Raw genomic sequence first — 56369 nt, 5'->3', positions numbered from 1 at the left:
GCCACGAGCTCAGTGCTCGCGGACCCCCACCCCCGACCCTCCCCCGCAAGGGGGAGGGGAGCGGAGGCGCCTCGTTGCTGGTCGACGAGAAGGTGAGCAAGCGGGAACCTCGCCATGCCGCGTCTGAAGCTTCTCACCTTGCAGTTCCTCGTCGCGATCGTCGCGCTGGCGCTGTGGCAGGTGCTCACCACCGTGCCGATCGCCGGCAGGCTGCTGCTGCCGCCGTTCTTCTTCTCGACGCCGGTGGATGTGGCCAAGCAGGTGATCGCTTGGTTCGCTTCCGGCATGATCTGGAAGCACTTATGGATCACGCTGCAGGAATCGCTGCTCGCCTTCGTGATCGGCTCGCTCGCCGGCGTGCTGGTCGGGTTCTGGTTCGCCCGGCAGCCGCGGGTGGCGGCGGTGTTCGATCCCTATGTGAAGATGGTCAACGCGCTGCCGCGGGTGGTGCTGGCGCCGATCTTCACGCTGTGGCTCGGGCTCGGCATCTGGTCCAAGGTCGCGCTCGGCGTGACGCTGGTGTTCTTCGTGGTGTTCTTCAACGTCTATCAGGGCGTCAAGGAAACCAGCGCGACACTGGTCGACAACGCCCGGATGCTCGGCATGAGCGAGCGGCAGATGATGCGCCACGTGTTCTGGCCGTCGGCGCTGTCGTGGATGTTCTCATCGCTGCACACCGCGATCGGCTTTGCGGTGGTCGGCGCAGTCGTCGGGGAATATCTCGGTGCTGCCGCTGGGCTCGGCTATCTGATCCAGCAGGCCGAGGGCACCTTCGACGTCGCCGGCGTGTTCGCCGGAATGTTCGTATTGTCGGTGTTCGTGATCCTGATTGATCTCGCGGTCAGTCTGGTGGAGCGGCGCCTGCTCGTGTGGCGGCCGCAGCCGAGCGGGGCGCAGCAGGCGGACTAGAGGGAGGCGCGGCTTTGGCTTATTGTCCTGGCCGCTTCGTCTGGGGAGAACCAACGCCATGAAGGCCGGCTTTCGACACCTCGCTGCGGCGCTTGCCGCGCTCCTGCTCACCGCCGGCGCCGCGCAGGCGCAGAGCAAGGTGACGATCGCGATCGGCGGCGGCGCCTGCCTGTGCTATCTGCCGACGGTGCTGGCCAAGCAGCTCGGCGAATACGACAAGGCCGGGCTCGCCGTCGAACTGGTCGACCTCAAGGGCGGCTCGGATGCGCTCAAAGCCGTGCTCGGCGGCAGCGCCGACGTCGTCTCCGGCTATTTCGACCACACCGTCAACCTCGCCGCCAAGAAGCAGGAGATGCAGAGCTTCGTGGTCTACGACCGCTATCCCGGTCTGGTGCTGGCCGTATCTCCGGCCCACACCGCGGAGATCAAGTCGATCAAGGATCTCGCCGGCAAGAAAGTCGGCGTCAGCGCGCCGGGATCGTCGACTGATTTCTTTCTGAAGTATCTGTTGAAGAAGCACGGCGTCGATCCGAACAACGTCGCGGTGATCGGCGTCGGCCTCGGCGCCACCGCGGTGGCGGCGATGCAGCAGGGCCAGATCGACGCGGCCGTGATGCTCGATCCGGCCGTCACGATTTTGCAGGCGGCGCATGCCGACCTGCGCATCCTCAGCGATACCCGCACCGAGCACGACACCCGCGAGGTGTTCGGCGGCGACTATCCGGGCGGCGCGCTGTACTCGACCGTGGCCTGGATCAAGGCGCATCCCAAGGAGGCGCAGAGCCTCACCAATGCGATCCTCGCCACACTGCAATGGATCCACAGTCACTCCGCCGAGGATATCGCCGACAGGATGCCGCCGAACATCGTCGGCAAGGACAAGGCGCAATACGTTGCCGCGCTGAAGAACACGATCCCGATGTATTCGACCACCGGCCTGATGGATCCGAAGGGCGCGGACGCCGTGCTGGCGGTGTTCAGCACCGGCTCGCCCGACGTGGCGAAGGCCAATATCGACGTCACCAAGACCTACACCAACGCCTTCGTCGAACAGGCGGCGAAGGGTGCGGGTGGTTCGAAGTGAAGGTGCGTGCGTGATCAATCCGGGGCCCGTCACGATCCACCGGGTGAACAATCTCGATCTGTGGGTCAGCAGCTTTGCCTGGCCGTTCGCCGACAAGCGCCGCGCCGAGATCGATGCGCATTTTGCCGAGCGCCAAGTCTCGCAACCGAAATTGTGGAACGGCCGGGTGCTGCTCGGCCGCCGGCCGCGGTTCGACGGCGGCAGCTTCAGCGCCGAGTATTTCGAAGTCGATTACGCCAGTTTCCTGTCCTGGCGGGATTGGGACTTCCCCGACCCATCGGTGTTCAACGGCTTCGGCATGGGGGTGATCCGAGCCGCTGACGGCGCGATCGTGCTTGGCGAGATGGGCTCGCACACCGCCAACGCCGGCAAGGTGTATTTCGCCGGCGGCACGCCCGACCTGTCCGACGTCCGCAATCACCGCCTCGACATCGCCGCCAGCGTCACGCGCGAGGTCAAGGAAGAGACCGGACTGGTGCGGTCGGATTATCGCGCGGCGGATCATTGGCACTGCGTCGAGGCCGGAGCGCTGGTGGCGATGCTGCGGATCCTCGACGTGTACTTGCCCGGCGACGCGCTGAAGGAACGGATCGAAGCTCATCTGGCCCGGGACGAAGAGCCGGAGTTCAGCCGCGTGCACCTGGTGCGATCGAAGGACGATTTCCTACCCACCATGCCGCGCTTCGTCACCACCTACCTGACGATGCTGCTGCGCGGGGAGGATTGAGTAAGAAAGTTCGGTGACGCCGCGGCCACATGGTTCGAGACGCCTCGGCCTCGCTCTTCAAGCGATGCCGAGGCTCCTCACCATGAGGGACTAAGCAGAGCGCGTGAGGTCAGCCAACGCTGCCTCATGGTGAGGAGGCGCGAAGCGCCGTCTCGAACCATGAGCTTACACGCGCAAGCACCTCGTCAAGGCCGGGCCCCCCCCCGGCCGTGACGCGTTTATCGGAGCGTCGTCGCCTCTCAGCCGTGGGCGTGGACGCCGAGGTCGTCGCGCGGGGTGATGCCGAGGCGGTTGAACAGCGCGCGGTCCTTGCTGTCGCCCGGGTTCGGGGTGGTCAGCAGGGTGTCGCCGATGAAGATCGAATTGGCGCCGGCGAGGAAGCACAGCGCCTGCATCTCGTCGCTCATCGCGGTGCGGCCGGCGGCGAGGCGGACATCGGACTTCGGCATCATGATCCGCGCCAGCGCGATGGTGCGGACGAATTCGAACGGATCGACCGGGGTTGCGGTTTTGGCGATCGGGGTGCCTTCGATCGGGATCAGCATGTTGATCGGAACGCTCTCCGGATGCTGCGGCAGGTTGGCGAGGGTGCGTAGCATCTCGACCCGGTCGGTCGGCTTTTCGCCGAGGCCGAGGATGCCGCCACAGCAAACCTTGATGCCGGCGTCGTGGACCTTCTCCAGCGTATCGAGACGGTCGGAGTAGCTGCGCGTCTTCACCACGGAGGAATAGAACTCCTCGGAGGTGTCGACGTTGTGGTTGTAGTAATCGAGACCGGCGTCGGCGAGCTGCTTGGCCTGATCGTCGCTCAGCATGCCGAGCGTCATGCAGGCTTCCATGCCGAGCGCCTTGACGCCCTTCACCATCTCGATGATCGGAGCCATGTCGCGCTCCTTCGGCGAGCGCCATGCCGCGCCCATGCAGTAGCGGGTCGCGCCGGCGTCGCGCGCCGCCTTGGCGGCCTCGATCACCTTGGCCGGCTCCATCAGCTTGGAGGCGGGCAGGGCGGTGTCGTGATGGGCGGACTGGCTGCAATAGCCGCAATCCTCGGCGCAGCCGCCGGTCTTGACGTTGAGCAGCTGATTGCACTGCACCTGGTTCGGATCGAAGGACTGGCGGTGGATGGTCTGCGCCCGGAACATCAGATCGGCGAACGGCGCGTTGTAGATCGCCGCGGCTTCCTCGCGGGTCCAGTCGTGGCGGATGGTGGGGCTGGCGGCGGCGAGCGTCGAGAGGTCGATCGAGTTCAACGTAGGTGCTCCGGTCGGGGTCATGCGGCTGTGCTCAGCCATAAGCGGTTTCGGCGGGTGAAGAAACCCACGGCGGCGCATCGCCAACCCGACCATGGTTTAGGTCAGGGTTTCTGACGCTTTATCAGAGCTTCTGCCCGCGATTTGGCGTTGCGAAACGGTGGCGAGGTCGTTTACAAGACTAGCCGTTCGGTCCGTCGGACTCTTGCGTCAACCTAACGCTCTTTTAGCGGTTGTCGCAGACGATAGGACCCTGAAGGTGTCGGGAATGACGATGGGCAGCGCCAGCATCGGGATGGAAGGAACGGCGATTACCGCCGTGTCCGCGATTCCGGCTGTGCTGATTCCGGCCGCCGCCGCTTTCGAAGCGCTCGAGACCCTCGCGCTTGGCGGGCTGCTGCTTCTTAGCCGCCCCTGAGGGCCGTCTGGGCAGTTTTGCCTGGGCACTCAGGGGATCGCACCACAGCCAGCCCCTCATGCGCCTGCGCGGCGCCCCGACCAAAGGATATTTTTCATGACTGCCACCACCCAGTCCGAACAGGACCGCGTCATCATTTTCGACACCACCTTGCGTGACGGCGAGCAGTGCCCCGGCGCCACCATGACGTTCGAGGAGAAACTGAACGTCGCCCGGATGCTCGACGACATGGGCGTCGACGTGATCGAGGCCGGCTACCCGTTCGCCTCCGACGGTGACTTCGAGGCGGTGCACGAGATCGCCAAACGCTCGAAGAACTCGGTGATCTGCGGCTTGTCGCGCGCGGCGCACAAGGACATCGACCGCTGCGCCGAGGCGATCAAGCCGGCCGAGCGCGGCCGCATCCACACCTTCCTGTCCACCTCGCCGGTGCACATGAAGTACAAGCTGCAGATGGAGGCCGCGCAGGTCTACGAGATGGTGATCTCGTCGGTGACCCGCGCCCGCAACCACACCGACGACGTCGAGTGGTCGGCGGAAGACGCCACCCGCACCGAGTTCGACTTCCTGTGCCGCTGCATCGAGGCGGCGATCAAGGCGGGCGCCAGCACCATCAACCTGCCGGACACCGTCGGCTACGCGGTGCCCGAGGAATATCGCGAGCTGTTCCGCAAGGTGCGTGAAACCGTGCCGAATGCCGACAAGGCGCGGTTCTCGGTGCACTGCCACAACGACCTCGGCATGGCGGTCGCCAATTCGATGGCCGGCGTCGCCGGCGGCGCGCGCCAGATCGAATGCACCATCAACGGCATCGGCGAGCGCGCCGGTAACGCCGCCTTGGAAGAGGTGGTGATGGCGATGCGAGTGCGGCAGGACAAGTTGCCGTACTGGAACCGGATCGAGTCGACGATGCTGACGCATGCCTCCAAGACGGTATCGGCCGCGACCTCGTTCCCGGTGCAGTACAACAAGGCGATCGTCGGCCGGAATGCGTTCGCCCACGAGAGCGGCATCCATCAGGATGGCATGATCAAGAACGCCCAGACCTACGAGATCATGACCCCGGAGACCGTGGGCGTGAAGGGCACCTCGCTGGTGATGGGCAAGCACTCGGGCCGCGCCGGCCTGATCCACAAGCTGGAAGAGCTGGGCTACAAGCTGTCGCGCAACCAGATCGAGGACGTGTTCGTGCGGTTCAAGGCCTTGGCCGACCGCAAGAAGGACGTCTACGACGAGGACATCGAGGCGCTGGTCGACGAGCAGTTGCTGCACGGCCAGGACCAGATCAAGCTGAACTCGCTGACGGTGATCGCGGGCACCCATGTTCCGCAGCGCGCCACCATGAAACTCGACGTCGACGGCCAGATCCGGATCGAGGAGGCCGAAGGCAACGGTCCGGTGGATGCGGTGTTCAATTGCATCAAGGCGCTGGTGCCGCACGACGCCAAGCTGGAACTGTATCAGGTCCACGCCGTCACCGAGGGCACCGACGCCCAGGCGGAAGTCTCGGTGCGGCTGAGCCACGAAGGTCGCTCGATGACGGCGCGTGCCGCCGATCCCGATACCCTGGTGGCGTCCGCGAAGGCGTATCTGGGAGCCCTCAACAAGATTGTCGCCAAGCGCCAGCGCGCTGCGCGGGAGGACGCGCCGACCGTCGCGGTGGCCGGCTGATTGCGTGAATAAGTCGCACAACCGGTCGTGCGGCCTGCAACTTCTGGAATGAACCGAAAGGGCGATGCCGTTGTGCATCGCCCTTTTTTCGCACTGCGGCAGTTGTTGACGCCGCCCCTTCGAAGGGGCAATAGCCTTTCGTAGTGCTTCTCTGTATTGGTGCGGCTGGTAATCGGACGGGGCAGGGACGCGGATGCGTTCCTCAAAAGGAATCGGGAGAAAACATGCGTAAATCCATTCTCGCACTCGCATCGATCGCCGTGCTCGGGCTGGTGGGCCCGGCCGCAGCGCAGTCGCCGATCGTCATCAAGTTCAGCCACGTGGTGGCGGAGAACACGCCCAAGGGCCAGGCCGCGCTCAAGTTCAAGGAGCTCGCCGAGAAGTACACGGGCGGCAAGGTCAAGGTCGAAGTCTATCCGAACTCGCAGCTGTTCGGCGATGCCAAGGAGATGGAAGCGGTCGCGCTCGGCGACGTGCAGTTCATCGCGCCGTCGCTGTCGAAGTTCGACAAGTTCACCAAGAAGATCCAGCTGTTCGATCTGCCGTTCCTGTTCAACGACATCGACGCCGTCGATCGCTTCCAGGAAGGCAAGGCGGGGCAGGACCTCTTGAAGTCGATGGAGGCCAAGAACTTTCTCGGTCTCGCCTACTGGCACAACGGCATGAAGCAGATCTCGGCCAACAAGCCGCTGCTGGTGCCGGAAGACGCCAAGGGTCTCAAATTCCGCATTCAGGCCTCCGACATCCTCGCCGCGCAGTTCCAGCAGCTCGGCGCCGTGCCGCAGAAGCTCGCTTTCTCGGAAGTGTATCAGGCGCTGCAGGTCGGCACCGTCGACGGTCAGGAGAACACCTGGTCGAACATCTTCTCGCAGAAGTTCTACGAAGTGCAGAAGGACATCACCGAATCCAACCACGGCGTGATCGACTACATGGTGGTGGTCAACGCCAAGTGGTGGAACGGCCTGCCGAAGGACCTGCAGGACGACCTGAAGAAGGCGATGGACGAGGCCACCAAGGTCAACAACGAGATCGCCAACAAGCTGAACGAAGAGGCCAAGCAGAAGATCCAGGCCTCCGGCGCCAGCAAGATTCATCAGCTCAGCGCCGAGCAGCGCGCCAAGTGGGTCGAGGCGATGAAGCCGGTCTGGGCCAAGTTCGAAGGCGCGATCGGCAAGGACCTGATCGACGCCGCGGTCGCATCGAACAAGTCGAACTGATCCGGCGCGTCGGCCGCGGCGATCCGCGGCCGACGTCGTTCCGACTGACATAGGGGGGGGGCCGTGTCGCTGCGGAAGATGTTCCACCGCGTCGAGGAGGGGCTGATCGCTCTGATCCTCGGCGTGATGACGGTATTGACCTTCATTCAGGTCGTCCTGCGCTACGGCTTCAACTCCGGCTTCATCTGGGCTCTCGAGGCGAACTTCTATCTGTTCGCCTGGCTCGTCATGATCGGCATCGCCTATTGCGTGCGGGTGCGCGCGCATATCGGCGTGGATGCGGTCGTCAATCTGCTGCCGCGCAACGGCCGGCGCGCCGTCGGCCTGCTGGTCGTGGCGCTGGCGCTGCTCTACGCCGGGCTGATGATCTACGGCTCCTACGACTACGTGTATCGGCTGTTCATCATCGACGTCGAGGCCGAGGACATTCCGGTCGCGCGCTGGATCCTGTCGCTCTGCCTGCCGCTCGGCTTCCTGATGCTCGCGGTGCGGCTGGTCGAGATGGGCTGGCGCATCGTCACCGGCCGCTCCGGCGGTTACGAGCTCGCCGACGAGGCGCGCGAAGCAGTCCATCACGTGCAACATCATCCCGAACTCGACGCGACGACGGTGCAGCGATGAACACTATCTTCCTGTTCGCTTCGCTGCTCAGCTTTCTGCTGATCGGCATGCCGATTGCGATTTCGCTCGGCCTGTCCTCGATCCTCACCATCCTGCTGTTCCAGAACGACAGCCTGGCGTCGTTGTCGCTGAAGTTCTTCCAGACCACCGAGCAGTTCACGCTGCTGGCGATCCCGTTCTTCATCCTCGCCGGCAACTTTCTCACCACCGGCGGCGTCGCCAAGCGGATGATCAATTTTGCGATCTCCGCGGTCGGACATCTGCCCGGCGGCCTGGCGATCGCGTCGGTGCTGGCCTGTATGCTGTTCGCCGCGGTCTCGGGTTCGTCGCCGGCCACCGTGGTGGCGATCGGTTCGATCGTGATCGCCGGCATGGTGCGGGTCGGCTACACCCAGGCGTTCGCCACCGGCGTGATCGTCAACGCCGGCACGCTCGGCATCCTGATTCCACCGTCGATCGTGATGGTGGTGTACGCCGCGGCGACCGAATCCTCGGTCGGCCGGCTGTTCATTGCCGGCGTGATCCCGGGCTTGCTGCTGGGGCTCGGCCTGATGGTGGCGATCTACATCGCGGCGCGGATCAAGAAGCTGCCGCGGCAGCCGAAGGTGCCGTGGCGCGAGCGGTTGGCGCTGTTCCGCGAGGCGCTGTGGGGCCTGTTGCTGATCTTCATCGTGATGGGCGGCATCTACGGCGGCGTGTTCACTCCGACCGAAGCCGCCGCGGTGGCCGCGGTGTACGCCTTCGTCGCCGCGGTGTTCATCTATCGCGATCTGAAGATTACCGACGTGCCGCAGGTGCTGCTGGATTCCGGCCGGGTGTCGGTTATGCTGATGTTCATCATCTGCAACGCCTTCCTGTTCGGCCACGTGCTGACCACGGCGCAGATCCCGCAGGACATCGCCCGGCTGATCACCGACGCCCAATTGTCGCCCTGGCACTTCCTGCTGATCGTCAACATTATCCTGCTCGTCGCCGGCAACTTCATGGACCCGACGGCGATCGTGCTGATCACCGCGCCGATCCTGTTTCCGACCGCGATGCAGCTCGGGATCGATCCGATCCATCTCGGTATCGTCTATGTCGTGAACATGGAGATCGGGTTGGTGACCCCGCCGGTCGGACTCAATCTGTTCGTGGCGTCAGGTATTACCGGTATGCCATTGATGCAGGTGGTGAGGGCGGCGCTGCCGTGGCTGATGGTGCTGCTGAGCTTCCTGATCCTGATCACCTACGTGCCGATCATCTCCACCTTCCTGCCCGATCTGTTGTTCGGCAGCGCAATCAAATAGCGGCGGGCTTGTTTCGGTCGAAAGCGTTTTGTTTCAACTCGTGAACGAGACGCTTTCTTTCCAAACCTTAAGTTGATCGCGCCGCGGCGCGGACCCATCTTCATGGCACCTTTCGAAAGGAGGTTGCCATGAAGAAGGTTCTGCTCGCCGGCGTCGCTGCACTGGTGTTTGCCGGGTCGACCGCGGCTTACGCCGAACATCGCGGCTGGTTCGATCACGGCAGGCATTGGTTCAGCACCCAGGATCGCAGCGCGTTCGCCGACGCCAAGATCGCGGCGGTGAAGGCCGGGCTGCAGCTCACGCCGGATCAGGAGAAGCTGTGGCCGCCGGTGGAGACCGCGGTGAGAGAAATGGTCAAGCTGCGGATCGATCGTGCCGAGGCGCGGATGAAGGCGCGCGACGACGTCCGCGATCCCCGCGACGGCGATCCGGTGGCGCGGCTGCGCGACCGCGCCGACGCGATGGCGGCGACCGCCGCGGCGATGAAGAAGATCGCCGACGCCGCCGACCCGCTGTACAAGTCGCTCGACGACGGCCAGAAGCGCCGGCTGCGCGTGCTGACGCATATGCAAGGCCGCTTCGGCTGGGGCCCACACCATCACCATCGTTTCATGCACCGTGACGACGATCGCGACGATGATCGCGGCCCGCGCTGGGAGCGTGGCGGTCGCGGCCCGATGATGGATCGTGGGCCCCGCCCGCCGATCGACGACGACGACGGCCCGAGCCGGCTCTGAGACAGCGCCCGGCGGGCCGCCGCGCCTACCGGAGCGTTCCGCATCACCGCGCTGAAGTCGGCGCGGTGATCGCCATGCGGGTTCAGCGCAGCACGAGCGGGTCGGTCGAGCGATCCTGACGCCGCGTCCGCGACGGCAAGCGAGGGCAGTGCGTCTCAGTGCACCTCCAGGCGCCGCTTCGCGCCTCGAAACCCTCTGAAACGACTGCGGTTTTCAAGCCCCGAAGTTTCTCGTCACAGAACTGAAAAAAGTCGCCTGCATTGCTGGACATCCCGGGTGGGCTTTGCTAAACGACGCCGTCCCCGCAAGGGACCCAGCCGCAACGGCTGCGGGCGCATAGCTCAGTTGGTAGAGCAGCTGACTCTTAATCAGCGGGTCCTAGGTTCGAGCCCTAGTGCGCCCACCAAGTGCCCCCTTGAAAACAACAGATTTTGCGATCAAGGGCTGCAACGGTGGTGGTTTGAAGACGCGTGTTGTCGTCACTGCCACACAACTCCTTAAGACTGAATTCAAGCTGGCCGATTTGATCGCGAGTCGATCGGTTTTCCCTCGGGCCGGCGCCGTCCTCTGATACGCCGACCAACTTGGCGGCGGCCGGTGGGCGATTACTACGCGCTGACGAATTCAACCGGCTGCACACCCGATCGATCATATTCACGGATGGACGTCAGCGGTCTCGCGCGACGGCAGGGTACTCCATACATCTTGTCCCGGCCGGTTTCGCACCAAGAGTGGGTGGCTGTTCTTGTCACCACACTGTCACACAACGCGGCGAGAGAGTGTCGGCGATTCACGCGGGTGCCCTCATGGATTACTTCAGGCGTTTCACCTTCCTGTTCTCGGCACCGACGTTCGATGCGGACGACCTCGAAGGACTTCGGTTCAACCAGATCGTCGCCGAGATCGAGCGGTCCGGCTTCGAGATCGTCAAGGCGCGCAAGCTCGAGGATGCCGAGATTGCGGTGCAGACCGACGCGGCGATCGGCTGCATGGTGGTGGACTGGGGCAAGAAGGGGCTAGAAGGCAAGACCGCGGCGCTGATCAATCTGATGCGCCGGCGCGGTCTCGACTTCCCGATCGTGCTGCTGATCCGCCGCAAGCGGTTCGAGGAAGTGCCGGTCGAGGTGCTGGATTTCATCGACGGCTACGTGTTCCTGTCCGAGGAGACGCCGACCTTCATCGCCCGCAACCTGATCAGCCGGCTGAAGCAATATGCCGACACGCTGAAGACGCCGTTCTTCGGCGCGCTGGTCGACTATGCGGAGGAGGGCAACCAGCTCTGGACCTGTCCCGGCCACAACGGCGGCATGTTCTACAGCCGCAGCCCGATCGGGCGGGTGTTCATCGAACATCTCGGCGAGGCGGTGTTCCGCGACGACCTCGACAATTCGGTGCTCGATCTCGGCGATCTGCTCACCCATGAGGGGCCGGCGCTTCGGGCGCAGAAGGAAGCCGCGCAGATCTTCGGTGCCGAGAAGACCTATTTCGTGCTCAACGGCACCTCGACCTCCAACAAGGTCGCGCTCGGCGCGCTGGTCACCGACGGCGACCTCGTGCTGTTCGATCGGAACAACCACAAGGCGGCGCATCACGGCGCGCTGATGATGGGCGGCGGAATTCCCGTGTACATTCCCACCATTCGCAACGCCTGGGGCCTGATCGGGCCGATGGCGTGGGACGCGCTGGACGAAGCGGCGCTGCGCGAGCGCATCCGCAGCCATCCGCTGGTCAAGGATCCGGAGGCGTGGCGCAAGCCGCGGCCGTTCCGGGTCGCGGTGGTCGAGCAGTGCACCTATGACGGCACGATCCACAGCGCCGAGATGATCCTGCGCCGCATCGGGCATCTGTGCGACTACATCCTGTTCGACGAAGCCTGGGCCGGCTTTATGAAGTTCCATCCGCTGTATGCCGGCCGGTTCGCGATGGGGCTGGCCGATCTCGGCGAGGACGCGCCCGGTATCATCGCGACGCAGTCGACCCACAAGCAGCTCGCCAGCTTTTCGCAGGCCTCGCAGATCCACATCAAGGATCGCCACATCCGCGGCCAGAAGCGGCGGGTCGAGCACCGGCGCTTCAACGAGAGCTTCATGCAGCACGCCTCGACCTCGCCGTTCTATCCGCTGTTTGCTTCGCTCGATGTCGGCGCGCAGATGATGAAGGGCCGTTCCGGCGAAGTGCTGTGGGACGACACGATTCGGCTCGGCATCGAGCTGCGCAAGAAGATCCGCGCGGTGCGGCGTGAGTTCGAGGAGAAGGAGGCGCGGCCGGACCGGCGCTGGTTCTTCGATCCGTTCGTGCCCGACCGGGTGACGATCGCGGATGCCGCGCGCGAGGGCGCGGTGCACGACGTCGCCTGGGAGGCGGTCAGCACCGATCAGCTCGCGACCCATCCGGCGTTCTGGCAGATCGCGCCGGAGGCCGCCTGGCACGGCTTCGCGAACATGACGCCGGGTTTCGCCATGACCGATCCGAACAAGCTGACGCTGCTGACGCCCGGCTTCGACCGCGCGACCGGCCGCTACGCCGAGCACGGCGTGCCGGCGCCGGTGGTGGCGCAATATCTGCGCGAGAATCGCATCGTGCCGGAGAAGAACGACCTCAATTCGCTGCTGTTTCTGCTGACGCCGGGCGTCGAGGCGAGCAAGGCCGGCACGCTGATCAGCGGTCTTGTCGCATTCAAGAAACTGCACGACGACAATGCGCCGCTCGAAGAGGCGATCCCGGAATTCGCCCGGCGCCGTCCGGCGCGCTATGCCGGGGTGCGGCTGCGCGATCTGTGCGGCCAGATGCATCGGTTCTTCCGCGACGCCGACGTCAGCGCGCTGCAGGCCAAGCAGTTCCTGCCTGAACATCTGCCCGAAATCGCGATGTCGCCGCACGACGCGGCGCGCTGTCTCGTGCGCAACGACGTCGACTACCTGCCGATCAGCCGGATTGCGGGCCGGATCGCCACCACGCCGTTCGTGGTCTATCCGCCGGGGATCGCCACCATCGTGCCCGGCGAGCGCTTGAGCGAACGGGCCAAGCCGATGCTCGATTACCTGCAGATGTTCGAGCGCAGCTTCAATGAATTTCCCGGATTCGACGTCGAGATCCAGGGCGTCTATCGCGAGGTCGACGAGGCGGGCCGGGTTCGTCTCTGCACCTACGTCGTCGCGGAATAATCCGCACGCCGCGTTCTTCGGAGTTGCCGTGGACAGCGCTTTGCCGATCCTCATCCGTTCGTCGCACGACGGCGACGTCGAGGCGATGCTCGACATCTATCGCTACTACATCCGGCGCGGGCTCGATGAAGGGATCGACGACAACGGCATGCCGCAGCCGGACGATCTCAAGGAACGCCGCAAGAACCTGCGCAACCGCCGCTTCCCGCATCTGGTGGCGCTCCGCGGCGAGGCGGTGGCCGGTTATGCTTACGTCGTGCTGTTCCGCAAACGGCCGGCCTATCGCTACACCGTCAAACACTCGATCTACGTGCATCCCGACCACCTCGGTTGCGGCATCGGCCGCCGCCTGATGCACGAACTGATCGACGCCTGCGCGGCCGCCGGCTTCCGCCAGATGATCGGCTATATCGACGCCGACAACACCGCTTCGCTCGCCCTGCACCACGGCTTCGGCTTCGCCACCGTCGGGCGGCTGCCCGGCGTCGCCTATCGCTACGGGCGCTGGGCCGACACGGTGATGGTGCAGCGGTCGCTCGGCGCGGGGTCGACCACGCCTCCGGCGGTCTGATCGCCAGCGGTGGGTTCCACCGCTGCGACAGATCGATCCGACGCCATGTGTTACGTTATTGCGGATCGACAGCGACGCAAAACGCGTGCTATCCGCTGGTCTCGACCCGTGAGAGCCATCGTGACGCCATCCGCCCGCATCTTTCAGCATCGCCTGCTGCGCGTCTCGCGCAGAGTCGTCGCTGCGTTCGTGCTGGCGGTGTATCTGCTCGCGGGCGCCGTGCACGGGGTCCACGACCTGGATGTAACTTCCGGTTCCGCCACGGCGGTTGTGACTCTGGCGTCCTCCGGCGGCGATCATTCCGACAAGGCGATCGTGGGCGAGCACCATTGCCACGGCTGCTTCTCGGTGTCGCTGCCGAACCCGAGTATTGTGGCGACCACAGCCGAGCTCGCCAGCGCGCCGCTGCGGCATCAAGATGCCGGGCGCCGCAGCATCCTGCGCGGAATCGACCCCCCACCACCGAAAGCGCTGATCTGAACGTGACCGCTGGGCGCCGCGCGCCCTGAATCCGTCGTTCGTCAGGTCCTTGCCATGTTGTTTCCGATCGCCACGCGGCTCGCGTGCGCGGCTGCTGTATTCGCCGGCTCCGTGCTGGCGGGAGATGCCCGCGCGCAAACGCTGACCATGGGAAGCGCGCTGCAGCGCGCGCTCAATGCCAGTCCGCGGCTCACCGCCGCCGAGCGCGACGTCGGCATCGCGCGCGGCCAGCGCATCCAGTCGGGCGCGCTGATCAATCCGCAGCTCTCCTACGAGCAGGACAATTCGTTCGGCTCCGGCGCCTATCGCGGCACCCGTTCGGCGGAATCGACGCTGCAGATCAGCCAGATGTTCGAGCTGTGGGGCAAGCGCGACGCTCGCATCGCCGCCGGTCAGGCCGGGCTCGATGCAGCCTCGATCGGACGCCAGGCGGTGCGGCTCGAGGTGCTGTCGGAGACCGCGGTCGCCTTCGTCACCGTGCTCGGCCTGCAGCGCCGGATTCAGATTCTCGACGAGCAGATCGCCGCGATCGACGCGATTACGCCGCTGCTGCAGCGCCGGGTCGAGGCGGGCGCATCGTCGGTCGCCGAAACCGGCCGTGCCGAGGTTGCGTCGGCCCTGGTGAAGGCGGATCGCGAGCGCACCAAGTCTGCGCTACACACCGCGCGACGGGAACTGGCGATCCTGATGGGCGACACCGCGCCGAAATTCGCCGCGGTGTCCGGACGGCTGGACGCGATCGGAAAGCCGCCGGCGTTTCGGTCGGTGATCGCGGCGATCGACGCCAATCCGCAATTGGTGCGCTGGAAGGCGGTGTATGCCCAGCGCAATGCCGAACTGCTGCTGGCGCGGCTGAAGCCGTATCCGGACGTCACTGTGTCGGCCGGGCTACGCCGTTACAACGAGACCGGCGACAGCGCCGTGCGGCTCTCCGTCTCGGTGCCGATCCCGCTGTTCGATCAGAACCAGGGCAACATTCTGTCGGCGCAGGAAAACCTGGCCAAGATCGCGGCGGAGCGCCAGGCCAACCGCAATGTGCTGATCGTGGTCGCGGGGCGCGCCTACGACTCGCTGCAAGGCTCGCTGCACGAACTCGCGATCCTGCGCGACGCCGCGATCCCGAAAGCCAGGGATGCCGCCGCCGCGATTTCCGAAGGCTACGGCCAGGGCCGCTACTCGCTGCTCGAAGTGCTCGATGCGCAGGCCAGCGTCGCGCAGGCGCGGCTGCGCGAGCAGGAGGCGCAGCAGAATTTCCACGTCGCCGTCGCCACCATCGAGGGGCTGGTCGGCAATCCGTTCGCATTGGCGCGGGGAGGCGCGCGATGATGAAGCCCTTGTTGATGATCTGCGGCGCCGCCGCGATGTTCGCGCTCGGCGTCGCCGTGGCCGCTTACGCGCCGATCGGATTGGACCAGCCGGCGCAGCAGGTTTCGAACAAGACCGTTGGGCACGCTCACCCCGAAGGCGAGAAGGGGCATGATCACGACGGCCATGACGACGAGGGCAAGGTCGAGATGAGCGACGCCAAGGTGGCGGCGTCGGGCATCGAGATCCGAACCGCTCAGGCCGAGACGCTGCACGACTCCCTCGTCCTCAACGGCATCCTGCAGCCCAACCAGGAGACGCTGGTGCAGGTCACGCCGCGGTTTCCCGGCGTGGTCCGCGAGATCAAGAGCCGGATCGGCGACACGGTCGAAAAGGGTGAGCTGCTCGCCAGGATCGAGAGCAATCAGAGTCTCAGCGTCTACGAGATGCGCGCGCCGATCTCCGGCACCGTGATCGACCGCCAGATCTCGCTCGGCGAATACGCCTCCGAGCAGAAGCCGGCCTTCATCGTCGCCGACATCTCCACCGTGTGGGCCGACTTCTCGGTGTATCGCCGCGATCTGCCGCGGGTGCGGATCGGCGACAAGATCATGATCGAGGTCGCCGACGGCGGCGAGCCGATCGAAGCGCGCCTGTCCTACATCTCGCCGGTCGGCAGCGCCGACACCCAGAGCGCGCTCGCCCGCGCCGTGGTGCCCAATGACGGCTTGCGTCTGCGCTCCGGCCTGTTCGTCTCGGCCCGGCTGATCCTCTCGGCCAAGCCGGTCGCGCTGGCGATCCGCGCCTCGGCGATCCAGAGCGTGGAGAACCGCAGCGTGGTGTTCGTCCGCAGCGGCGACGACTTCGAGGTGCGCGACGTCGAGCTCGGCGCAAGGGACGCCGAGAACGTCGAAATCGTCTCCGGCCTGCAGGCCGGCGAGCGCTATGCGGCGGCCAACAGCTTCGTCGTCAAGGCGGAGCTCGGCAAGGGGGCGGCGTCGCATGAACATTGATATGAGCCTGCTGATCGCCGGAGGCCGCGCATGATCGACAAGGTGCTCGCCTTCTCCGTCCGCCAGCGCTGGCTGGTGATGATCGGCGTGCTGATGATGGCCGCGTTCGGCGCCTGGAATTTCACGCGGCTGCCGATCGACGCGGTGCCGGACATCACCAACGTCCAGGTTCAGATCAACACCAACGCGCCCGGCTACTCGCCGCTCGAAGTCGAGCAGCGGATCACGTTCCCGATCGAGACCGCGATGGGCGGGCTGCCCAACCTCGTCAACACCCGGTCGCTGTCGCGCTACGGCCTGAGCCAGGTCACGGTGGTGTTCAAGGACGGCACCGACATCTACTTCGCCCGGCAACTCGTCAACGAGCGCATTCAGCGCGCCAAGGACGTGCTGCCGGCCGGAATCGACACCGCGATGGGGCCGGTCTCGACCGGTCTCGGCGAAATCTACATGTACACGGTCGAGGCGAAGCAGGGCGCGACGCGCGCCGATGACAAGCCGTTCACGCCGAGCGATCTGCGCACCGCGCAGGACTGGATCATCAAGCCGCAATTGCGCAACGTCCCAGGTGTCAACGAAGTCAACACCATCGGTGGTTTTGCCAAGCAGTTCCACGTCCTGCCGGATCCGGCGAAGCTGATGGCCTACCGCCTCGGCTTCCGCGACGTGATGACGTCGCTGGCCGCCAACAACGCCAGTGTCGGCGCCGGCTACATCGAGAAGAACGGCGAGCAATATCTCGTGCGCACGCCGGGGCAGGTCAGCGACGTCGAGGAGATCCGGCAGATCGTGATCGGCTCGCGCAGCGGCCTGCCGGTTCGGATCATGGATGTCGCGGAGGTGAAGGAGGGCACCGATCTGCGCACCGGTGCCGCGACGCTGAACGGCCAGGAGGTCGTGCTGGGCACCGCGATGCTGCTGATCGGTGAGAACGGTCGCACCGTGGCGCGGCGGGTCGCCGCCAAGCTCGAGCAGATCGAGAAGTCGCTGCCGGACGGGATGTCGCTGCGTGCGGTGTACGACCGCACCCATCTGATCGACGCTACCATCGCGACGGTGGAGAAAAACCTCGTCGAAGGCGCGCTGCTGGTGATCGCGATCCTGTTCCTTATCCTCGGTAATTTCAAAGCCGCGATCGCCACCGCGCTGGTGATCCCGCTGTCGATGCTGTTCACCGTCACCGGGATGTTCGAGAACAAGGTCAGCGCCAATCTGATGAGCCTCGGCGCGATCGACTTCGGCATCATCATCGACGGCGCGGTGATCATCGTCGAGAACTGCCTGAGGTTGCTGGCGCAGGAGCAGCACCGGTTGGGGCGGCTGTTGACCCGGCAGGAGCGGTTCGACACCATCATCGCCGGCTCCCGCGAGGTGATCAAACCGAGCCTGTTCGGCACGCTGATCATCGCGGTGGTGTATCTGCCGGTGCTGACGCTGACCGGCGTCGAAGGCAAGATGTTCACCCCGATGGCCCTGACCGTGCTGATGGCGCTGCTCGGCGCCAGCCTGCTGTCGATGACCTTCGTCCCCGCCGCGGTGGCGCTGCTGGTCACCGGCAAGGTGTCGGAGAAAGAGAACTGGTTCATGCGGCTGGCGCACCGGGCGTATCTGCCGCTGCTCGATCTGGCGATCCGGCTGCGCTGGGCCGTCGTCGTGGCGGCCGTGGCGCTGGTGGTGGTGAGCGGTTATGCCGCGACGCGGATGGGCGGCGAGTTCATCCCGAGTCTGGACGAGGGCGACGTCGCAATCCAGGCGATGCGCATTCCAGGAACCAGCCTGACGCAATCGCTCGACATGCAGATCGCACTGGAGAAGCGCATCCTGGCGATCCCGGAGGTGAAGGATGTGTTCGCCCGCACCGGCACCGCGGAGGTTGCGACCGACCCGATGCCGCCGTCGATCTCCGACGGCTATGTGATGCTGAAGCCGCGCGATCAGTGGCCGGACCCGAACAAGCCCAAGGCCGAACTGGTGCAGCAGATCGAGGCGGCCGCCGAACAGGTGGCGGGCAGCCTGTACGAGCTGTCGCAGCCGATCCAGTTGCGCTTCAACGAACTGATTTCCGGCGTCCGCAGCGACGTCGGCGTCAAGATTTTTGGCGACGATCTCGATGTGCTGACGCAACTCGCCGGCCAGGTGCAGGCGGTGCTGCAGACCATCAACGGCGCTGCCGACGTCAAGACCGAGCAGGTTGCCGGGCTGCCGGTGCTCACGGTGAAGCTCGACCGCAAGGCGCTGGCGCGGTTCGGCATCAGCGTGGCCGAGGTGCAGAATCTCGTCGAGATCGCGGTCGGCGGCAAGTCGGCAGGGCTGGTGTTCGAAGGCGATCGCCGTTTCGATCTCGTCGTCCGCCTGCCGGATCAGATCCGCACCGATATCGCCGCGATCAAGGCGCTGCCGATCCCGCTGCCGCCAGCCGAGGGGCAGGTGAAGCCGACGCCGGCTGCGTTCGGCACGACGCCGCTGGCCCAGATACGCTACGTACCGCTGTCCGAACTCGCCGAGATCGTGGTGGCGCCGGGGCCGAACCAGATCAGCCGCGAAGACGGCAAGCGCCGCATCGTGGTCTCGGCCAATGTGCGCGGCCGTGACCTCGGCTCGTTCGTCGGCGAAGCGCAGCAGTTAGTGGCCGACAAGGTCAAATTGCCGGCGGGCTACTGGATCGGCTGGGGCGGGCAGTTCGAGCAGCTCGTCTCTGCGACCCAGCGTCTGACCATCGTGGTGCCGATCGCGCTGCTGCTGATCGTCCTGCTGCTGTTCATCAGCCTCGGGTCGGCGGCCGACGCGCTGCTGGTGTTCAGCGGCGTGCCGTTGGCGCTGACCGGCGGCATCTTCGCGCTGCTGCTGCGCGACATCCCGCTGTCGATCAGCGCCGGCATCGGCTTCATCGCACTGTCCGGCGTGGCGGTCCTCAACGGCCTCGTCATCATCACTTTCATCGAGCGGCTGCGCGGCGAAGGCCGCAGGATCGTCGAGGCGGTGCGCGAGGGCGCGCTGACGCGGCTGCGCCCGGTGCTGATGACCGCATTGGTCGCTTCGCTCGGCTTCGTGCCGATGGCGCTCGCGACCGGCGCCGGTGCCGAGGTGCAACGGCCGCTCGCCACCGTGGTGATCGGCGGCATCGTGTCGTCGACCATCCTCACGCTGCTGGTGCTACCGGCGCTCTACATCCTGTTCCGCCGCGAAACTGTTGATGACGATCGCGGCGAGAGCAGCCGGGCGGCCGGGATGTAACATCGATCTCCGCCCGGCAGATGCCAATGCGCCGCGCGAGGAACGCCGCGGCGACGAGACGGTTGGCGCAGCGAGGCAGGGCGAGGTGGACTACGGCAAGGAGAGATCAATGCCAGGAGGACACGGCAGCAAGCGGCATTTCGGCGTGGGCACCGATGGCAAAGGCGCCGGAACCGGCGCGATGACCGATTTGCCCAAGGAGATGGTCGGGGAGAACGACGTGCTGTCGAACCGCGACAAGGCGCAGCATCCCGACACCCGCGGACTGGACGGAAAAGGCACTCAGACCGATCAGTATCAGGACCACGCCGCCAATCGCATATCCGAGAAGGAGTGAGAGCGCGCGGCATCGTCCGATGCGATGAGGAACAGGTTCGTCTCAGCCGGGTTGCGGACAAGCGACAACCAAGGGAGACGACGATGCAGAGCACGATCACCGGCCAATTCGCGACCCGGCGCGAGGCGGAGTTGGCTGTGGAGCGCCTGGTGCAGGAACTCGGCATCGAGAGATCGTCGGTCTCGGTCGCGCCACGCGGAGTCGCCAACAGCGCCGGAACGCGGGTCGCCGGCGCCGACGCCGAGAGCGGCCATCCCGGGGTCGAGAAGCACGGCGACCCGGAGCTGAACGACCTGATCGAAGTCTCGGTCGGCTGCAGCGAAGCAGAAGCCGGCAAGATCGAAACCACGATGAAGAGCGTCGGCGCCCGACAGGTGGCGGGGCGCTGAGGCGCAGGTGACAGCCGCAATCGCCGCGACGGCGCTCGAGGAGTGCGGATGACGGACGTTTCTACGGAGCAGTACGACGATCAGCTCAGGCCGGTCGCCGACAACATTTGGATTTTCGACGCACCGCGGATCGTCGCCGCGGGCCTGCCGCTGCCGATCCGGATGACGATCATCCGCCTGTCCGGTGGCGACTTGGTGCTGCATTCGCCGACGCAATACACGCGCGAACTGCACGATCGGGTCGCGGGATTGGGGCGGATCAGCTATCTGGTCGCCCCGAACGTCGCGCATTGGATGTTCGTGCAGGATTGGCAGGAGGCTGTGCCCGACTCGCTGACCTTCGCGGCCCCCGGACTGGCCCGCCGCCGTCAGGTGCGGCGCGCAGATCTACGGATCGATCACGAACTGGTCGACGGCGCACCGGAGGCCTGGGCCGGCGAGATCGAGACGTTCGTAATTCACGGCGCGTTCTACACCGAAGTCGCGCTGTTTCATCGTCCGAGCCGCAGTCTGGTGCTCACCGATCTGGTGCAGAACATCGATCCAGGACGGATGCCGGTCCCGGCGGCGCTGGCCACCGAAGCGATCGGGTCCGCTGCGCCGGACGGCATGGCGCCGATGTATTTGCGCTGGCTGCTGCATCTCGGCGGCCGGCGCGTCAAGGACGTGGCGCGGCGGTTGATCGCGCTCGACCCCGACCGGGTGATTTTTGCTCATGGCGAGTGGTTCGACAACGCAGCGCCGCAGCGGCTGTCGCATTCGCTGCGCTGGCTCGGCCGCGACGTGCAGGAGCCGCGTTCGAAGACGATGGAAGGTTTGCGCGTCGTGATCACCGGCGCGTCCAGCGGGATCGGACGCGCTGCCGCGCACGCCTTTGCACGGCGCGGTGCGAGCGTGGTTGTGGCGGCGCGCCGGGCCGCGGTGCTGGAACGCGTCGCGGCCGAATGCGAGGCGCTCGGCGGGCGGGCGCTGGCGATCGAAACCGATGTGACCGATGCCGACGCCGTGCAGCGTCTCGCAGCAACTGCGGAGCAGGAATTCGGCGGCGTCGACGTCTGGATCAACAACGCCGGCACCGGCGTGTTCGGCGCGTTCCAGGACGCGGACCTCGCGTTGCATCGTCGCACCATCGAGGTCAATCTGCTGGGGACGATGTACGGCAGCTATGCGGTGCTGCCGATCTTTCTGCGCCAGCAGAGCGGCGTTCTGATCAACACGATCTCGCTCGGCGGCTGGATGCCGACGCCGTTCGCGGCGGCCTACACCGCGAGCAAGTTCGGACTGCGCGGATTCACCGGGAGCTTGCGACAGGAGCTCGCCGAGGCCAGCGACGTCCATGTCTGCGGCGTGTTTCCGGCGATGATCGACACGCCGGGCTTCGTCCACGGCGCCAATCAGTCCGGCCGGACGCTCGATCCAGGACCGTTGTTGTATCCGCCCGAAGACGTCGCGGAAACGTTCGTCGACCTGGTCGACTATCCGCGCGACGAAGTGGCGGTCGGCTGGCCGGCGCGGGCCGGGCAGTTGTCCTATGCGTTGGCCCCGAAGTTCACCGAGCGACTCATCGGAGCCAGTATGCGGCGCATGCTGGCTCGCGCCGGCACGGCGCCGCGAAGCGAAGGAACGATGCTGCAGCCTGCCGAGCGAGGCACGGGTACATCGGGCGGCTGGCTGGCGCGCCGCGGCCTGCCGCCCGCCGGCGAGATCAGCAAGTTCGCAATGGTCGCCGGAGCGGCGTTGCTCGGCGCAGGCGCGGTCATGGCGGCGCGCAGCGCCCGAGCGCGCGCGTCGCGACAGTGAGCGATCGAGGAACGGCGGCGCCGTCGGCGATCACACCGTGCTCGTCCCGCGAGCAGGTTTGCGGAGTCCGACCCGCCAGGTCAGCGGGCCGGTCTCCAGATAGTCCCAATCGAAGCCACCGGGGCGCCTGACGTCGAACAGATAGCGGAGCGGTCTCGGATCGTGGTCGCTCAGCAATTCCAGGGAGTCCCCCGGGCCGAGCTGGTCGAACAGGCTGAAGACGATCGGGTGCCGCAACGAGCGGGGAAACACCCTGACGTCAATCGACGTGACGAGATGCTGTTGTGTCATGTCGGCCAGCATCGCCGCGACAGCGCACGGCTTCGTTGTCGCGGCGCAAACAGAAACCGCTGATCGGATGGCGATCAGCGCAGTGTGATCGCGAAGGCGCGCAACCGGGCCAGCCGCCCGATCGACGACGAGGCGAGGTCCTGCGCCAGATCCAATTCGTCCTGATCGGTGGCGCGGTCGGACTCGTCGAGATAGCGCGACGTCAGCTGTTCGGCGTAACGGATCACGCGCGCTGCGGGATCCCCGATCGGGTCGTCTTCCGGAATGCCGGGCAGCTCGGTGGTGGCGGCGGCGAGGTCGTTGATCGCCAGCCCGGCGGCTTGGATCAGCCGTTCGCGCTCTGCGGGCGGCAGTCCCTGCGCCCAACGGATGATCTCTTTCAGCAGCAGACTTTCGAGCAGCGCGGCCGACGACATGTCGTCGAAGTCTCGCCGTTCCGCGTCGACCTGTTTGCTCACCTGTAACGCTTGCCAGGCGAGACGGCGTTCGCGCCGCAGCAAATCCGCGTCCGCCAAAGCTTCCCGTGCCATCGTTTCGGAGGCGGTGCGGATCTCCGGCCGGGTCGCATGCGCCGCGACGTAGGTCCAGAATACGAAAACGCGCTGTCGATGGCGCACCGCGATCGCCCACGCCTGGTAGGGAGTCGAAAGCGCCGACACCGCAAGATCAGCGAGTTCCTCGGATGGAACCAGATCTTCGACAGGCCATGGAAGGCTGCACGGACTTGGCGGCTTGCTGGTCGTAGCCAGACAACGTAGCCTGATCTCGGCGATGCGATCCTGTTCGCGCTCGTTCAAGGTCTCGAGGACATAGCGAACCGGCCCCATCGCCTGATGCTCGCCGTCGTCGGTCAACGACGTCGCCAGCTTGTCGTAGCTGGTCGCCGCGCGTTCTGCCTGCGCCAGAGCGATGGCGAAAAGCTCGGCGAAGCCCGTCACCGCTTTGGTCGGCGGTGCTGTCAAGAGCGGAGTGTTACGCATGGTCGTCTCTGGTTGAGCAGTCTAGGCAATATGGGCCGAATTTGCGCTGGCGCAAATCGGTGTCTTCATCGGCTGCTATCGAGAGCCGACCACGCGATCCAGAACAACGGCGTTCTGTCCCCTAGTTGGAACCGAACCGTTGAGCAGATTGCGCCCGATCCTTGCCCTGTTGTTGATTGCGCTCGCGCTTGCGAGCAGCGTGACGGTTGCGAGCGCCGCAAGCCGTCTGGGCGATTATCTCGGCCGCGCCACACCGTCCGAACTCGTGCCGGGCGCCGACCGCTTCGGGCCAACGCAAGGTGATCCAGTGCTGGCGCCGGCGTATCAAGGCGACCGATTGCTCGGCTTCGCCTATCTGAATTCTGATCTCGTCAACGCCACCGGGTATTCCGGCAAGCCGATCCAGATGCTGGTCGGCATCGATCCGAACGGCGTCATCACCGGCTTGAAGCTGGTCGATCACAAGGAGCCGATCGTTCTGGTCGGCATTCCGGAAGCCAAGATCCTCGCTGCGGTCAACAAGCTGATCGGCGCCGATATGGCGCCGGTGGCGCGCGGCAAGGCCGCTGCGCCGCAGGTCGACATCGTCAGCGGCGCCACCGTCACCGTGCTGGTGATCGGCGACAGTATCGTCCGCTCGGCGACCAAGCTGATTAAGACGGGACGGATCGGCGGCGGGCAGGGCGATGTCGCGCAGGCGCCTCCGGTGAACAAGACCGTCGATCTTACCAAGAGCGAGGTGCGGGACTGGGAGAGCCTGGTCGGCGACGGTTCGGTACGCCGGCTGCTGCTGACCAATGCCGACGTCGATCAGGCATTCGAGAGGTCCGGCAATCGCGAAGCGGCGGCTCGCCCCGAACCCGGCGAGCCGGCCGACACGTTCATCGAGCTCTACGCCGCCGATGTCGCCGTGCCGACGATCGGACGGAGCCTGCTCGGCGACGACGGCTATCAGCGGCTGAAGGCGCGATTGCAGCCGGGACAGCAGGCGCTGGTGATCGCCGGACGCGGGGCCTATTCGTTCAAGGGCTCTGGCTACGTGCGGGGCGGCATCTTCGATCGCATCGAGCTGATCCAGGACGGCAACAGCATCCGCTTCCGTGACCGCGAGCACACCCGGCTCGGCGACCTTGCGGCGGAAGGCGCGCCGGATTTTCCGGAGATCGGGCTGTTCGTGGTGCCGACCGAGTTCGCGTTCGATCCGACCGAGCCGTGGTCGCTGCAGCTTCTGGTGCAGCGCGTGATCGGCGCGCGCGACAAAGCGTTCCTGACCTTCGATCTCGGCTACACGCTGCCGGACGGCTACATCAAGCGCGAGCAACGCGCCGTCACGGTGAGCGACACGCCTGCGCCGGCAGCAGCTCCGGCCGCTGCGCCAGCCGATGCCGCTGCCGCGTCGTCGACTGCGGAAGTCGACGCCACGCAGGACGAGCCGCTGTGGATGCGGATCTGGCGTGGCGATCTGGCGCGGATCGGCATCCTGGGTGTCGCGCTGGTGACACTGACGCTGATCTTCTTCTTCCAGAACCAGTTGGTGCGCAGGCCGACGGTCTATGTCTGGGTACGCCGTGCGTATCTCACCTTCATCCTGGTCTGGCTTGGCTGGTACGCCAACGCGCAGCTCTCGGTGGTCAACGTCCTGACCTTTACCAACTCGTTGATCACCGGATTCAGCTGGGACTACTTCCTGTCGGCGCCGTTGATCTTTGTGCTGTGGGCGGCCGTTGCTGCGGCGCTGCTGTTTTGGGGGCGAGGGCCGTTCTGCGGCTGGCTGTGCCCCTTCGGGGCGTTGCAGGAGTTGCTCAACAACGTCGCGAAGGCGCTGAAAGTCCCGCAGTTCAACGTGCCGTGGGGGCTGCACGAGCGGCTGTGGCCGATCAAGTACATCGTGTTCCTCGGCCTGTTCGGCCTGTCGATCTACTCGACCGCCGCCGCCGAGCACTTCGCCGAGATCGAGCCGTTCAAGACCTCGATCATTCTCAAATTCGCGCGGGAATGGCCGTTCGTGGTGTATGCGGCGACGCTGCTCGCCATTGGTCTGTTCGTCGAGCGGTTCTTCTGCCGCTATCTGTGCCCCCTTGGGGCGGCACTGGCGATCCCGGGCCGGATCCGGATGTTCGAATGGCTGCGCCGCTGGCCGGAATGCGGCTCACCGTGCCAGCGCTGCGCCAAGGAATGCCCGGTGCAGGCGATCCACCCGGAAGGGCACATCAACGTCAACGAGTGCATCTACTGCATGCACTGCCAGGAACTGTATTTCGACGACCATCGCTGCCCGCACATGATCCAGTTGCGGCTGAAGCGCGAGAAGCGCGAAGCGCTGTCGTCGACATCGATGCGCGGCGGCAAGGGCCCTGCGACCGTGATTCTCGCCGGTGGCAAGCCGCTTGCCGCTCAGCCGGCGGGCGCCACTCAACCACCTCCAGCACAGTAGAACCTCAAGGAGAGCACTATGGGCGACCAGGACCACGGACACGGCCTCAGCCGGCGAACGCTACTCGGAAGCAGTGCGGCGGCAGCCGGCGTCGGCATCGTCGGCGGCGCGACGCTCGGTACCGGCGGCACGCTGATCGCGACCGCGGAAGCGCAGACCAAGCCGAGCAGCCCGGCACGTCCCGCGATTCAGAAGGCGGAAGTCCACCCGGGCGAACTCGACGAATATTATGTGTTCTTCTCCAGCGGCCAGTCCGGCGAGCTGCGGATCATCGGCCTGCCGTCGATGCGCGAATTGATGCGGGTGCCGGTGTTCAATCGCTGCAGCGCCACCGGCTGGGGCCAGACCAACGAAAGCCTCAAGGTGCTCACCGAAGGGCTGCTGCCCGAGAGCCGCGAATTCCTGAAGAGCCGCGGCGGCACCTACGTCAACGGCGACCTTCACCATCCGCATCTGTCGTTCACCGACGGGACCTATGACGGCCGCTACGCCTTCATGAACGACAAGGCCAACACCCGCGTGGCCCGTGTCCGGCTCGACGTGATGAAATGCGACAAGATCATCCAGTTGCCGAACCAGCACACCGTGCACGGCCTTCGCGTGCAGAAATACCCGCGCACCGGCTACGTGTTCTGTAACGGCGAGGACCGCGTGCCGGTGCCGAACGATGGTCACAACCTGACCAAGACCAAGGACTATCGCGCGGTCTTCACCGCGATCGACGGCGACACTATGAAGGTGGCCTGGCAGGTGATGGTCGACGGCAATCTCGACAACGTCGACGCCGACTATCAGGGCAAATACGCGTTCGCGACCTGCTACAACTCCGAAGGCGGCGTCACCGCCGCCGAGATGACCGCCGCCGATCAGGACTGGGTCGTGATCTTCAATCTGAAGCGGATCGAAGAGGCGGTGAAGAAGGGCGACTTCAAGGAGATCGGCGGCGTGCCGGTGCTCGACGGCAGCAAGGGCTCGCCCTACACCCGCTACGTGCCGGTGCCGAACGGCCCGCACGGCATGAACACCGCGCCGGACGGCATCCACATCGTCGCCAACGGCAAGCTGTCGCCGACCGCGACAGTGATGGACGTGCGGCTGTTCGATCAGTTGTTCGACGACAAGATCAAGCCGCGCGACGTCGTGGTCGCCGAGCCGGAGCTCGGCCTCGGGCCGCTGCACACCGCCTATGACGGCAAGGGCAACGGCTACACCACGCTGTTCATCGACAGCCAGATCTGCAAGTGGAACATCGACCTGGCCAGGCGCGCCTACAAGGGCGAGAAGGTCAATCCGATCCTCGACAAGCTCGATGTCCACTACCAACCGGGCCACAACCACTCGTCAATGGGCCAGACCAAGGAAGCCGACGGAAAGTGGCTGATCTCGCTGAACAAGTTCTCCAAGGACCGGTTCCTCAATGTCGGTCCGCTGAAGCCAGAGAATGATCAGCTGATCGACATCTCCGGCGACAAGATGAAACTGGTGCACGACGGCCCGAGCTTCGCCGAGCCACACGACGCCACCATCGTGCATCGCTCCAAGATCAATCCGATCTCGGTCTGGGACCGGGCCGATCCGATGTTCGCCGATGCGGTGAAGCAGGCGAAGGCGGACGGCGTCAAGCTGGAGGAAGATTCCAAGGTGATCCGCGACGGCGACAAGGTCCGGGTCTACATGGTGTCGACCGCGCCGAACTACGGCCTCACCGAATTCGAGGTCAAGCAGGGCGACCACGTCACCGTCTACGTCACCAACATCGACACGGTCGAGGACCTCACCCACGGCTTTTCGATCGTCAACTACGGCATCCAGATGGAGGTTGCGCCGCACGCCACCGCGTCGGTGTCGTTCACCGCCGATCGTCCCGGTGTGTACTGGTACTACTGCTCCTGGTTCTGTCACGCCATGCATATGGAGATGAAGGGCCGCATGCTGGTCGAGCCGAAGAGCGTCTGAGGATGGCGATGACGGCGCGATCGATATCGATGATTGTGGTGGCGTCGGTCGTGCTTTGCGCCGCCACCGCGGGCGCGGCTTTGGCCGCGCGGATCGAGGTCGTGCCGTCGTCGGACCTGCAGGCGGTGCTGGACGGCGCCAGCGACGGCGACACCGTCGCGTTCGCGCCGGGGGACTATCGCGGGCCGATCCGGATCGAGCGCAGGCTCGCGCTGGTCGGCCAGCCCGGCGCTGCCGTGCTCGGGCATGGGCAGGGCAGCGTCATCACCGTGGTGGCGCCCGACGTCACCGTCCGGGGTCTCCTGGTGCGCGGCTCCGGCCGTGATCCGCAGGAGATGGATTCGGGGATCTTCCTGACACAGACGGCCGAACGGGCGCTGATCGAAGGCAACCGTCTCGACGATAATCTGTTCGGCATCAACATCCACGGCGCCCGCGGGTCGCGGGTCGCCCACAACACCATCGACGGCCTGCGCGGCGTCCGGCTCAACGATGCCGGCAACGGCGTGCGGGTGTGGAACGCGCCGGATGTCGTGGTCGACGGCAACACCATCCGCTACGGCCGCGACGGCATCTTTTCGGTGACCAGCAGCAAGGACCGCTTCATCAACAATCGGTTCGAAAAGGTACGGTTCGCGGTGCACTACATGTACACCAACGACAGCGAGATCAGCGGCAACGTCTCGATCGGAAATCATGGCGGCTACGCCATCATGTATTCGAACCGGCTGACGATCCTCGGCAACATCTCCGAGCGTGACCGCGACTTCGGGCTGCTGTTCAACTACGCGAACTTCGCCAGGATCGAACGCAATCGCGTCGTCGGCGGGCCGCTGTCCGGGATCAGCGCCGATTTCGAAGGCGTGGACGCGGACAAAGGCATGATGGCGGTGGAGCGCGGCGCCACCGATGCCCAGTTCGGTCCGACCAAATGCGTGTTCATCTACAACGCCAACAAGAACCGGTTTCGCGACAACTGGTTCGAAGGCTGTGAGATCGGCGTGCACTTCACCGCCGGTTCGGAAGGCAACGAGATCGTGGGAAATGCGTTCATCGGCAATCGCAATCAGGTGAAATACGTCGGCACCCGCGACCTCGACTGGTCGAAGGACGGCCGCGGCAATTATTGGAGTGACAACCCCGCCTTCGACCTCGACAACGACGGCATTGCCGACGCCGCCTACCGGCCGAACGATCTGGTCGACCGCGTGCTGTGGACCGCGCCGGCCGCCAAGGTGCTGATCAACAGCCCCGCCGTGCAGGTGCTGCGCTGGGCGCAAAGCCAGTTTCCGGCGCTGTATCCGGGCGGCGTGGTCGATACCCGCCCGCTGATCGCGCCGCCGGCGCGGCCGATGCCGGGAGTGGCGCCATGACCGCGACCGTCGCCATCGAGCATGTCGAGAAGCGCTACCGCGCGGTGCGGGCGCTGCACGACGTGTCGTTTACCCTGGAGCCTGGGCGGCTCAGCGCGCTGGTCGGCCACAACGGCGCCGGCAAGACCACGCTGATAAAGCTGATGCTCGGTCTGATCCGTCCCGACAAGGGATCGATCTGCGTGCTCGGCGAGAACCCGGCTGCCGGCGAATTTGCGGGCCGCCGCAGCCTCGGCTTCCTGCCGGAGAACGTCGCCTTCAACGCCGCGCTGACCGGGCGCGAGACGCTGGCGTTCTATGCGCGGCTGAAGGGCAGCGACGCCAAGCAAGGCGCGGCGCTATTGGAGCGGGTCGGCCTCGGCGAAGCGTCGCGGCGGCTGGTCGGCACCTACTCCAAAGGGATGCGGCAGCGGCTCGGATTGGCGCAGGCGCTGCTCGGCCGGCCGCGTGTGCTGCTGCTCGACGAGCCGACCACCGGTCTCGACCCGGCGCTGAGGCTGACGTTCTACGAAATTCTCGACGAGTTGCGGCGCGACGGGGCCACGGTGCTGATCTCCTCTCATGCGCTCGACGAACTCGAAGGCCGGGCCGAGCAGGTGCTGATCATGAATCGCGGCATCCTGGTCGCCGATGGCACGCTCGCCGAGCTGCGCGCGCTGGCGGGCTTGCCGATCCGGATCACGCTGAAGCTCGCGGATCCGGTAGCGCGGCCTGAATGGCTGCCGAACGATGCCGTCATTGCGCATGACCGCTGCGACATCGCCGTGGTCGATCACGCCGGCAAGATGCGGCTGCTGCGGCAGGCGGCGGGCGATCCCGCCGTCACCGATATCGGCGTCGCCGAGCCGACGCTCGACGAGCTGTACGCCCATTTCCTCCGGCAGCAGGAGCGGGCGGCATGAAGCCCATCGCTGTCATCGCCCTGAAGGAAATTCAGGAAGGCCTGCGCAATCGTTGGGTGTTCGCGGCGACATTGCTGCTCGCCGGATTGTCGCTGTCGCTGACGCTGCTCGGCAGCGCCCCGACCGGCCATGTCGGCGCCGCGGCGCTCGACGTGGTGATCGTCAGCCTGTCGAGTCTGACGATTTTTCTGCTGCCGCTGATCGCGCTGCTGATCTCGCACGACGCCATCGTCGGCGAGATGGAGCGCGGCACCATGATCTTGCTGCTGAGCTATCCGGTCGCGCGCACCCACGTCATTCTCGGTAAGTTTTTCGGTCACGTCATCATCCTGAGCTTCGCGACGCTGGTCGGCTACGGCGTCTCGGCGCTGGCGCTGGTGATCGGCGGCACGCCGGTTTCGCCGCAGAGCTGGGCGGCGTTCGCTACAATGCTTGGGACCTCGGTGCTGCTCGGCGCGGTGTTCGTGGCGCTCGGCTATGCGGCTTCGAGCCTGGTGCGGCAGCGCGGCACGGCTGCCGGCATTGCGGTCGGGATCTGGTTGTTGCTGGTGCTGGTGTTCGACATGGCGCTGCTCGGCGTGCTGGTGGTTGATCAGGGCCGGCTGATCTCGGCAGGGGTGCTCAACGTGCTGCTGTTCTTCAATCCGACCGATCTGTACCGGCTGAGCAATCTGACCGGCACCAATGTCAGCCAGTTCGCCGGCATGGCGGGGCTTGCCGGCGCGGTTCAACCCAGTTTCGGCGGCCTGCTGGCCGGGATGGCGGCGTGGATTGCGCTGCCGCTCGGCCTTGCCATCGTCGTGTTCGCCCGGAGGCAGCTATGAGGATTTCAGGTCGCATCGTCGTGCTCGCGGCCGCGCTGTTGCTCGCCGGCTGCAACGATCAGTCCGGCTCGTCCGTGATGCCGCCGCCGGTCGCGCTCAACGACGAGGCGATGGGCGTGTTCTGCGGCATGAACCTCGTCGAGCATCCCGGTCCGAAAGGGCAGATCCTCACCGCGAGCCGGATCGATCCGTACTGGTTCTCCTCGGCGCGGGATGCGGTCGCCTTCACGTTGATGCCGGATCAGCCGCGCGACATCCGCGCGATCTACGTCTCCGACATGGGCAGGGCGCCGAACTGGGATCAGCCCGGCGAAACCAACTGGGTCGATGCCAGGAAGGCGTTCTTCGTGATCGACAGCCGCAAGCGCGGCGGGATGGGCGCGGCCGAGACGGTGCCGTTCGGCGAGCGTGCGGCCGCCGACGCATTCGTCGCGACGAATGGCGGGCGCGTGGTGACGTTCGATGCGATCCCCAGCACCTACGTGCTGGGCAGCGATGCCCCGTCGGCAAGCGATCATCATGGCGCGCCCGAAACGCGGATGAACTAGCGAGGATCGCCATGTCGCAGTCAGCACTCACCCGGCGGCGTTTCGTCACCATCGCGGCCAGCGCCTTCGGCGTCGCGATGCTGGGGCGCGTGGTTCCGTCGCGCTCCAGCGACCCGGTTCGCTGGCGGGGTTCCGCGCTCGGCGCCCAGGTCTCGATCGAGATCCATCATCCTGATCGTGCCACGGCCGCGAAGCTCGTTGAGGCGAGCGTGCGCGAGGTGCGCCGGCTCGAGCAGCTGTTCAGCCTGTATCGTCCGGACTCGGCGATCTGCGCGTTGAACCGATCCGGCGTGCTGATCGCGCCGGATCCGGACATGGTGGCGCTGCTGCAGACGACGCTCCGTCTGGCGGAGCAGACTGGCGGCGCGTTCGATCCCACGGTGCAGCCGCTATGGGAGCTGTATCGACGTCACTTCGATCGGGCGGAGACCGATCCGGCGGGCCCGGCCAGGGAGGAGGTCGCAAGCGCGCTGGCCAAGGTCGGTTACCACGACGTGCTGGTGTCGGCCGACCGCATTGCGCTGAAACGGCCCGGCGCTGCCGTTACACTCAATGGCATCGCGCAGGGCTTCGCCACCGATCGCGTGGTCGATCTGCTGCGCAGCGGCGGGATGACCACCACGCTGGTCGACATCGGCGAGATCCGGGCGATCGGTGCAAGACCGGACGGAGCACCTTGGCGCGTCGATCTCGCCGATCCGGAGAAGGCCGAAATCGAACTCGGCGCCATCGAACTGGTGGACCGCGCGGTCGCAACCTCGTCGGGTGCAGGCTTCCGCTTCGATCCGGCGGGGCGGTTCACGCATCTGTTCGATCCATCGACCGGACATAGTCCGTCGCTGTATCGCTCGGTCAGCGTGGTCGCGCCAACCGCGACGGAGGCCGATGCGCTGTCGACCGCCTGCAGCGTGCTCGACCGCGGCCGCATCGCCGATATCGTTCGCGCGCGGGCGGGCGTCGAGGTGTTGCTGGCGGATGCAGAGGGGAGCGTCGACTGGTTGCGTGCCTAAGGAAACGCGTACTGCTCTGACGCTGCGGTGATGTCGTGATGCTGGATTGGCCGACCATCTTTCGTATCATCCATGTGCTCGGCGTGGTGCATTGGATCGGAGGACTGCTGTTCGTCACCTTCGTGATCCTGCCGAGCCTCCTCGACATGGAAGCGACCAAGCGGCTGCCGTTGTTCGAGGCGCTGGAGCGGCGCTTTGCCGCCCAGGCGCGGATCTCGACGCTGCTGGTCGGAATCTCCGGCTTCTACATGCTGTACGCTTACGATCGCTGGGCAGAGCTCCTAGACCCGCACTTCTGGTGGCTCGGCGCGATGCTCGGGCTGTGGGCGATCTTCATCGTGATGTTGTTTATCGCCGAGCCGCTGTTTCTGCACGTTTGGTTCGACGCGCGGGCGCGCCGCGATCCGGACCGCGCTTTCCGGGTGGCGCTCCGCGGCCATCGGGTGTTGAGCACGGTTTCGCTGATCACTGTGCTGGGCGCGGTCGGCGGTGCACACGGGCTGTTCTGAGCCGACATTCGCGATTCAGCTTGCGACAGAACAACGATGGCCGGGGCCGCTCGGTTAGCGTCGGCTGAGCCATGGAGTGCGCCGCGATGAGCCGCAGCAAGGACCAAGCAGAACGTGGGCGCCGCTGGTATGTCGGCGACCGGCTGCACCTCGACGTCCGCGGATTGCCGTGTCCCGAACCGCTGGTCGCCGTGCTGCGCCTGATCGATGGCGGTAGCGCCGGTGACGGCCTGACGGCGCTGGTCAGCCAGGAGCCGCTGCTGCTGTACCCCGAGCTGGACGCCCGCGGCTGGTCGTATCGCCTGCTGACGTCGGCAGGTGACACGGTGCTGGGGCAGGGCGAGGTGGCGCTCGAGATCCAGCGCGGCTCGGCATGATCGGCGCCAGCGGATTTCTCGGCACTGCCAAGAGCCGGCTGCTGCCGGCCTCGGTGCCGTTCCGGTTCTTCGTCGCCGCAGCGGTGTGCCACGTGCTGCTGTGGGGCGCGGTCCTGTTCGCGGCAAATGACTTCCCGCGGTTTCGCGGCGGCGCCGGACCCGCGCTGGCCGCGGTGCATCTATTGACGCTCGGGGTGCTGACATTCACCGCGGTTGGCGCCGCCGTGCAACTCCTCCCGGTGGCGACTACCAAGCCCTTGGCGGCAGTCTGGCCAATCCGGCTGGCGTCCTGGCTGCTCATCCCGGGCGCGGTGGTGCTGATCGCCGGCATGGCGACCGTGGACAGCGCCTGGATGATTTTCGGCGCAGCGGCATCGACGCTCGGGCTGCTGTTGTTCGCTGCGCTGCTCGCCGACAATCTGCGCCGCGCCGGCAGCATGCCGGTGGTCCGAGCCTATGGCTGGGCAGCGTTCGTGTCGCTGATAGCGCTCGTGGCGCTTGGGCTTGCGCTGTCGCTGGATGACCGATTCGGATTTTTGATCGATCACGCCGCCGCAGCCCGCGCTCACATGATCCTCGGCGGCATCGGCTTCATGGGCATGCTGGCGCTTGGCTTCAGCCACGTGCTGATCCCGATGTTCGCGCTGTCGAATGCGCCGGATCAGCGGATGGCATGGTTCGGTTTCGCCACTGCTGCTGCCGCAGTGGCGCTCGGCACGATCGGGGCGCTTCGCGATGTCCCTGCGCTGCAGACCGCGGCTTGCGTGGTCGGCGCGGTTGCGGTCGGCCTGCATCTTGGCCTGATGCGTGCCGCGCTCGCCGGCGGCATGCGCAAGCGTCTCGGCCTGTCGTTCGTGCTGATCCGTTTCGCCTGGGTGATGCTGGCGCTGACGCCGCTCGCCGCGCTTGCTGCACTACACGGCTGGGCCGGCCTCGGCGGGCCGACGCTGTTCGGCCTGGTGGCGCTCGGCGGCTGGCTGATGACGTTCCTGCTCGGTGTGCTGCAGCGGATCGTGCCGTTCCTCGCGTCGATGCATGTCAGCCGCGCCAGCGGCGGACCGCCGCTGCTGACGGATCTCGGTGTTGCCGCTCCGCTCAAGATGCACGCCGTCTGCCATCTGATCGCGATCGCCGCGCTGGCGCTGGCGATCCTGCTCGACATTCCGCAGCTCGCTGCCGGCGCTGCGGTGGTCGGCGCGGCCGGGGCGCTGGCCTTCGCCGCTTACATCGGCAGCGTGCTGCCGTCGCTGACGTCCGGCCGTACCCGCAACTGAGTCATTAAGGAGCCTGCCATGTTCGCCAACCGCATCAGCCAGACCCTGCACGACGAACATCGCGCCACCATCGCGCTGATGGAGCGGCTGGAGGCGGCGATCTCGCGTCGGCAGCCGATCAGCATCGCCGATTCCGCCGGCGCGCGACTGCTCGCCGATCTCGCGGCTGCGATCGAAGCCGATACGCTGCGCCATTTCGACTTCGAAGAAACCCAGCTGTTCACCATGTTCGACTCGGTCGGCGATCAGCTCATCGGCGATCATCTCACCGAGGAGCACAGCTTCATGCGGCCGCTCGGCGACAAGCTGATCGCATTGGCGCAGGCCGCGCAGGTCGGCGGCTTCGACGCCGAGAGCTGGCGCGAGTTCAGCCGGGCCGGCGCCGAGCTTGTGCAGCGCATGGTGGTCCATGTCCAGAAGGAGGAGATGGCGCTGCTGCCGCTGCTCGATCAGACCATGGACGATGCCACCGAAGCCCGGCTGTACGACGCCTATGTCCGCGCGTCGCAAGGAGCCGAAGCGACATGACCGTATCTTCCACCGCGTCCCAAGGCTTCGGGCGCCTGATCGGCATCCGCGGCCGGCTGGTGCTGATCGCACTGGTCGCCGCACTGCCGATGCTGATCCTGGCGCTGGTGATCGTGGCCCAGCTCACAGACAGCAAGCGGCAGGCCAAGAATGAGGCGTTGCTGTATGCCGGCCGGCTGCTGCTGGAGAGCGTCGACAAAGAGATCAGCCGCTACGTCTATGCGGCGGAAATGCTGACGGTATCGCCGGCGCTGCTCGCGGACAACTTGTCCGAGTTTCGCAGCGAGGCGGACCGCACGTTGGCGGCGCTGCCGTTCGCCAAGATCCAGGTCGCCGACCGCAACGGCCGCATTCTGCTCGACAGCACGGCGGCGGAGGGCGATCCGCCGCCGCTCGCCGATGCCGACGTGCTGGCTGCCGGGCAGCGTGCGGTGGCGACGGCGAAGCCGCAGGTCGGCTATCTGGCGCGCACGTTGGCCGGAGAGACGGTGATCGGCATCACCATGCCGGTGCGGCGCAATGGGGTGATCGTTCGCCAACTGATCATCGAGATTGAGCCGCGGCAGATCCGCGCGCTGCTCGATGCCCAGCATCTGCCGGAGGGCTGGGAAGCCGCGGTGGCAGACAGCAACGGTCGGCTGGTGGCGCGCTCGCTGCCGGGCGAGTGGGCGGGGCGCACGATTTCCCCGAGCTGGCGTGCGTTGCTCGGCCGCGAAGGATTGCACGAGTTCTTCACGCCCGAGGGAACGCTGAAAGTGTCGTCGGCCTTTCCGTCGCCGGTCACCGGCTGGACGATGGCGGTCGGGCAGCCGAAACAGATTTTCGAAGCGCCGATCGTGCAGACCTTCCAATTCGCGGTTGGGGCAGGACTGATCGTCATCACCTTGTCCTGCGCCCTAGCGGCGTGGATCGCCAAAGGCGTGATCGCGCCGATCCGCTCGCTCGCCGCCAGCGCGGCTGCGCTCGAATGCGCCGAGCGGATCACGGTTCCGCGCTCGGGCATTCCCGAATTCGACTGCGCGTTTCGGGCGTTCGATGATGCGGCACGGCTGGTGATCGCGCATCAGCGCGCCCTGCACGACAGCGAAGAGCGGATCAGCGTCGCGCAGGACGCCGCTCATGCCGGCATCTGGGAATGGCGGATCGCGGACGATCGCCAGATCTGGACCGACCCGCTGTTCAGGCTGTATGGGCTGCGGCCGAGGACCCGCCGGCCGTCGTTCGAAACCTGGACAGCAGTGATCGATTCGGCCGATCGCGACCGGACGGTGAAAGCCGTCGAACACGCGGTCGCCGCACGGCGCGAGTTCGAGGTGCAGTGGCGCGTCACGCCGGCCGCCGACGCGGCGGATCGCTGGCTGCTGTCACGCGGTCGGCCGCTGGTGGAAGAAGACGGCGCGGTCGAGCGCTATGTCGGGATTGTCATCGACATCACCGACCGCAAGCGGATGGAGGAAGCGGCGCGAGCGGGCGAGGTGCGGCTGCTTCACGCCGCCCGCCTCTCGGAGGTCGGGCGGATGGCCGCGGCGCTGGCGCACGAGGTCAACCAGCCGCTCGCAGCGGTCGCCAACTACATGGCGGGCGCGCGGCGAATGCTCGATCAGGAGAGCGGGCCGAGCCTGCGGCTGCGCAAGCTCAAGGATGCCGTCGAGAGGGCCAACGTTCAGGCGCTTCGAGCCGGGGAAATCGTCCGGCGGCTGCGCGAATTCGTCGGCGTCGGCGATTCCGAAAAGACCGTCGAGGACGCGCGTTCCGTGCTGCAGGATGCGGCGCTGCTGGCCACGATCGCGGCCGAGCACGACGGCATCACCGTCCGAACGGCTTTCACTGACTCTGGTGAGGTACTGGTCGACAAGATCCAGATCCAGCAGGTGGTGCTCAATCTGGTCCGCAACGCGATCGAAGCGATGGCGGGCGCGCCGACCAAACACTTGACCCTCAGCCTGCAGCAGCGCGTCGGCTGTGTCGAATTCCGCGTCGGCGACACCGGCGCCGGGATCGCGCCCGACTTGTTTCAGCGGTTGTTCAGTCCGTTCTCGACGACCAAGCCTGGCGGCATGGGAATCGGTCTGACGGTGTGCCGGGAGATCGTCGAGGCGCATGGCGGCAAGATCTGGGCCGACAGCGTTCCGGCCGGCGGAACGGTGTTCAGCTTCACCTTGCCGCTGTTGCGAAGCGAACTGACGCTGGCCGAGCAGGGGGTGGCGTAGTTTCCATTCCCACCGTTCCGAGCGCGGCGGTCACCGCCGCTGCTGATCCGGCGGATCGTTTGTTGCGTCGTCATTGCCGGACGGCCCGCCGAGGAAGCTCGCCTGCTCGTCATAGCCTCGGCGGCTGCTGTAGAACACCAGCACCATCAGCCCGATCCCGATCACCAGCGAGAGCGCGATGCCGATCGCCATCGCGGTGTAGCCTTGGGCCGGCACCTCGACGTCGCCGACCACCAGCCCCTCATAGGCGAAGAAACCGGCGAGGCCGAGCAGGATCAGCAACGCCAGTACCATCGCCCAGACGCCGATCGACGTCCGCTTGCGTGGCGACTTCGTCCCGGCAGAGATCGGATCCATGGTGATCGCTTCCCTTGTCGCACCGCATGCAACGGCCGGCCTGGTCACGAACCGGCGCGGCGATCTCAGATGAACGGCTTGCCGCCGGTCACCGCGACCGTCGTGCCGGAGGTGTAGCTCGACAGTGGATCGGCGAGCATCACATAGGCGGTCGCGAGTTCGGCCGGCTGGCCGGCGCGTCCGAGCGGAACCTGTTTGCCGAAGTTCTTCACCGAATCCTCGGGCATCGTCGACGGAATCAGCGGCGTCCAGATCGGGCCGGGGGCGACCGCGTTGGCGCGGATGCCCTTGCTCGCGAGCATCTGCGCCAGGCCGCCGGTGAAGTTCTGGATCGCTCCCTTGGTGGTCGCGTAAGCCAGCAGGATCGGGTTCGGCATGTCGGAATTGACCGAGGCGGTGTTGATGATCGCGCTGCCGGGCTTCATGTGCGGGACCGCCGCCTTGGTCAGGTAGAACATCGCGTGGATGTTGATCGCGAAGGTGGTCTGCCATTCCTCGTCGCTGATTTCGCCGATGTCCTGGAAAGTGGCCTGGTGGGCGGCGTTGTTGACCAGGATGTCGATTGCGCCGAACTCCTCGACGGCGCGCGCCACGACGTTGCGGCAGTGATCCGGTCGGCTCAGATCGCCGGGCACCAGGACTGCTTTGCGGCCTTCGGCTTCGACCACGGCCTTGACCTGCTGCGCGTCTTCGTCCTCGCTCAGATAGGCGATCAGCAGGTCGGCGCCCTCGCGGGCGTAGGCGATCGCCACCGCACGTCCGATGCCGCTGTCGCCGCCTGTGATGATTGCGACCTTTCCGGTCAGCTTGCCCGAGCCTTTGTAGCTGCGCTCGCCGTGATCGGGACGGGGCGTCATCTGATCCGTCGCGCCCGGCATCTGTTGGCGCTGGCTCGGATACGGCGGCTCCGGATAATTCTCGGTCATCGGCATCTCCCAGTCGTTCAGCGCTAACCAACGGGGAGGCGGGCTGTTCCTTCGACAGAGCCGATCGGTCAGGCGCCGAACAGCGCTGTGATCACCGCTTCGGGATCTGCCGGCTTTTCGCAGCGCACGACATGATCGAACCGGGCCGGGATGGCGTGGTGATCGTAGCCGGTCGCGAATACGAATCGTATGCCGCGCGCGGTCAGTTCGTCCGCCAGCGGAAACACCATCGTGCCCTGCAGGTTGACGTCGAGCACGGCAGCGTCGAGACGATCGGCGGCGGAGACCGCGGCGAGCGCATCCTCGATTCGCGAGAACGGACCGACCACCTCGGCACCAAGCTCTTCGAACACGCGCACCATGTCGTCGGCAATGAAGTACTCGTCCTCGACCAGGAGAACACGCCGTCCGGTTACTCCGGGGTTGTGGGCGATCATAGCGGCTGTGTCCTTTCCGCCGGGTCAAACGGCAGGCTGATCGTGCAGCGAACGCCGTTGTCCCTCAACTCGAATGTGGTGGTGGCACTGAGCGCGTAGGGGAGTGCCCGCTCGATCAATTTCCGTCCGTAGCCGTGGTTTCTAGGGTCCGGACGATCGGCTCGTTCCGGGCCGCGGCCGTGTTCGATCCAGGCGAGCTCGACGTGCCGGCCTGCGGCGAGCCGTCGAACCTGCCAAGTGACATCGAGACGGCCGTCGGACACCGAGAGCGCGCCGTATTTGCGGGCGTTGGTGGCCAGCTCGTGCAGCGCCAGCGCCAGAGTCTGAACGCTCGAATTGCGAAGCGGCACATCTGGGCCACTGATCGTCGCACGACTCCTGTCGAACGCCCCTAGGGCGTCGAGCGCGACCCGCACCAGAGCCGCAATGGTGATCGGCTCCTGCGCCGCTCGGGACAGCAGCCCCTGCACGCGCGCGAGCGCTGCGAGCCGCTCGTGGAATTGAAGTCGAAACTCCTCCATGGTGCGACAGGTTGCCATGGTCTGACTTGCGATCGACTGAACGACCGCAATGAGATTGCGGGTGCGATGCTGCAGCTCGGTCACCATCACTTCCTGCCGCTGCTGCAGCCGCCGCAGGTCGTCGATGTCGGTCGACGTGCCGAGCCACGTCAGGACGCCACCGCTGTGGTCCCGCACCGGCGCCGCCCTGATCGCAAACCAGCGATAAGTGGCGGAATGGCCGTGTCGAATGCGATATTCGGTTTCAAACGAGCCAGTCTGGTTGGCTTGCGTCCACGCGTCCAGTGCGACCGTCCGATCGTCCGGATGAACGGCACTCAGCCAGCCGAAAGCCAGACTCTGCTCGCGCGGAAGGCCGGTGAAGTCGCTCCATTGCGGGCTGGACCAGGTCCACCGCCCATCGATGTCCGCCTGCCAGACCAGTTGCGGAATGCCTTCGATCAGCGCACGCTGACGTGCTTCGCTCGCACGGATCCGTTCTTCGTTGCGGCGTCTTTCGGTGACGTCCTGACCGATCTTGAGAAATCCGTGGGTCTGGCCGTCGGCCCCACGAACGCTGGTGACGCTGCCTTCGATGAAGACCCGCGACCCGTCTTTGTGAACGTGCCAGCGGACGTTGGGCGCAAAGCCCGTCCGGCGCGCCGTCTCCGCCTCCTTGACGTCCTCACCGGCCGCCCGATCTTGGGGCGTGAACAGCATGTTGGCCGATCGTCCTCGCGCCTCAGCGGCCGACCATCCGAACACGGCCTCCGCCCCGGGCAGCCAATCGACGATACGGTCGTTCGCATCGGTCGTGAAGATGGCGTAGTCGCGCGCCGCTTCGACGATCAGCCGGAATCGTTCTTCGGCGGCTCGCAGAGCGCGGACCTTGTCGAGGCGATCGATCACCGGTCCCAGGAGGGCCGCGTAGGTACGCAGAAACTCGATGTCGTCCTGCTCGAATTCGCGTGGTTCGCGGCTGTCGACCTGAAGCAAACCGAAAGGCGTCCCCCCCGGCAGGAAGATCGGCACATTGACGAGCGCAACCACGCCTGACGCCTTCATGAAAGCGGGGAGTTCGAAGCGTTTGTCGACGCGGACGTCCTGGCTGATCACCGGTGCGCCGGCTTTGATCGAAAACGTCTCGGACGACAGTTCGCCCATAGCCAGGCGCACTTTGCCGACGACGCCGTCGCCCCAACCGACGCCGGCACGTACCAGCAGGGTCTGTTCGCGGTCGTCAATTTCCAGAATCTTGGACCTTTGCGTGCCGAGAGCACCCCCGACCAGACGGCAGGCTTCGGTCAGAACGTCGTCCAGACTCTCGTTGCGGAGCGCGAATTCTCCGAAATTGGCGAGGACCTGCTGCCGCTTCCGCCATTGCTGGTGATCGTCCATCGCGGCCTCCGGGGAAAAGGCGCGTGCGATTCACGCGAGGGACGACTTCACCGGCCGTTTCGGCCTGCTATTTAGCGGCGGACCTCACGTGATCCCAGCCACGCGATCATCCCTAGGGCGGCCTGTGTGGACCTGGCACGTCGCTCCCAATTCTCCTGAGCTTCGCGATCGCCGCTCTCCTCGGCCTCCTGCTTCCACCGGTCGGAGAACTCGGAAAGCCGCTGCTCGAGCGACAGATGCTGCTTGGTTCGATTACGACGCTTCTTCACGCTGATCCCCTTTCCGCTGTTGGGGACCAGATTAGTTGGGCTCGGGCGCGGGTGCATTCACCTATGCTTAATTGCAGCGCCAGTGCGCAAATTAGGTGTCGCTAACCGCGATTGTGAAGGTTACTTGACGGCCGACTTGGGGCCGAACTCCCGGTCGATCCGTTCCGACAGCGGGATTCTGATCGTGCAGCGAAGCCCATCGGCTTCGAACGAGAGATCGGTTTTCGCCCGGAGCTCGTATTCGAGCGTGCGCGTCAGCACCTCAGTACCGAAGCCGTGGTGGGACGGTTCGCTGAGCGGCGTCGTATCGGTCTCCTTCCACACCAAGGTGAGAGTCGGCGCCGCGCCGTCGCCGTCCACCCTCCAGCGAATGTCGATCGTCCCGCCATTACCGAGTGCGCCATGCTCGACGGCGTTGACGGCGAGTTCGTGGACCGCGAGCGCCAGCACCTGTCCGGCGCGCGGCTGGAGCTGCAAAAGCGGCCCCTCGATCGTGGTGTGCTCGCCATCGCGCGCCTGATAGTGCAGCAACTCGTCGGACATCAGTTTGTGCAGATCGATCGTCCCTTGTTCGTCGGCGACGGCCTGAGCGCGCATCAAGGCATCGAGCCGATCCTCGAGGTGACCGACATAGGCGTCGAGATCCCGCTGCGTTCCCGCCGACTTCCGGATGATGGTTCGCAGCATCGCCATGGTGCTGCGCATCCGGTGGCGCAACTCGCCGGGCGCGTCGCGCTGGTCGAGCAGCCGTCGCAGCCGGCGGTTGTCAGCCTCGAGCTCGGCGATCCGGGCAGGGGTGTCGTCGATCGGCATTCCAGTCCTCACCGCGAAGTCCGACCAACGTCCGACACGTCGGAAGAGTTCAGCAGCGAAAGAGCTCCGAACGGGTGAAGATATCCGTCGTCGAAGAACGACAATTCGCGCAGTCCATCGAGGTCGCGGATCGACAATCGGCGGTCGCGCAATGAAATCATGCCCGACCGTCTCAACTCCTGCAGCGAGCGATTGATGTGGACCATCGACAGGCCGAGCAGATCGCCCAAGTCTGCCTGAGTCACGGGCATATCATAGGACGGCTCGTCCTCGTCGACGAGACCGATCATCGTCAGCCGCAGGTGCAGTTCGCAGAACAGATGGCCGAGCCGCTCGGTGGCGGTGCGTCGTCCGAGGCTCACCAGATGCTCGCGGTCGATCGCGGAAGTGACCAGCAGGTCCCACCACAGCGCTTCGTCGATCCGCGGGCTGGCATTGGCGGCGGCGCGAATAGCCTCCGGCCGAATCTGGGCGATCACCACCGGGGTCAGAGCCGCGATTGCGTGATCCATGAAGCGGGGAAGGACGCCGAACGGCTCACACAGGTCGCCGGGAAGAAAGAGCGAGACGATCTGGCGGCGGCCGTTCTCCAGAGTGATGTAGCGGCAGGCCCAGCCGTCGACCACCAGGGGCAGATATCGCGGCGCCCCGCCGAAAGGGACGACGTCCTCACGCGCGCCGACCAGGCGCGTCGACTGGACAAGGCGGCCGAGAATGTCCTCGTTGTCCTTGGTCAGTCGTGCGCCATGACGGAGCTTACGCAGGAACGGATGAACCATCGGACGCCTCTACAATAGACTGATCATGTCGGTGAGAGGACCACCGCTGCAAGCCGGACTGACCGGTTCCAACTGCAGCACAGGTCGCGCATTTTGCACGTTCTCTCGGCATCGGGATCGTTCCATGGTACGGCGTCGCACCAAGCGCGCGACCGGCAACGGCATGCTGTCAAACACCTGCTGCGCGAAAGGTTCCGCGGTGCACGGCGGCACCGGCCGCGCCGGCACTGAACTACCGACCGGCGCTGTGCCGCTTGTTGCATTTTACCTAAGTTAGCGACGTTGCTCGCCGAAGGGCTATTCTGCTTAAAAGTAGACTATTAGGACGCATCGGCCTTTCAGGCGCGCATTGCTGAGTGATCGATGATCGAAGACAATTTCGACAGTCGAACCGTCGCGAACATGACGGTGGCGCTGGAACGGGTGTGCGGAGGGCTGCGCGATGGCCAGCATCATGCGGTCCGGGCGCGGGTCGCGGAAGCTATTCTGGCTTGCGCCCGGGATGGACGCCGATCGCTGGGCGATCTGGAGGCGGCCGGACGCCGGGCAGTGCGCCCGGAATCGACGGCCGATTGATCGGTCGCTGAAACGCTGCCGGCGGCAGCAGGCATCAGGTGGCCAAAGGCACCAGCGCGACGATGCGACGGGTGGGGCGGTCGACGATGACCAGCCGGTTGGCGACCACCAGACACTGAGCGCCCCAGTAACCGTTCATGATCTGGGTGATTTCGGCGGGTAGATCGCTCAACCCGATCTGCTCGGGCACCAGCGCGCCGATCATCAGCTCGAAACGCGCTTCGTCGGTCCGCGCCACATCGGAGCTGTTGCTGATCGTCGTACTGACCGCGCGGCGCTGTTCGTCGGACAATGACAGCGGTTGCGCCGAGTCCTTGATCGCGCGCTGGCGTTCGCCGGCGAGACCGGGCTGGCCGCCCGGATCGTTCTTGCCGACGACGCTTTCGCCGGAGCGTTGCGCCTGCTTGCTCGGCAGCGTGGTGAGATCGCCGGTGTCGGCGCCGCCTGCGCCGCCCGGCGCGCGGCCGAGCGGGTTGTTGAGGAATGCCCAGCCGAACACTGCGAGGAACAGCACGGCTGCGACGACGGCCGCGACCAGCATCATGCGCTGGTTGCCGCCGAGACTGCCGTTGCCGTCGGATCGTCCGCCTCGGTCGGCCATGTGTGGATTCCATCGATTGAGTTTCGGGATGAACCGGCGGTGGGCGCGATCGAACCGCACCCACCGCCGCGTGGCTGCTATTCCGCGGCGATCGCCTTGCTGTCGATCTGCTCGCTCTGCGCGCCGGATAACGGACGGGCGGGACCGAGCACGGGCTCTTCGCCGAGCGGCTCGAAATGGCCGGCGTAGAATTCGCCGTGCCCGTCGATCGACGGCCCGGTCGAGAACCGTCCTTCCGGCGGCGGGGTGCCGTCGCGCGAAGTGCCCATCATGAAATAGCTGAAGCGCTGATGTTCCTGGCGCTGATCGAAGCTGTTCGGGATCGGCAGGGTCGCCGCACCGCCGAGCTCCTCGATCACCGCGAGCCACTGCTGCTGGTGCATGGTGTCGCGCGCGATCATGAAATGCAGCATGTCGCGCATTCCCGGATCGGACGTGGAGTTGAACAGCCGCACCGCCAGCGTCCGGCCCGTCGCTTCGGCGGCGACGTTGCAATACATGTCGGCGGCGATATTGCCGCTGGCATAGATATGCGAGCAGTCGAACGGGACGCCGTCCGAATTGGCCGGGAAGGCGGCGAGTCCGGTCGACAGCAGATGGCGCTGCATCATGCCCTCCAGCACTTGGCGGGTGCTCTCGCCGCCCATCACGGCCCCGACCACCTTGTCGGCGGCGCCTTCTTCCTGCGCGCTCAGCGGTGCGTCTTCGAGATTGAGTGCGACCGCGGTCGCCAGCATCTCGACATGACCCATCTCTTCGGTCGCGGTGTTGAGAAGCAGGTCGCGATATTTGTTGTTGGGCGCGCGCGCGCCCCAGGCCTGAAAGAAGTACTGCAGGCAGACCCGGATCTCGCCTTCGATGCCGCCAATCGCCTGCTGAAGCTGCCGGGCGAAAAGAGGGTCTGGCTTCTCGACACGGACAGGATATTGCAGCCGCTTGTCATGGTAGTACATCGAGTGTTCCTTTCGAACTCTGGCGTTCGGAGATGCGGCGGCGAGCCGCACCGCCGCTGCTCGGCCAACATGCCGTCCGTCCCATCGTTCCTAATCGATCGCGCTGGAGCGCGTGGGCGCCCCGGTTCCGCGGTGCCGTCGTGCGCCGGTCGGCTGATCGCTAGCGTTGCCGGCTTGTCACCAGCGATTGCAGCCGCAGCGCATCGCCGGGCGCTGCGCTCTTCTGATCGTTGTCGAAATAGACGAAGACATCGTGGCCCGCGCGTTTCCACGCCCTCGCGCGGCGGGCCCATTGTTCGAGGGTCGCGACCGGATAGCGCCCTTTGTAGCGGCCGCCGGGACCGTGACCACGGATATAGACGAAATCCGCGGTACGTCGCCATGGTGCCGGTGCGTCGTGGTGATCCGAGAAACACAGCGCGATGTTGGCGTCGCGGAGCAGGCGGAATACGGCCGGCGTGTACCAGCTCGGGTGACGAAATTCGAATGCGTACCGCCGTTGCGCGGACAGCATCGGCAGGAACTCGGCGAGACGACCGGTGTCGACATCGAACTGTGGCGGCAACTGGAACAGGATCGGCCCGACTTTGGGTCCGAGCAGGGCAAGGCGGTCCTCCATCAGCGCCAAACTGTTCGAGGACTTGTCCGACAGTCGTTTCCAGTGAGTGATGAACTTCGACGCTTTCCAGGCGAAGACAAAGTCCTTGCCGGTCTGGTCGTGCCAGGACCGCACGGCGGCCGGCGTCGGCGTGCGATAGAATACGCCGTTCAGTTCGGTGGTGGTGAGCTGGCTGGCGTAGTATTGCAGCTGATGCTTGATCGGGAAGCCGTCCGGGAAGAACGGCCCCCGCCACGACTGATAATGCCACCCCGATGTGCCGATCAGGATCCGCGGCATGTTGCGATGCTCTCCGTTGTGCCCGGTTCAAGCGCGCGGCGGCGGCGCGAGTTCCGAACGCCGGAGAGGAACAGGCGTTCGGGACGGCGGTTGATCGGCCATCATGGAGCACGCCGTCATCCTGCCGTCATCCTGCCGTCATCCTGCCGTCGTCCGCCCCGGCCGCCGCCGAGCCGGACTCGTCGAACCGTAACCCCTCATGACCAAGCAGCTCGTCGTCGAGCCGATCCAGGCCGCCGTTCACCTCTGTGTCGACATGCAGCGGATTTTCGCCCGCGGTGGCGTCTGGGAAACGCCGTGGATGGAACGCGTGCTGCCGGTGGTAGCCGACGTGGCGGCCCGCTACGCCCCGTCGACGATCTTCACCCGCTTCGTCACGCCGGAGCATCCGGAGCAGCGGCCGGGCCGCTGGCAGCGCTACTATCGACGCTGGGAGGCCGCGCTGCGCCCGAATCTGGCGCCGGACCAGCTCGATCTGGTGCCGGAGTTGCAGCGGCTGGTGCCTCCGGCCCAGGTGGTCGACAAGCCGTTGTACTCCGCCTTCAAGCACTCGAATCTGGCGTCGTTGCTCGTGGAGCGCGGCGTCGGCACGGTGGTGATTACCGGTGCCGAAACCGACGTCTGCGTGCTCGCCACGGTGCTCGATGCGGTCGATCTCGGCTTTCGCGTCGTGCTGGTCGAGGACGCGCTGTGTAGTTCGTCCGACCCGGGCCATGACGCGCTGATGACGATGTACCGCACGCGCTACGGTCAGCAGATCGATCTGTTCGGCCGCGACATGTTGTTCGAGTTGTGGAAGCTGTGACCCAGGCGGTGAGCCTGTTCCGCTAGGAACCCCCCGCAGGCGGCCACGTTGAAGGCGGGATCGTTTCAACTGGAGACTGAAGAATGGCTCAGGACGCACGTGAGATCTTTGTTAGCGGGCTTCGCAATGCCCACGCCATGGAGACCCAGGCGCGCGAGATGATGGAGCGGCAATCCGAGCGGCTCGACGACTATCCGGAGGTCAATGCGCGGGTGCAGCAGCATCTGCGGGAAACCGAAGGCCAGCTCAAGCGGCTCGACGAGTGTCTGTCCGCCTGCGGAGAAAGCGCCTCGATGCTGAAGGACACCACGCAGTCGTTCATGGGCAATATGGCGGCGCTGGCTCACACCGTGATGCCCGACGAGATCCTGAAGAACACCTTCGCCAACAACGCCTTCGAACACTTCGAAATCGCCGCCTACAAGTCGCTGCTGTCGCTCGCCGACATCGCCGGCTTCGGCTCGGCCAAGCCGCTGCTGCAGGCCTCGCTGAAGGAGGAGGAGGCCATGGCGGCGTGGATCGACCAGAACATCGACAGCGTGACGCGGTCCTACGTGCAGTCCCAGGCGGCCTGATCTTCGCACCTGTGAAGGATGGAATATTGTGGCCGGGCCTCGAGCCCGGCCATTTGCGTTCGAACCTGCCGCGTTGGAGCCTGCCGCATCGCTCGGCGCTCAGTCCCTGCGAAAACGTCGATGGCCGCCGAGCCCGGCCATCATTGCGTAGTTGGAGGTCGGATCGCGTGAGGGATCAGTGCGGCTTCATGACCACCTTGATGCAGCCCTCCTTCTTGTCGCGGAAGGTCTTGTAGAGTTCGGGGCCTTCTTCCAGCGTCGCGCGGTGGGTGATGACGAAGGAAGGGTCGATCTCGCCCTTTTGGATGCGGCCGAGCAGTTGCGGCAAATAGTGCTGCACCGGAGTCTGCGCCATCCGCATCGTCAGGCCGCGGTTGATCGCCGAGCCCATCGGGATCTTGTCGAGCAGCCCGCCGTAGACGCCGACGATCGACACCGTGCCGAAGTTCCTGCAGCAGTGGATCGCCTGGCGCAGGACGTGCGGCCGGTCGGTCCCCATGAAGGTCGCCATCTTCACCCGATCGACCATCGAGTCGAAGCTCGCGGTCGCCGCCGCTTCGGTTCCGACCGCGTCGATGCAGGCATCGGCGCCGCGGCCGTTAGTGAGATCCTGGATCTTGTCGTAGACGTCGTCGTCCATGAAGTTGATGACGATCGCACCGGATTGCCGCGCCATCTCCATACGCTCGGGCACCGTGTCGATCGCGATCACGCGTTCGGCGCCGAGCAGGAACGCGCTCTTGATCGCCATCTGGCCGACCGGTCCGCAGCCCCACACCGCGACGGTTTCACCGCCCTTGAGATTGCAGAAATCCGCCGCCATGAAGCCGGTGGGGAAGATGTCGGACAGGAACAGCACCTGTTCGTCGGTCAGTCCTTCAGGCACCTTGATCGGTCCGACATCGGCGTACGGCACGCGCAGATATTCGGCCTGTCCGCCCGCATAGCCGCCCAGCATGTGCGAGTACCCGAACAGGCCCGCGGGTGAATGGCCCCACATCTTCTCGGCTGCCTTGGCATTCGGGTTCGAGCGCTCGCACCCCGAATAGAAGCCGCGCTGGCAGAAGAAGCACTCGCCGCAGGAGATGGTGAATGGAACCACGACGCGATCGCCGACCTTGAGCTTGGTATTCTCGGCGCCCACTTCGACGACTTCGCCCATGGTCTCGTGGCCGAGCACGTCGCCGCTTTGCATCGACGGCATGATTCCGTCCATCAGGTGCAGGTCCGAGCCGCAAATCGCGCAAGCGGTGACCTTGATGATGGCGTCGCGGCCGTGTTCGATCTTCGGATCCGGCACGCTCTCGCAGCGGATGTCGTTCTTGCCGTGCCAGGTCAGCGCTTTCATCTGCAGTTCCCTCGTCGTTGATGGCGAAGGGAAAGGCCGCAGGCGTTCGGATGTTCCTCGGCGCCGCCGGAACAGCGGCGCGGCAATAAGGTGAGAGCGGTCATCGAGATCAGGAACCGTATCCAGCACGGCTCGTTGTGATTCGTTACTAACTAATAAGGAAACGACAGGAGCGGAGATGATGCGAAAAGCAACGACGGCATTGGTGGTGTTTGCGGCGCTCACCCTGGGCGCGAGCCAGGTCTTGGCACAGGGAGCAGGCGGTGGTGGCGGTGGCGGCGCGGGCGGCGGTGGTGCAGGAGCCGGCGGTGGTGGCGCCGGGGCCGGCGCGGGAGCGGGCGGAGCCGCTGGCGGTGGTGCGGGCGGCGGCGGACCGTCGAATTCCGATCGCGGCGGCCAGGGCTCGGGCAGCGCCCGGGGCGCCACCAATGCGGTGACGCCGAGTTCGGAGGGGCAATCGAACGCGACCACGCCGATGCGCAAGGACGGCACCGCGCCGATGCGGAAGTAAGCGTCAGCGCGACGAGCGATGTTCGACGAGCCGGGTGGCGTGCATGCGCCTCCCGGCTTTTCGCTGCGATCACGTCACCCCGTCGGATCGTCGCCTTGTCTCGGCCGGTGCGACGTGCTTAACCCGACATCGTACCGGTGCCCCTGAACAAGGGGTGAAACGGGAATGCGGTGCGGGGCCGACGCCCCAATGCCGCAGCTGCCCTCGCAACTGTGGGCGGATCGGAGTGTCCTCAATGCCACTGGTCGAATAGGCCGGGAAGGCGGACGCGCCGGATATCCGCGAGCCAGGAGACCGGCCGGTACAAGTGTGCAACTCGTTCGGCGATGGGCCGGCGGAGGATGTCGTCTTGACCAGAACAACTGCGCGGCATCGCGGCGCTCGTGCGCCCGTCGTTTCGGGCGAGCAACGGTTGACCCCTTGGCTACGCCATATGGCGCTGCCGGTCATCGGCCTGATCAGCCTCGGTGTGATCGGCCTGCTGTCATCGCCGGCGTCTGCCGCGGCGAAGCGGATCGCCTCGATCAATATGTGCACCGATCAGCTTCTGATCGCGCTGGCCGATCCGGAGCAGATCGTCGGCCTTGGGCCCTATGCGCGCGACCCGCGGCTGTCGTGGCTGGCGCAGGAGGCCGAGCAGTTTCCCAGGCTGTCCGGCGAGGCAGAGGATCTGTTGATGCTGGCGCCCGACGTGGTGCTGGCCGGCCGCTACGGCAAGCGTGCGACCCGCGAACTGCTGCGCGCGCAGAACGTTCCGGTCGAGGAGTTCGACGTGCCGCGGACGATCGACGAGGTCAAAGCGCAGATCAGCCGGGCCGGCGAGCTCGTCGGCCATCCGGAGCGATCGGACGCGATAATCGCTGCGATCGACAAGGCCGCGCTGCGCGCCCGGCAGACCGCGTCACGGTGGCACGGCCGGGTGCTGGCGCTGTCGCGGCGCGGCTGGGTGACCGGTGGCGACAGCCTGCTCAGCTCACTGCTGCAGACCGTCGGGCTGTCGAACGCCGCATCCGACCTCGGCCTCGCCTATGGCGGCTTCGCCTCGCTCGAAGCCATCGTCGCGGCGCGGCCGGATCTGTTGCTGGTGTCGGAGCAGCAGCCGCAGGCTGAGGATCAGGGCAAGGCTTTGCTGCTGCATCCGGCGATTCAGCAGGCCTATCCGCAAACCCGGCGGATCGTTGTCCCCGATCAGCTCACGGTCTGCGGCGGTCCGATGCTGCCGGCCGCACTCGATCGGCTGTCCGACGCGATCGAGCAGATCAGCCGGAGGCACGGCGTTGCTTCGGCCGCGGCACACGATTGAACGAAGCTTGGTGACAGGTCGGCCCGGCGCGCCGGTTTTCAGCCTTCTTCCAGCGCGGCGCCGTACAGGATCATGCAGGGGCCGGCCGGCCGATCGGCGGTGAGGCGGGCGGCGAGCTCGCTGACGCTGCCTCGTTGCACATTGGTCGCTTCCGAGCCGAGGCTTTCGACCATCACGGCCGGCGTCGCAGCGCTCAGGCCGCGGGCGATCAGTTGTGCCACGAGGGCCGGGAAGGTGGCCTTGCCCATATAGACACAAGTCGTTGCCGTCGCGTCCGCCAGCGCTGCGAGGTCGAGATCGCGCGGCAGGCGGCCGTCGACATCGTGACCGGTGACGAATTGCACCCGGCGCGCGACGCCGCGCTTGGTCAGCGACGCGCCGATCGTCGCCGCGGCGGCGGTCGCCGTGGTGATGCCGGGCACGATCTCGACTGCGATGCCGGCCTCGCGCGCGGCGCGCAGCTCCTCGTCGGCGCGGGCGAACAGTGTCGGATCGCCGGCCTTCAGCCGCACCACATGCTTGCCACGCAGCGCGTAGCTGATCGCGAGCCGGCTGACTTCATCCTGGCGCGGCGAGGGATGGCCGGCGCGCTTGCCGACCGCGACCATCTCGGCGTTGGGATCTAGATACGCCATGAAGCCTTCGCCGGCGAGGTCGTCATACAGCACGACGTCGGCGGCCTGCAGCCGCTTGATCGCCCGCAGCGTCAACAGGTCGGCATCGCCCGGGCCGGCGCCGACCAGCGTGATTCGGCCGTTGGCGGCGGCGCTTTCGATTGACTTGGACATCAGGCGATCGCCTCCTCGGCGACATCGATCAGATGGAAGAAGGTGCCAGTGACGTGGCCGCGGCGGCTGCCGGTCTCATCGGTGAGCTGTCCGGCGGGATCGCGGATCTCGGCGAGCGGCTCGTCCGCCACGGTGACGACGCGCGCGTAGTGATATTCGTGGCCGCGCAGCACGCTGCCTGCGGCGTGGCCGGCGGCTGCGGCCTGCAAGGTCGCGAGCCGGTAGCCGAGATGCAGCTTGCGACTGGCGAAGTCGGTTTCGAGGCCGAGCAGGCCCGCCATCGCGTGGCGCGTGCCGTCGGCGTCGATCAGGCCGGCGCCCAGCGTCATGTAGCCGCCGCACTCGCCATGCACCGCGCGCGTCTCGGCGAAAGCGCCGAGCGCCGACTTGAATCGCGTCGCCGCTGCAAGCCGTCCGGCGTGCAGTTCGGGATAGCCGCCCGGCAGCCAAGCTGCGTCGCAGGACGGATCGGGGCCTTCGTCGTTCAGCGGCGAGAACGGCACGATCTCGGCGCCGGCGGCGCGCCAGCCGGCGGTGAGGTGCGGATAAATGAACGAGAAAGCATCGTCATGCGCGAGCGCGATGCGCTGGCCGGGCGGCGGCAGTGGCCGGATCGACGATGCGACCGGTCGCGCCGGCTGCGCGGCGCGGATCACCGCATCGAGATCGATGCCACGCACGGCGCTGTCGGCGAGCTGCTGCAGGCGGCTGTCGAGCTTCGCGGTCTCGCGCGCCTGCACCAGGCCGAGATGACGGTTCTTCAGCGTGAGATCGCGCTGGCGCTCGAAGCTGCCCAGCACCGGAAGGTCGTGCGCGGCGAAACCGTCGCGGACCAGCGCTTCATGGCGCGCGCTCGCAACTTTGTTGAGGATGACGCCGGCGATGCGGACGTCGCTGCGATAGCGGGCAAAGCCGAGCGCCAGCGCGGCGGCCGACTGCGCCTGACCGGCGACGTCGATCACCAGCACCACCGGCCAGCCGGTGAACGCGGCGATATCGGCGGTCGCGCCATTGCCCCAGGCGCCGATGGCGCTGCCGCCGTCGAACAGTCCCATCACGCCTTCGGCGAGGCAGAGATCGGCACCCGCCGCGGCATCGAGCAGGGACGTGATGCGGTCCTGGCCGAACGCCCAGGAGTCCAGATTGTAGCAAGGCCTCCCAGCGGCGATCTCATGGAACGCCGGATCGATGTAGTCGGGTCCGCATTTATAGGGCTGCACGGTGAGGCCGCGGCGGCGCAGTGCTGCATGCAGCGCCAGCGTCACCGTGGTCTTGCCGCTGCTCGTCGACGGCGCAGCGATGATCAGTCCGGGCGGCCGGCCAAGCTTCGACGTTGTTGGTCCGGGATCAGTCGCGGTCACGGCCGTCCTCCGCCGAGCGGCGATAGCGGCGATCGTAGTCGGGGGCGTACAGCGAGCTCTCGCGGAAATCGGTGGCGGCGAGCGATCGCCCGATCAGGATCAACGCGGTGCGGTCGATGCCTTCGGCGGCGACCTGCGCGGCGATCGAGCCGAGCGTGCCGCGGATCACTTGCTGCTCCGGCCAGCTCGCGCGTACCACCACCGCGACCGCGCCGTCGTCGCCATAATGCGGGCGCAGCCGCTCGACCACATCCGCGAGCACATGGATCGACAGATGGATCGCCAGCGTCGCGCCGGTGGCGGCGAAGGCTTCCAGGGTCTCGCGCGGCGGCATCGCCGATGCGCGGCCCGAGGTCCGGGTCAGAACCACCGTTTGGGCGACTTCCGGCAAGGTGAGTTCGCGGCCGAGCAGCGCGGCCGCCGCCGCGAAAGACGGCACGCCGGGCGTCACGGTGTAGGGAATGCCGTGCTGCTCCAGCCGGCGGATCTGTTCGCCCATCGCGCTCCACACCGACAGATCGCCGGAATGCAGCCGGGCGACGTCGTGGCCGGCCGCGTTGGCAGCGACGAACTCCGCGGTGATGGCGTCGAGGTCGAGCGGGGCGGTGTCGACCACGCGCGCGTCCTTCGGGCACAGCGCCACGATCTCGCGCGGGACTAACGAGCCGGCATAGAGGCACACCGGGCAGCGCATCACCAGATCGCGGCCGCGCACGGTGATCAGATCAGGCGCGCCGGGGCCGGCGCCGATGAAGTGGACGGTCATGGCTGCGGCTCCTCGATCGCCACCGCGGCCGTCGCGAGGCGATCCTGTGAAATCAATCGGGACACGATCAGCCGCGCCGTCGGCCCGGCGGCGGCGAGTGCCGCGGCTTCGCAGACGCTGCCGACGCCGCGATGCTGCGCGACCACGGGGGACGACGTCGTGATACGTGCGGCGGCTTGGTCGAGCGCCGCGGCGTCGATCGGCAACACGGGGAGAACGGTTGCGGTCGCGGCCTCGCGCAGGCCGCTGTGGTCGGCTTTGTCTGCGGCCGTCGCCAGCGCCGATGGCTGATGCGGGGCGGCGGCACGGCGCGCGGTGTCGATCACGTCGATGATCGACGATGAGGACGCGGCGGCGCGGAAGCCGATGCCGATGACGACGGCGGTCATTTGCGGACGCTCCATTGCACCACCGGCATCGCCGCGCGCCATCCGGTGAGGCCGCCGACCGGGGAAGCGCGCTCGACGCCGAGCCGCAGCAATTCTCCGCCGTGGCGATGATGCCAGTCGATCAGCAGCGCTTCGGTCTCCAGCGTCACCGCATTGACCACCAGCCGGCCGCCGGCGGGCAGCGCCTGCCACACCGCATCCATCAAGCCCGGACGACCGGCGCCGCCGCCGATGAACACCGCGTCGGGGGTGGGGAGTCCGGCGAGTGCCTCGGGCGCTGCGCCGAGCCGCAGATCGAATTGCGGCACGCCGAGCGCCTCGGCATTGGTGCGGGCGGTGGCGAGTCGGCCGGGGTGAGTCTCGACGCCGATGGCGCGATTGCTGCGCGCCGCCAGCAGCCATTCGATCCCGATCGAGCCGGCGCCGGCGCCGATATCCCACAGCAGTTCGTGGCCGCGCGGCGCCAGCGTCGACAGCGTGACGGCGCGGATCTCACGCTTGGTGAGCTGGCCGTCGTGCTGAAACAGCTCGTCCGGCAGGCCGCTGACGCACGGCATGATCACGGCGCCCGGTTCGGCGACCGCGGCGATACCGAGCGCGACCGGCGCGGTGACGTCGGCGAAGGCGAAGATCGAGGCGGTGGTCCGCCGCACGCGTTCGCGCGGTCCGCCGAGCGCTTCCAGCACGGTGAGTTCGGACGCGCCGAAGCCGTTCGCCGCCAGATACCCGGCGATCTCGCCGACCGCGGCGCCGTCGCGCACCAGCACGATCAGCCGCGCCTCGGGCCGAAGATGCGGACGCAGCGTCGCGATCGGCCGCGCGTGCAGGCCGAGCGTCACGGCATCCTCCAGCCGCCAGCCGAGCCGCGCCGCAGCCCATGCAAAGGTCGAGGGCGCGGGAACGGCGGTCCATTCTCGTGGCGCGAGATGATCGGCCAGCACCGACCCTGCGCCGTGCCAGAACGGATCGCCGGAGCACAGCACCACGACGCGGCGGCCGCGCTGCGCCAGCACCTCGGGCAACGAGGCCGCGAACGGCACACGCCACGGCAGCGTGGATTTGTTCAGCGCCGCGACGAGGGCGAGATGGCGATCGCCGCCGACGATCAGCTCGGCGCTGTCGAGCAGCGCCGTTGCGCGCGCCGACAGCCCGTCGAGACCGTCCTCGCCGATTCCGACGATGGACAGCCAGGGCTGCGCCGTGTCATCGCTGGTGATCATGACGCTCTCTTCATCGCACCGCCCGCGCGTGTTGATCCTCGGCGGCACCGCCGACGCCTCGGCGCTGGCCAGAACGATTGCCGCCGAGCCGGCCATCGACGCGGTGCTGTCGTTCGCCGGCCGCACCGATCAGCCGAAGCCGCCGCCGATTCCGTTTCGGGTCGGTGGTTTCGGCGGCATCAGTGGTTTGGCCGATTACTTGCGCGCCGGGCGGATCGAGCGCGTCGTCGACGCGACGCATCCGTTCGCGGCGCAGATGAGCCGCCATGCGGCGATTGCCTGCGCTGAAGCCGGGGTGCCGCTGCTGGCGCTGGAGCGGCCGCAGTGGCAGGCCGTCGCCGGTGATCGCTGGACCGAAGTCGAAGATCTCGATCAGGCGGTGGGCGCGCTCGGCGCGGCGCCGCGGCGGGTGTTTCTCGGCATCGGCCGGCAGAACCTCGAGCTGTTCGCGGCGCAGCCGCAGCACGCCTATCTGGTGCGGCTCGTCGATCCGCCGCGCGGACCGCTGCCGCTGCCGAATGTCGAGGTGGTGGTTGCACGCGGACCGTTCGATCTCGCCGGCGACCTCGCGCTGCTGCGGGCGCACCGCACCGAGATCGTCGTCGCCAAGAATGCCGGCGGCGACGCGGCTGTCGCCAAGATCACCGCGGCGCGGGAACTCGGGCTGCCGGTGATCATGGTGAAGCGGCCCGCGGTGCCGGATCGGCGCAGTGTCGCCACGGTCGCCGAGGTGATGGCCTGGCTCGGTCACGACACCGCTCCGGAGAACCGCGGGGTGTAGACGAACGCATTGCCGCTGCTGCGCGGGATCAACCTGGTCTGCGACGAGCCGATCATCACCAGCGTGCGCATGTCGGCGCGGGTGGGCTCGGCGTCGCCGAGCGGCACCACGTCGATGCGTTCGCGAGGATCGCTGACCGCGGTTGCGAAGATCACCGGCACTGAAGCCGGATGGATGCCGCGCAGTAGCTCGAAGGCGCGGCCGAGCTGCCATGGGCGTGCTTTCGAGATCGGGTTGTACAGCGCGATGACGAAATCGGCTTCGGCCGCCGCGCGCAGCCGCTTCTCGACTGTCTCCCAGGGCTTCAGATTGTCCGATAGGTTGATGGCGCAGAAATCGTGGCCGAGCGGCGCGCCGATCCGCGCCGCGGCGGCGAACATCGCGCTGATGCCGGGCAGGATGCGGATGTCGAGCTCGCGCCACGACGGATCGCCGGCCTCGATCGCCTCGAACAGCGCCGCCGCCATCGCGAACACGCCCGGATCGCCGGAAGAGACGATCACGACGTCCCGGCCGTCCGCTGCGAGCCGCAGCGCGAACCCGGCACGATCGAGTTCTTCGCGGTTGTCGGAAGCATGCCGCT

Annotated in this window: 56 protein-coding genes, 1 tRNA gene and 1 riboswitch (1 of these 58 cut by a window edge); of the genes, 37 read left to right on the top strand and 20 right to left on the bottom strand. The window is 66.3% G+C overall.

The window, feature by feature from the left end; genetic code table 11:
• The first annotated feature begins 114 nt into the window (after positions 1–114).
• Genes DWA33_RS11580 through DWA33_RS11570 form a run of 3 tightly spaced genes read left to right on the top strand, consistent with a single transcriptional unit; the run spans position 115 to position 2720 of the window.
• Positions 115–909 carry an ABC transporter permease gene (locus DWA33_RS11580; protein WP_114358244.1) on the top strand — a complete coding sequence of 265 codons (795 nt, stop codon included), beginning with the start codon at positions 115–117 and terminating at the stop codon, positions 907–909.
• A 58-nt stretch (positions 910–967) separates the two neighbouring features.
• Entirely contained in the window at positions 968–1993 is a 1026-nt protein-coding gene (locus DWA33_RS11575) for an ABC transporter substrate-binding protein (protein ID WP_114358243.1), read from the top strand.
• Between the two features lie 10 nt (positions 1994–2003).
• A complete protein-coding gene (locus DWA33_RS11570) occupies positions 2004–2720 on the top strand; it encodes an NUDIX hydrolase (RefSeq protein ID WP_114358242.1) in 717 nt (238 codons plus the stop codon).
• Between the two features lie 239 nt (positions 2721–2959).
• Here DWA33_RS11570 and bioB read toward each other — a convergent pair whose 3' ends face one another.
• Positions 2960–3970: a biotin synthase BioB gene (bioB, locus tag DWA33_RS11565; protein ID WP_114358241.1), complete on the bottom strand. Its 1011-nt coding sequence runs from the start codon at positions 3968–3970 to the stop codon at positions 2960–2962.
• 268 nt (positions 3971–4238) lie between these two features.
• On the opposite strand from bioB, the gene DWA33_RS25190 reads away from it, so the two are divergent.
• The 16 genes from DWA33_RS25190 (at position 4239) to DWA33_RS11485 (ending at position 22216) form a co-directional block, all read left to right on the top strand.
• Positions 4239–4388 (top strand): hypothetical protein, encoded by a 150-nt coding sequence (locus DWA33_RS25190; RefSeq protein ID WP_167443186.1) that lies wholly within the window; start codon positions 4239–4241, stop codon positions 4386–4388.
• Positions 4389–4484: 96 nt separating this feature from the next.
• Positions 4485–6059: a 2-isopropylmalate synthase gene (locus DWA33_RS11555; protein ID WP_114358239.1), complete on the top strand. Its 1575-nt coding sequence runs from the start codon at positions 4485–4487 to the stop codon at positions 6057–6059.
• A 224-nt stretch (positions 6060–6283) separates the two neighbouring features.
• Complete coding sequence (locus DWA33_RS11550; protein ID WP_114358238.1) at positions 6284–7276, top strand: TRAP transporter substrate-binding protein; 993 nt, start codon at positions 6284–6286, stop codon at positions 7274–7276.
• Between the two features lie 63 nt (positions 7277–7339).
• Positions 7340–7897 (top strand): TRAP transporter small permease, encoded by a 558-nt coding sequence (locus DWA33_RS11545; RefSeq protein ID WP_114358237.1) that lies wholly within the window; start codon positions 7340–7342, stop codon positions 7895–7897.
• A complete protein-coding gene (locus DWA33_RS11540) occupies positions 7894–9186 on the top strand; it encodes a TRAP transporter large permease (protein ID WP_114358236.1) in 1293 nt (430 codons plus the stop codon). The genes DWA33_RS11545 and DWA33_RS11540 overlap by 4 nt, the downstream gene beginning before the upstream one ends.
• Positions 9187–9314: 128 nt before the next feature.
• Positions 9315–9923: a Spy/CpxP family protein refolding chaperone gene (locus DWA33_RS11535; RefSeq protein WP_114358235.1), complete on the top strand. Its 609-nt coding sequence runs from the start codon at positions 9315–9317 to the stop codon at positions 9921–9923.
• A gap of 330 nt (positions 9924–10253) precedes the next feature.
• Positions 10254–10329: transfer RNA gene (locus tag DWA33_RS11530), tRNA-Lys, on the top strand.
• A 400-nt stretch (positions 10330–10729) separates the two neighbouring features.
• Complete coding sequence (locus DWA33_RS11525; RefSeq protein WP_114358234.1) at positions 10730–13087, top strand: Orn/Lys/Arg family decarboxylase; 2358 nt, start codon at positions 10730–10732, stop codon at positions 13085–13087.
• A gap of 28 nt (positions 13088–13115) precedes the next feature.
• On the top strand, positions 13116–13658 hold the full coding sequence (locus DWA33_RS11520; protein WP_114358233.1) for a GNAT family N-acetyltransferase: 543 nt from the start codon (positions 13116–13118) through the stop codon (positions 13656–13658).
• Positions 13659–13778: 120 nt separating this feature from the next.
• Positions 13779–14138: a hypothetical protein gene (locus tag DWA33_RS11515; protein WP_114358232.1), complete on the top strand. Its 360-nt coding sequence runs from the start codon at positions 13779–13781 to the stop codon at positions 14136–14138.
• 54 nt (positions 14139–14192) lie between these two features.
• Positions 14193–15464, top strand: coding sequence for a divalent metal ion exporter subunit IhpA (ihpA, locus tag DWA33_RS11510; protein WP_114358231.1), 1272 nt, complete (start codon positions 14193–14195; stop codon positions 15462–15464).
• Entirely contained in the window at positions 15461–16456 is a 996-nt protein-coding gene (gene ihpB / locus DWA33_RS11505) for a divalent metal ion exporter adaptor subunit IhpB (protein ID WP_114358230.1), read from the top strand. The genes ihpA and ihpB overlap by 4 nt, the downstream gene beginning before the upstream one ends.
• Positions 16457–16486: 30 nt before the next feature.
• The gene (locus tag DWA33_RS11500) at positions 16487–19690 is read left to right on the top strand and encodes an efflux RND transporter permease subunit (protein ID WP_114358229.1); all 3204 of its coding nucleotides are present in this window, start codon (positions 16487–16489) and stop codon (positions 19688–19690) included.
• A complete protein-coding gene (locus tag DWA33_RS25695; protein WP_430707889.1) occupies positions 19650–20027 on the top strand; it encodes a hypothetical protein in 378 nt (125 codons plus the stop codon). The genes DWA33_RS11500 and DWA33_RS25695 overlap by 41 nt, the downstream gene beginning before the upstream one ends.
• 83 nt (positions 20028–20110) lie before the next feature.
• Complete coding sequence (locus DWA33_RS11490; protein ID WP_114358227.1) at positions 20111–20416, top strand: hypothetical protein; 306 nt, start codon at positions 20111–20113, stop codon at positions 20414–20416.
• 48 nt (positions 20417–20464) lie between these two features.
• Positions 20465–22216, top strand: a complete 1752-nt coding sequence (locus DWA33_RS11485; protein WP_114358226.1) for an SDR family oxidoreductase — start codon at positions 20465–20467, stop codon at positions 22214–22216.
• A gap of 30 nt (positions 22217–22246) precedes the next feature.
• On the opposite strand, the gene DWA33_RS11480 is transcribed toward DWA33_RS11485, so the two are convergent.
• Positions 22247–22519, bottom strand: a complete 273-nt coding sequence (locus tag DWA33_RS11480) for a DUF2249 domain-containing protein (protein ID WP_430707888.1) — start codon at positions 22517–22519, stop codon at positions 22247–22249.
• Between the two features lie 62 nt (positions 22520–22581).
• Positions 22582–23445 carry a ferritin family protein gene (locus DWA33_RS11475; protein ID WP_244601262.1) on the bottom strand — a complete coding sequence of 288 codons (864 nt, stop codon included), beginning with the start codon at positions 23443–23445 and terminating at the stop codon, positions 22582–22584.
• A 208-nt stretch (positions 23446–23653) separates the two neighbouring features.
• Between DWA33_RS11475 and DWA33_RS11470 the strand changes: the two genes are divergently transcribed.
• The 12 genes from DWA33_RS11470 (at position 23654) to DWA33_RS11415 (ending at position 37432) form a co-directional block, all read left to right on the top strand.
• On the top strand, positions 23654–25921 hold the full coding sequence (locus tag DWA33_RS11470) for a 4Fe-4S binding protein (protein ID WP_167443190.1): 2268 nt from the start codon (positions 23654–23656) through the stop codon (positions 25919–25921).
• A gap of 18 nt (positions 25922–25939) precedes the next feature.
• On the top strand, positions 25940–27877 hold the full coding sequence (gene nosZ / locus DWA33_RS11465; RefSeq protein ID WP_114358223.1) for a TAT-dependent nitrous-oxide reductase: 1938 nt from the start codon (positions 25940–25942) through the stop codon (positions 27875–27877).
• Between the two features lie 2 nt (positions 27878–27879).
• Positions 27880–29250 (top strand): nitrous oxide reductase family maturation protein NosD, encoded by a 1371-nt coding sequence (locus tag DWA33_RS11460; protein WP_114358222.1) that lies wholly within the window; start codon positions 27880–27882, stop codon positions 29248–29250.
• Positions 29247–30152, top strand: coding sequence for an ABC transporter ATP-binding protein (locus tag DWA33_RS11455; RefSeq protein WP_114358221.1), 906 nt, complete (start codon positions 29247–29249; stop codon positions 30150–30152). The genes DWA33_RS11460 and DWA33_RS11455 overlap by 4 nt, the downstream gene beginning before the upstream one ends.
• Entirely contained in the window at positions 30149–30976 is an 828-nt protein-coding gene (locus DWA33_RS11450; protein WP_114358220.1) for a DUF2705 family protein, read from the top strand. The genes DWA33_RS11455 and DWA33_RS11450 overlap by 4 nt, the downstream gene beginning before the upstream one ends.
• Positions 30973–31524, top strand: coding sequence for a nitrous oxide reductase accessory protein NosL (locus tag DWA33_RS11445; RefSeq protein WP_114358219.1), 552 nt, complete (start codon positions 30973–30975; stop codon positions 31522–31524). Before DWA33_RS11450 ends, DWA33_RS11445 begins: the two co-directional genes overlap by 4 nt.
• 11 nt (positions 31525–31535) lie before the next feature.
• Entirely contained in the window at positions 31536–32534 is a 999-nt protein-coding gene (locus DWA33_RS11440) for an FAD:protein FMN transferase (protein WP_114358218.1), read from the top strand.
• Positions 32535–32572: 38 nt separating this feature from the next.
• A complete protein-coding gene (locus tag DWA33_RS11435) occupies positions 32573–33043 on the top strand; it encodes a hypothetical protein (protein WP_114358217.1) in 471 nt (156 codons plus the stop codon).
• 86 nt (positions 33044–33129) lie between these two features.
• Positions 33130–33420: a DUF2249 domain-containing protein gene (locus DWA33_RS11430; RefSeq protein WP_114358291.1), complete on the top strand. Its 291-nt coding sequence runs from the start codon at positions 33130–33132 to the stop codon at positions 33418–33420.
• Complete coding sequence (locus DWA33_RS11425; protein ID WP_114358216.1) at positions 33417–34694, top strand: hypothetical protein; 1278 nt, start codon at positions 33417–33419, stop codon at positions 34692–34694. Before DWA33_RS11430 ends, DWA33_RS11425 begins: the two co-directional genes overlap by 4 nt.
• A gap of 18 nt (positions 34695–34712) precedes the next feature.
• Positions 34713–35222, top strand: coding sequence for a hemerythrin domain-containing protein (locus DWA33_RS11420; RefSeq protein WP_114358215.1), 510 nt, complete (start codon positions 34713–34715; stop codon positions 35220–35222).
• Entirely contained in the window at positions 35219–37432 is a 2214-nt protein-coding gene (locus DWA33_RS11415; RefSeq protein ID WP_114358214.1) for a sensor histidine kinase, read from the top strand. The genes DWA33_RS11420 and DWA33_RS11415 overlap by 4 nt, the downstream gene beginning before the upstream one ends.
• A 30-nt stretch (positions 37433–37462) precedes the next feature.
• Here DWA33_RS11415 and DWA33_RS25420 read toward each other — a convergent pair whose 3' ends face one another.
• The 7 genes from DWA33_RS25420 to DWA33_RS11380 all read right to left on the bottom strand — a co-directional run bounded on the left by DWA33_RS25420 (position 37463) and on the right by DWA33_RS11380 (position 42911).
• The gene (locus DWA33_RS25420; RefSeq protein ID WP_244601260.1) at positions 37463–37789 is read right to left on the bottom strand and encodes a hypothetical protein; all 327 of its coding nucleotides are present in this window, start codon (positions 37787–37789) and stop codon (positions 37463–37465) included.
• 65 nt (positions 37790–37854) lie between these two features.
• Positions 37855–38715, bottom strand: coding sequence for a glucose 1-dehydrogenase (locus DWA33_RS11405; RefSeq protein WP_114358290.1), 861 nt, complete (start codon positions 38713–38715; stop codon positions 37855–37857).
• A gap of 68 nt (positions 38716–38783) precedes the next feature.
• Positions 38784–39152 carry a response regulator gene (locus DWA33_RS11400; RefSeq protein ID WP_114358213.1) on the bottom strand — a complete coding sequence of 123 codons (369 nt, stop codon included), beginning with the start codon at positions 39150–39152 and terminating at the stop codon, positions 38784–38786.
• Positions 39149–41050, bottom strand: a complete 1902-nt coding sequence (locus DWA33_RS11395; protein WP_114358212.1) for a PAS domain S-box protein — start codon at positions 41048–41050, stop codon at positions 39149–39151. Before DWA33_RS11395 ends, DWA33_RS11400 begins: the two co-directional genes overlap by 4 nt.
• A gap of 71 nt (positions 41051–41121) precedes the next feature.
• The gene (locus DWA33_RS11390) at positions 41122–41319 is read right to left on the bottom strand and encodes a hypothetical protein (protein WP_114358289.1); all 198 of its coding nucleotides are present in this window, start codon (positions 41317–41319) and stop codon (positions 41122–41124) included.
• Between the two features lie 120 nt (positions 41320–41439).
• Complete coding sequence (locus DWA33_RS11385) at positions 41440–42132, bottom strand: HWE histidine kinase domain-containing protein (RefSeq protein WP_114358211.1); 693 nt, start codon at positions 42130–42132, stop codon at positions 41440–41442.
• An 8-nt stretch (positions 42133–42140) separates the two neighbouring features.
• A complete protein-coding gene (locus tag DWA33_RS11380) occupies positions 42141–42911 on the bottom strand; it encodes a Crp/Fnr family transcriptional regulator (RefSeq protein WP_114358210.1) in 771 nt (256 codons plus the stop codon).
• 363 nt (positions 42912–43274) lie between these two features.
• Between DWA33_RS11380 and DWA33_RS11375 the strand changes: the two genes are divergently transcribed.
• A complete protein-coding gene (locus DWA33_RS11375) occupies positions 43275–43487 on the top strand; it encodes a hypothetical protein (RefSeq protein ID WP_114358209.1) in 213 nt (70 codons plus the stop codon).
• Between the two features lie 34 nt (positions 43488–43521).
• Here the strand turns inward: DWA33_RS11375 and DWA33_RS11370 are convergent, their stop codons facing one another.
• The 3 genes from DWA33_RS11370 to DWA33_RS11360 all read right to left on the bottom strand — a co-directional run bounded on the left by DWA33_RS11370 (position 43522) and on the right by DWA33_RS11360 (position 45939).
• Positions 43522–44088, bottom strand: coding sequence for a DUF1236 domain-containing protein (locus DWA33_RS11370; RefSeq protein ID WP_114358208.1), 567 nt, complete (start codon positions 44086–44088; stop codon positions 43522–43524).
• Positions 44089–44165: 77 nt separating this feature from the next.
• Positions 44166–45041 (bottom strand): manganese catalase family protein, encoded by an 876-nt coding sequence (locus DWA33_RS11365; RefSeq protein WP_114358207.1) that lies wholly within the window; start codon positions 45039–45041, stop codon positions 44166–44168.
• A gap of 160 nt (positions 45042–45201) precedes the next feature.
• Complete coding sequence (locus DWA33_RS11360) at positions 45202–45939, bottom strand: DUF72 domain-containing protein (RefSeq protein WP_114358206.1); 738 nt, start codon at positions 45937–45939, stop codon at positions 45202–45204.
• Between the two features lie 199 nt (positions 45940–46138).
• Between DWA33_RS11360 and DWA33_RS11355 the strand changes: the two genes are divergently transcribed.
• Both DWA33_RS11355 and DWA33_RS11350 read left to right on the top strand, forming a co-directional pair.
• A complete protein-coding gene (locus DWA33_RS11355; protein ID WP_114358205.1) occupies positions 46139–46744 on the top strand; it encodes a cysteine hydrolase family protein in 606 nt (201 codons plus the stop codon).
• Positions 46745–46827: 83 nt separating this feature from the next.
• Positions 46828–47319 carry a ferritin-like domain-containing protein gene (locus DWA33_RS11350; RefSeq protein WP_114358204.1) on the top strand — a complete coding sequence of 164 codons (492 nt, stop codon included), beginning with the start codon at positions 46828–46830 and terminating at the stop codon, positions 47317–47319.
• A gap of 175 nt (positions 47320–47494) precedes the next feature.
• Here DWA33_RS11350 and DWA33_RS11345 read toward each other — a convergent pair whose 3' ends face one another.
• A complete protein-coding gene (locus DWA33_RS11345) occupies positions 47495–48667 on the bottom strand; it encodes a zinc-dependent alcohol dehydrogenase (RefSeq protein ID WP_114358203.1) in 1173 nt (390 codons plus the stop codon).
• Between the two features lie 178 nt (positions 48668–48845).
• On the opposite strand from DWA33_RS11345, the gene DWA33_RS25185 reads away from it, so the two are divergent.
• Together DWA33_RS25185 and DWA33_RS11335 are read left to right on the top strand one after the other, a co-directional pair.
• On the top strand, positions 48846–49178 hold the full coding sequence (locus DWA33_RS25185) for a hypothetical protein (RefSeq protein WP_167443182.1): 333 nt from the start codon (positions 48846–48848) through the stop codon (positions 49176–49178).
• 118 nt (positions 49179–49296) lie between these two features.
• Positions 49297–49495, top strand: a riboswitch (cobalamin riboswitch).
• 32 nt (positions 49496–49527) lie between these two features.
• A complete protein-coding gene (locus DWA33_RS11335) occupies positions 49528–50481 on the top strand; it encodes an ABC transporter substrate-binding protein (RefSeq protein WP_114358288.1) in 954 nt (317 codons plus the stop codon).
• A 38-nt stretch (positions 50482–50519) separates the two neighbouring features.
• Here the strand turns inward: DWA33_RS11335 and cobA are convergent, their stop codons facing one another.
• Genes cobA through cbiE form a run of 5 tightly spaced genes read right to left on the bottom strand, consistent with a single transcriptional unit; the run spans position 50520 to position 55005 of the window.
• Positions 50520–51269, bottom strand: a complete 750-nt coding sequence (cobA, locus tag DWA33_RS11330; protein ID WP_114358202.1) for a uroporphyrinogen-III C-methyltransferase — start codon at positions 51267–51269, stop codon at positions 50520–50522.
• On the bottom strand, positions 51269–52630 hold the full coding sequence (locus DWA33_RS11325; RefSeq protein WP_114358201.1) for a cobyrinic acid a,c-diamide synthase CobB: 1362 nt from the start codon (positions 52628–52630) through the stop codon (positions 51269–51271). Before DWA33_RS11325 ends, cobA begins: the two co-directional genes overlap by 1 nt.
• A complete protein-coding gene (gene cobM / locus DWA33_RS11320; protein WP_114358200.1) occupies positions 52617–53396 on the bottom strand; it encodes a precorrin-4 C(11)-methyltransferase in 780 nt (259 codons plus the stop codon). Before cobM ends, DWA33_RS11325 begins: the two co-directional genes overlap by 14 nt.
• Positions 53393–53785: a cobalamin biosynthesis protein gene (locus DWA33_RS11315; protein WP_114358199.1), complete on the bottom strand. Its 393-nt coding sequence runs from the start codon at positions 53783–53785 to the stop codon at positions 53393–53395. The genes cobM and DWA33_RS11315 overlap by 4 nt, the downstream gene beginning before the upstream one ends.
• On the bottom strand, positions 53782–55005 hold the full coding sequence (gene cbiE, locus DWA33_RS11310) for a precorrin-6y C5,15-methyltransferase (decarboxylating) subunit CbiE (RefSeq protein ID WP_114358198.1): 1224 nt from the start codon (positions 55003–55005) through the stop codon (positions 53782–53784). The genes DWA33_RS11315 and cbiE overlap by 4 nt, the downstream gene beginning before the upstream one ends.
• On the opposite strand from cbiE, the gene DWA33_RS11305 reads away from it, so the two are divergent.
• The gene (locus DWA33_RS11305; RefSeq protein ID WP_181902400.1) at positions 55004–55786 is read left to right on the top strand and encodes a cobalt-precorrin-6A reductase; all 783 of its coding nucleotides are present in this window, start codon (positions 55004–55006) and stop codon (positions 55784–55786) included. The two genes, cbiE and DWA33_RS11305, sit on opposite strands and share 2 nt — an antisense overlap.
• Here the strand turns inward: DWA33_RS11305 and cobJ are convergent.
• On the bottom strand, positions 55753–56369 hold the 3' portion of the coding sequence (gene cobJ / locus DWA33_RS11300) for a precorrin-3B C(17)-methyltransferase (protein WP_114358196.1). 145 nt of this gene lie beyond the right edge of the window; the window shows 617 of its 762 coding nt (coding positions 146–762); its start codon lies beyond the right edge, outside the window — the gene reads right to left on this strand; it ends in the stop codon at positions 55753–55755. The genes DWA33_RS11305 and cobJ overlap by 34 nt on opposite strands.

The organism is Rhodopseudomonas pentothenatexigens, from assembly GCF_900218015.1.
Lineage (GTDB): Bacteria > Pseudomonadota > Alphaproteobacteria > Rhizobiales > Xanthobacteraceae > Rhodopseudomonas > Rhodopseudomonas pentothenatexigens.
Note: the sequence above shows the minus strand (reverse complement) of the source record. Positions and strands in the feature narration are given on the sequence as shown.

Coding starts and splice junctions, on each gene's coding strand:
- DWA33_RS11580 (WP_114358244.1), top strand. CDS start 115: ATGCCGCGTCTGAAGCTTCTCACCTTGCAGTTCCTCGTCGCGATCGTC.
- DWA33_RS11575 (WP_114358243.1), top strand. CDS start 968: ATGAAGGCCGGCTTTCGACACCTCGCTGCGGCGCTTGCCGCGCTCCTG.
- DWA33_RS25190 (WP_167443186.1), top strand. CDS start 4,239: ATGACGATGGGCAGCGCCAGCATCGGGATGGAAGGAACGGCGATTACC.
- DWA33_RS11555 (WP_114358239.1), top strand. CDS start 4,485: ATGACTGCCACCACCCAGTCCGAACAGGACCGCGTCATCATTTTCGAC.
- DWA33_RS11550 (WP_114358238.1), top strand. CDS start 6,284: ATGCGTAAATCCATTCTCGCACTCGCATCGATCGCCGTGCTCGGGCTG.
- DWA33_RS11540 (WP_114358236.1), top strand. CDS start 7,894: ATGAACACTATCTTCCTGTTCGCTTCGCTGCTCAGCTTTCTGCTGATC.
- DWA33_RS11535 (WP_114358235.1), top strand. CDS start 9,315: ATGAAGAAGGTTCTGCTCGCCGGCGTCGCTGCACTGGTGTTTGCCGGG.
- DWA33_RS11525 (WP_114358234.1), top strand. CDS start 10,730: ATGGATTACTTCAGGCGTTTCACCTTCCTGTTCTCGGCACCGACGTTC.
- ihpA (WP_114358231.1), top strand. CDS start 14,193: ATGTTGTTTCCGATCGCCACGCGGCTCGCGTGCGCGGCTGCTGTATTC.
- ihpB (WP_114358230.1), top strand. CDS start 15,461: ATGATGAAGCCCTTGTTGATGATCTGCGGCGCCGCCGCGATGTTCGCG.
- DWA33_RS11500 (WP_114358229.1), top strand. CDS start 16,487: ATGATCGACAAGGTGCTCGCCTTCTCCGTCCGCCAGCGCTGGCTGGTG.
- DWA33_RS25695 (WP_430707889.1), top strand. CDS start 19,650: ATGACGATCGCGGCGAGAGCAGCCGGGCGGCCGGGATGTAACATCGAT.
- DWA33_RS11490 (WP_114358227.1), top strand. CDS start 20,111: ATGCAGAGCACGATCACCGGCCAATTCGCGACCCGGCGCGAGGCGGAG.
- DWA33_RS11485 (WP_114358226.1), top strand. CDS start 20,465: ATGACGGACGTTTCTACGGAGCAGTACGACGATCAGCTCAGGCCGGTC.
- DWA33_RS11480 (WP_430707888.1), bottom strand. CDS start 22,519: ATGCTGGCCGACATGACACAACAGCATCTCGTCACGTCGATTGACGTC.
- nosZ (WP_114358223.1), top strand. CDS start 25,940: ATGGGCGACCAGGACCACGGACACGGCCTCAGCCGGCGAACGCTACTC.
- DWA33_RS11460 (WP_114358222.1), top strand. CDS start 27,880: ATGGCGATGACGGCGCGATCGATATCGATGATTGTGGTGGCGTCGGTC.
- DWA33_RS11455 (WP_114358221.1), top strand. CDS start 29,247: ATGACCGCGACCGTCGCCATCGAGCATGTCGAGAAGCGCTACCGCGCG.
- DWA33_RS11450 (WP_114358220.1), top strand. CDS start 30,149: ATGAAGCCCATCGCTGTCATCGCCCTGAAGGAAATTCAGGAAGGCCTG.
- DWA33_RS11445 (WP_114358219.1), top strand. CDS start 30,973: ATGAGGATTTCAGGTCGCATCGTCGTGCTCGCGGCCGCGCTGTTGCTC.
- DWA33_RS11440 (WP_114358218.1), top strand. CDS start 31,536: ATGTCGCAGTCAGCACTCACCCGGCGGCGTTTCGTCACCATCGCGGCC.
- DWA33_RS11435 (WP_114358217.1), top strand. CDS start 32,573: ATGCTGGATTGGCCGACCATCTTTCGTATCATCCATGTGCTCGGCGTG.
- DWA33_RS11430 (WP_114358291.1), top strand. CDS start 33,130: ATGAGCCGCAGCAAGGACCAAGCAGAACGTGGGCGCCGCTGGTATGTC.
- DWA33_RS11425 (WP_114358216.1), top strand. CDS start 33,417: ATGATCGGCGCCAGCGGATTTCTCGGCACTGCCAAGAGCCGGCTGCTG.
- DWA33_RS11420 (WP_114358215.1), top strand. CDS start 34,713: ATGTTCGCCAACCGCATCAGCCAGACCCTGCACGACGAACATCGCGCC.
- DWA33_RS11415 (WP_114358214.1), top strand. CDS start 35,219: ATGACCGTATCTTCCACCGCGTCCCAAGGCTTCGGGCGCCTGATCGGC.
- DWA33_RS25420 (WP_244601260.1), bottom strand. CDS start 37,789: ATGGATCCGATCTCTGCCGGGACGAAGTCGCCACGCAAGCGGACGTCG.
- DWA33_RS11405 (WP_114358290.1), bottom strand. CDS start 38,715: ATGACCGAGAATTATCCGGAGCCGCCGTATCCGAGCCAGCGCCAACAG.
- DWA33_RS11400 (WP_114358213.1), bottom strand. CDS start 39,152: ATGATCGCCCACAACCCCGGAGTAACCGGACGGCGTGTTCTCCTGGTC.
- DWA33_RS11395 (WP_114358212.1), bottom strand. CDS start 41,050: ATGGACGATCACCAGCAATGGCGGAAGCGGCAGCAGGTCCTCGCCAAT.
- DWA33_RS11385 (WP_114358211.1), bottom strand. CDS start 42,132: ATGCCGATCGACGACACCCCTGCCCGGATCGCCGAGCTCGAGGCTGAC.
- DWA33_RS11380 (WP_114358210.1), bottom strand. CDS start 42,911: ATGGTTCATCCGTTCCTGCGTAAGCTCCGTCATGGCGCACGACTGACC.
- DWA33_RS11375 (WP_114358209.1), top strand. CDS start 43,275: ATGATCGAAGACAATTTCGACAGTCGAACCGTCGCGAACATGACGGTG.
- DWA33_RS11370 (WP_114358208.1), bottom strand. CDS start 44,088: ATGGCCGACCGAGGCGGACGATCCGACGGCAACGGCAGTCTCGGCGGC.
- DWA33_RS11365 (WP_114358207.1), bottom strand. CDS start 45,041: ATGTACTACCATGACAAGCGGCTGCAATATCCTGTCCGTGTCGAGAAG.
- DWA33_RS11360 (WP_114358206.1), bottom strand. CDS start 45,939: ATGCCGCGGATCCTGATCGGCACATCGGGGTGGCATTATCAGTCGTGG.
- DWA33_RS11355 (WP_114358205.1), top strand. CDS start 46,139: ATGACCAAGCAGCTCGTCGTCGAGCCGATCCAGGCCGCCGTTCACCTC.
- DWA33_RS11350 (WP_114358204.1), top strand. CDS start 46,828: ATGGCTCAGGACGCACGTGAGATCTTTGTTAGCGGGCTTCGCAATGCC.
- DWA33_RS11345 (WP_114358203.1), bottom strand. CDS start 48,667: ATGAAAGCGCTGACCTGGCACGGCAAGAACGACATCCGCTGCGAGAGC.
- DWA33_RS25185 (WP_167443182.1), top strand. CDS start 48,846: ATGATGCGAAAAGCAACGACGGCATTGGTGGTGTTTGCGGCGCTCACC.
- cobA (WP_114358202.1), bottom strand. CDS start 51,269: ATGTCCAAGTCAATCGAAAGCGCCGCCGCCAACGGCCGAATCACGCTG.
- cobM (WP_114358200.1), bottom strand. CDS start 53,396: ATGACCGTCCACTTCATCGGCGCCGGCCCCGGCGCGCCTGATCTGATC.
- DWA33_RS11315 (WP_114358199.1), bottom strand. CDS start 53,785: ATGACCGCCGTCGTCATCGGCATCGGCTTCCGCGCCGCCGCGTCCTCA.
- DWA33_RS11305 (WP_181902400.1), top strand. CDS start 55,004: ATGACGCTCTCTTCATCGCACCGCCCGCGCGTGTTGATCCTCGGCGGC.
- cbiE (WP_114358198.1), bottom strand. CDS start 55,005: ATGATCACCAGCGATGACACGGCGCAGCCCTGGCTGTCCATCGTCGGA.